Annotated in this window: 53 protein-coding genes (1 of these 53 cut by a window edge); 29 read left to right on the top strand and 24 right to left on the bottom strand. The window is 68.5% G+C overall.

Going from position 1 to position 54,943, the window contains the following annotated elements; all coding sequences use genetic code 11:
- Window positions 1–404, top strand: partial view of an alpha/beta family hydrolase gene (locus tag ACLJO0_RS22285; protein ID WP_410580373.1) — the 3' portion only. 205 nt of this gene lie to the left of the window's left edge; 404 of the gene's 609 nt are visible here — the last part of the coding sequence; its start codon lies off the left edge, out of view; its stop codon occupies window positions 402–404.
- Here ACLJO0_RS22285 and ACLJO0_RS22280 read toward each other — a convergent pair.
- Both ACLJO0_RS22280 and ybaK read right to left on the bottom strand, forming a co-directional pair.
- Window positions 354–917: a hypothetical protein gene (locus ACLJO0_RS22280; protein WP_410580372.1), complete on the bottom strand. Its 564-nt coding sequence runs from the start codon at window positions 915–917 to the stop codon at window positions 354–356. The genes ACLJO0_RS22285 and ACLJO0_RS22280 overlap by 51 nt on opposite strands.
- 180 nt (window positions 918–1,097) lie before the next feature.
- A complete protein-coding gene (ybaK, locus tag ACLJO0_RS22275; RefSeq protein ID WP_410580371.1) occupies window positions 1,098–1,574 on the bottom strand; it encodes a Cys-tRNA(Pro) deacylase in 477 nt (158 codons plus the stop codon).
- Between the two features lie 190 nt (window positions 1,575–1,764).
- On the opposite strand from ybaK, the gene ACLJO0_RS22270 reads away from it, so the two are divergent.
- Both ACLJO0_RS22270 and rsrA read left to right on the top strand, forming a co-directional pair.
- Window positions 1,765–2,403 (top strand): sigma-70 family RNA polymerase sigma factor, encoded by a 639-nt coding sequence (locus tag ACLJO0_RS22270; RefSeq protein WP_125792889.1) that lies wholly within the window; start codon window positions 1,765–1,767, stop codon window positions 2,401–2,403.
- The gene (rsrA, locus tag ACLJO0_RS22265) at window positions 2,400–2,723 is read left to right on the top strand and encodes a mycothiol system anti-sigma-R factor (RefSeq protein WP_410580370.1); all 324 of its coding nucleotides are present in this window, start codon (window positions 2,400–2,402) and stop codon (window positions 2,721–2,723) included. The genes ACLJO0_RS22270 and rsrA overlap by 4 nt, the downstream gene beginning before the upstream one ends.
- A 69-nt stretch (window positions 2,724–2,792) precedes the next feature.
- Here the strand turns inward: rsrA and ACLJO0_RS22260 are convergent, their stop codons facing one another.
- Window positions 2,793–2,867 carry a 50S ribosomal protein bL37 gene (locus tag ACLJO0_RS22260; RefSeq protein WP_369299112.1) on the bottom strand — a complete coding sequence of 25 codons (75 nt, stop codon included), beginning with the start codon at window positions 2,865–2,867 and terminating at the stop codon, window positions 2,793–2,795.
- A gap of 106 nt (window positions 2,868–2,973) precedes the next feature.
- Between ACLJO0_RS22260 and ACLJO0_RS22255 the strand changes: the two genes are divergently transcribed.
- Window positions 2,974–4,497 (top strand): sensor histidine kinase, encoded by a 1,524-nt coding sequence (locus ACLJO0_RS22255; protein ID WP_410580369.1) that lies wholly within the window; start codon window positions 2,974–2,976, stop codon window positions 4,495–4,497.
- 320 nt (window positions 4,498–4,817) lie between these two features.
- Here ACLJO0_RS22255 and ACLJO0_RS22250 read toward each other — a convergent pair whose 3' ends face one another.
- Complete coding sequence (locus ACLJO0_RS22250) at window positions 4,818–5,072, bottom strand: WhiB family transcriptional regulator (RefSeq protein WP_026466945.1); 255 nt, start codon at window positions 5,070–5,072, stop codon at window positions 4,818–4,820.
- Between the two features lie 273 nt (window positions 5,073–5,345).
- Complete coding sequence (locus tag ACLJO0_RS22245; protein ID WP_410580368.1) at window positions 5,346–6,272, bottom strand: diacylglycerol/lipid kinase family protein; 927 nt, start codon at window positions 6,270–6,272, stop codon at window positions 5,346–5,348.
- Between the two features lie 282 nt (window positions 6,273–6,554).
- Here ACLJO0_RS22245 and ACLJO0_RS22240 point away from each other — a divergent pair, with 282 nt between their 5' ends.
- Complete coding sequence (locus ACLJO0_RS22240; RefSeq protein WP_396563945.1) at window positions 6,555–7,058, top strand: hypothetical protein; 504 nt, start codon at window positions 6,555–6,557, stop codon at window positions 7,056–7,058.
- Window positions 7,059–7,126: 68 nt separating this feature from the next.
- Here the strand turns inward: ACLJO0_RS22240 and ACLJO0_RS22235 are convergent, their stop codons facing one another.
- On the bottom strand, window positions 7,127–7,606 hold the full coding sequence (locus ACLJO0_RS22235) for a GNAT family N-acetyltransferase (RefSeq protein WP_410580367.1): 480 nt from the start codon (window positions 7,604–7,606) through the stop codon (window positions 7,127–7,129).
- Window positions 7,606–8,199: an acid phosphatase gene (locus ACLJO0_RS22230; protein ID WP_410580366.1), complete on the bottom strand. Its 594-nt coding sequence runs from the start codon at window positions 8,197–8,199 to the stop codon at window positions 7,606–7,608. The genes ACLJO0_RS22235 and ACLJO0_RS22230 overlap by 1 nt, the downstream gene beginning before the upstream one ends.
- A gap of 62 nt (window positions 8,200–8,261) precedes the next feature.
- On the opposite strand from ACLJO0_RS22230, the gene ACLJO0_RS22225 reads away from it, so the two are divergent.
- Window positions 8,262–8,732 carry a hotdog fold domain-containing protein gene (locus ACLJO0_RS22225; protein ID WP_125788396.1) on the top strand — a complete coding sequence of 157 codons (471 nt, stop codon included), beginning with the start codon at window positions 8,262–8,264 and terminating at the stop codon, window positions 8,730–8,732.
- Window positions 8,733–8,815: 83 nt separating this feature from the next.
- Here the strand turns inward: ACLJO0_RS22225 and ACLJO0_RS22220 are convergent, their stop codons facing one another.
- Entirely contained in the window at window positions 8,816–9,493 is a 678-nt protein-coding gene (locus ACLJO0_RS22220; protein ID WP_125791981.1) for a hypothetical protein, read from the bottom strand.
- A 467-nt stretch (window positions 9,494–9,960) separates the two neighbouring features.
- Here ACLJO0_RS22220 and ACLJO0_RS22215 point away from each other — a divergent pair, with 467 nt between their 5' ends.
- Complete coding sequence (locus tag ACLJO0_RS22215) at window positions 9,961–11,568, top strand: GMC oxidoreductase (protein WP_410580365.1); 1,608 nt, start codon at window positions 9,961–9,963, stop codon at window positions 11,566–11,568.
- A gap of 1 nt (window position 11,569) precedes the next feature.
- Here ACLJO0_RS22215 and ACLJO0_RS22210 read toward each other — a convergent pair whose 3' ends face one another.
- Window positions 11,570–12,175: a dTDP-4-dehydrorhamnose 3,5-epimerase family protein gene (locus ACLJO0_RS22210; protein ID WP_410580364.1), complete on the bottom strand. Its 606-nt coding sequence runs from the start codon at window positions 12,173–12,175 to the stop codon at window positions 11,570–11,572.
- Window positions 12,176–12,565: 390 nt separating this feature from the next.
- Between ACLJO0_RS22210 and ACLJO0_RS22205 the strand changes: the two genes are divergently transcribed.
- On the top strand, window positions 12,566–13,726 hold the full coding sequence (locus ACLJO0_RS22205) for an NADP-dependent malic enzyme (RefSeq protein WP_410580363.1): 1,161 nt from the start codon (window positions 12,566–12,568) through the stop codon (window positions 13,724–13,726).
- A gap of 96 nt (window positions 13,727–13,822) precedes the next feature.
- Here ACLJO0_RS22205 and ACLJO0_RS22200 read toward each other — a convergent pair whose 3' ends face one another.
- Complete coding sequence (locus tag ACLJO0_RS22200) at window positions 13,823–14,578, bottom strand: septum formation family protein (protein WP_410580362.1); 756 nt, start codon at window positions 14,576–14,578, stop codon at window positions 13,823–13,825.
- A 55-nt stretch (window positions 14,579–14,633) separates the two neighbouring features.
- Window positions 14,634–16,037 (bottom strand): bis-aminopropyl spermidine synthase family protein, encoded by a 1,404-nt coding sequence (locus ACLJO0_RS22195; protein WP_410580361.1) that lies wholly within the window; start codon window positions 16,035–16,037, stop codon window positions 14,634–14,636.
- 91 nt (window positions 16,038–16,128) lie between these two features.
- Here ACLJO0_RS22195 and ACLJO0_RS22190 point away from each other — a divergent pair, with 91 nt between their 5' ends.
- The 4 genes from ACLJO0_RS22190 to ACLJO0_RS22175 are packed head-to-tail and all read left to right on the top strand — an operon-like array spanning window position 16,129 to window position 19,482.
- Window positions 16,129–17,217 (top strand): ABC transporter ATP-binding protein, encoded by a 1,089-nt coding sequence (locus ACLJO0_RS22190; protein ID WP_410580360.1) that lies wholly within the window; start codon window positions 16,129–16,131, stop codon window positions 17,215–17,217.
- Window positions 17,217–17,900 (top strand): ABC transporter permease, encoded by a 684-nt coding sequence (locus ACLJO0_RS22185; RefSeq protein ID WP_410580359.1) that lies wholly within the window; start codon window positions 17,217–17,219, stop codon window positions 17,898–17,900. The genes ACLJO0_RS22190 and ACLJO0_RS22185 overlap by 1 nt, the downstream gene beginning before the upstream one ends.
- Entirely contained in the window at window positions 17,897–18,586 is a 690-nt protein-coding gene (locus ACLJO0_RS22180) for an ABC transporter permease (protein ID WP_410580358.1), read from the top strand. Before ACLJO0_RS22185 ends, ACLJO0_RS22180 begins: the two co-directional genes overlap by 4 nt.
- Window positions 18,583–19,482, top strand: a complete 900-nt coding sequence (locus tag ACLJO0_RS22175) for an ABC transporter substrate-binding protein (protein WP_410580357.1) — start codon at window positions 18,583–18,585, stop codon at window positions 19,480–19,482. The genes ACLJO0_RS22180 and ACLJO0_RS22175 overlap by 4 nt, the downstream gene beginning before the upstream one ends.
- Before the next feature lie 77 nt (window positions 19,483–19,559).
- Here the strand turns inward: ACLJO0_RS22175 and ACLJO0_RS22170 are convergent, their stop codons facing one another.
- Window positions 19,560–20,075, bottom strand: a complete 516-nt coding sequence (locus ACLJO0_RS22170; protein ID WP_410580356.1) for a GNAT family N-acetyltransferase — start codon at window positions 20,073–20,075, stop codon at window positions 19,560–19,562.
- A gap of 393 nt (window positions 20,076–20,468) precedes the next feature.
- Here ACLJO0_RS22170 and ACLJO0_RS22165 point away from each other — a divergent pair, with 393 nt between their 5' ends.
- Together ACLJO0_RS22165 and ACLJO0_RS22160 are read left to right on the top strand one after the other, a co-directional pair.
- The gene (locus ACLJO0_RS22165) at window positions 20,469–22,031 is read left to right on the top strand and encodes a S8 family serine peptidase (protein ID WP_410580355.1); all 1,563 of its coding nucleotides are present in this window, start codon (window positions 20,469–20,471) and stop codon (window positions 22,029–22,031) included.
- 132 nt (window positions 22,032–22,163) lie between these two features.
- Entirely contained in the window at window positions 22,164–22,883 is a 720-nt protein-coding gene (locus tag ACLJO0_RS22160) for a hypothetical protein (protein WP_410580354.1), read from the top strand.
- Between the two features lie 87 nt (window positions 22,884–22,970).
- On the opposite strand, the gene ACLJO0_RS22155 is transcribed toward ACLJO0_RS22160, so the two are convergent.
- A complete protein-coding gene (locus ACLJO0_RS22155) occupies window positions 22,971–26,723 on the bottom strand; it encodes a multifunctional oxoglutarate decarboxylase/oxoglutarate dehydrogenase thiamine pyrophosphate-binding subunit/dihydrolipoyllysine-residue succinyltransferase subunit (protein WP_410580353.1) in 3,753 nt (1,250 codons plus the stop codon).
- Between the two features lie 373 nt (window positions 26,724–27,096).
- Between ACLJO0_RS22155 and ACLJO0_RS22150 the strand changes: the two genes are divergently transcribed.
- The gene (locus ACLJO0_RS22150; RefSeq protein ID WP_125673926.1) at window positions 27,097–27,363 is read left to right on the top strand and encodes a hypothetical protein; all 267 of its coding nucleotides are present in this window, start codon (window positions 27,097–27,099) and stop codon (window positions 27,361–27,363) included.
- On the opposite strand, the gene ACLJO0_RS22145 is transcribed toward ACLJO0_RS22150, so the two are convergent.
- Window positions 27,360–27,929, bottom strand: coding sequence for a DUF4291 domain-containing protein (locus tag ACLJO0_RS22145; protein WP_410580352.1), 570 nt, complete (start codon window positions 27,927–27,929; stop codon window positions 27,360–27,362). The genes ACLJO0_RS22150 and ACLJO0_RS22145 overlap by 4 nt on opposite strands.
- A gap of 74 nt (window positions 27,930–28,003) precedes the next feature.
- Here ACLJO0_RS22145 and ACLJO0_RS22140 point away from each other — a divergent pair, with 74 nt between their 5' ends.
- Window positions 28,004–28,315 (top strand): hypothetical protein, encoded by a 312-nt coding sequence (locus tag ACLJO0_RS22140; protein ID WP_410580351.1) that lies wholly within the window; start codon window positions 28,004–28,006, stop codon window positions 28,313–28,315.
- A 279-nt stretch (window positions 28,316–28,594) separates the two neighbouring features.
- On the opposite strand, the gene ACLJO0_RS22135 is transcribed toward ACLJO0_RS22140, so the two are convergent.
- From ACLJO0_RS22135 to ald, 4 genes are all read right to left on the bottom strand, one after another.
- A complete protein-coding gene (locus ACLJO0_RS22135; protein WP_410580350.1) occupies window positions 28,595–32,317 on the bottom strand; it encodes an ABC transporter ATP-binding protein in 3,723 nt (1,240 codons plus the stop codon).
- A gap of 125 nt (window positions 32,318–32,442) precedes the next feature.
- Window positions 32,443–33,327, bottom strand: coding sequence for an ABC transporter permease (locus tag ACLJO0_RS22130; protein ID WP_410580349.1), 885 nt, complete (start codon window positions 33,325–33,327; stop codon window positions 32,443–32,445).
- Window positions 33,327–34,487, bottom strand: a complete 1,161-nt coding sequence (locus ACLJO0_RS22125) for an ABC transporter ATP-binding protein (RefSeq protein WP_410580348.1) — start codon at window positions 34,485–34,487, stop codon at window positions 33,327–33,329. Before ACLJO0_RS22125 ends, ACLJO0_RS22130 begins: the two co-directional genes overlap by 1 nt.
- Window positions 34,488–35,142: 655 nt before the next feature.
- Window positions 35,143–36,258: an alanine dehydrogenase gene (ald, locus tag ACLJO0_RS22120; protein ID WP_410580347.1), complete on the bottom strand. Its 1,116-nt coding sequence runs from the start codon at window positions 36,256–36,258 to the stop codon at window positions 35,143–35,145.
- A gap of 165 nt (window positions 36,259–36,423) precedes the next feature.
- Between ald and ACLJO0_RS22115 the strand changes: the two genes are divergently transcribed.
- The 3 genes from ACLJO0_RS22115 to ACLJO0_RS22105 all read left to right on the top strand — a co-directional run bounded on the left by ACLJO0_RS22115 (window position 36,424) and on the right by ACLJO0_RS22105 (window position 38,129).
- Window positions 36,424–37,365, top strand: a complete 942-nt coding sequence (locus ACLJO0_RS22115) for a zinc-binding dehydrogenase (protein ID WP_410580346.1) — start codon at window positions 36,424–36,426, stop codon at window positions 37,363–37,365.
- Window positions 37,365–37,784 (top strand): pyridoxamine 5'-phosphate oxidase family protein, encoded by a 420-nt coding sequence (locus tag ACLJO0_RS22110; RefSeq protein ID WP_410580345.1) that lies wholly within the window; start codon window positions 37,365–37,367, stop codon window positions 37,782–37,784. Before ACLJO0_RS22115 ends, ACLJO0_RS22110 begins: the two co-directional genes overlap by 1 nt.
- Window positions 37,785–37,901: 117 nt before the next feature.
- Complete coding sequence (locus ACLJO0_RS22105; protein ID WP_007033850.1) at window positions 37,902–38,129, top strand: hypothetical protein; 228 nt, start codon at window positions 37,902–37,904, stop codon at window positions 38,127–38,129.
- A gap of 122 nt (window positions 38,130–38,251) precedes the next feature.
- Here the strand turns inward: ACLJO0_RS22105 and ACLJO0_RS22100 are convergent, their stop codons facing one another.
- The 3 genes from ACLJO0_RS22100 to ACLJO0_RS22090 all read right to left on the bottom strand — a co-directional run bounded on the left by ACLJO0_RS22100 (window position 38,252) and on the right by ACLJO0_RS22090 (window position 40,720).
- On the bottom strand, window positions 38,252–39,805 hold the full coding sequence (locus tag ACLJO0_RS22100) for a PucR family transcriptional regulator (protein WP_410580344.1): 1,554 nt from the start codon (window positions 39,803–39,805) through the stop codon (window positions 38,252–38,254).
- A 130-nt stretch (window positions 39,806–39,935) separates the two neighbouring features.
- Window positions 39,936–40,373: a VOC family protein gene (locus tag ACLJO0_RS22095; RefSeq protein ID WP_410580343.1), complete on the bottom strand. Its 438-nt coding sequence runs from the start codon at window positions 40,371–40,373 to the stop codon at window positions 39,936–39,938.
- Window positions 40,370–40,720 carry a PadR family transcriptional regulator gene (locus tag ACLJO0_RS22090; RefSeq protein ID WP_034309234.1) on the bottom strand — a complete coding sequence of 117 codons (351 nt, stop codon included), beginning with the start codon at window positions 40,718–40,720 and terminating at the stop codon, window positions 40,370–40,372. The genes ACLJO0_RS22095 and ACLJO0_RS22090 overlap by 4 nt, the downstream gene beginning before the upstream one ends.
- Before the next feature lie 56 nt (window positions 40,721–40,776).
- Between ACLJO0_RS22090 and ACLJO0_RS22085 the strand changes: the two genes are divergently transcribed.
- From ACLJO0_RS22085 to ACLJO0_RS22075, 3 genes are all read left to right on the top strand, one after another.
- Entirely contained in the window at window positions 40,777–41,175 is a 399-nt protein-coding gene (locus ACLJO0_RS22085; RefSeq protein ID WP_410580342.1) for a VOC family protein, read from the top strand.
- A 78-nt stretch (window positions 41,176–41,253) separates the two neighbouring features.
- Window positions 41,254–42,555: a bifunctional o-acetylhomoserine/o-acetylserine sulfhydrylase gene (locus ACLJO0_RS22080; protein WP_410580341.1), complete on the top strand. Its 1,302-nt coding sequence runs from the start codon at window positions 41,254–41,256 to the stop codon at window positions 42,553–42,555.
- The gene (locus tag ACLJO0_RS22075; RefSeq protein WP_410580340.1) at window positions 42,552–43,670 is read left to right on the top strand and encodes a homoserine O-acetyltransferase; all 1,119 of its coding nucleotides are present in this window, start codon (window positions 42,552–42,554) and stop codon (window positions 43,668–43,670) included. Before ACLJO0_RS22080 ends, ACLJO0_RS22075 begins: the two co-directional genes overlap by 4 nt.
- Window positions 43,671–43,985: 315 nt before the next feature.
- Here ACLJO0_RS22075 and ACLJO0_RS22070 read toward each other — a convergent pair whose 3' ends face one another.
- Window positions 43,986–44,483 (bottom strand): hypothetical protein, encoded by a 498-nt coding sequence (locus ACLJO0_RS22070; protein WP_410580339.1) that lies wholly within the window; start codon window positions 44,481–44,483, stop codon window positions 43,986–43,988.
- Window positions 44,484–44,540: 57 nt separating this feature from the next.
- Window positions 44,541–45,131, bottom strand: coding sequence for a TetR/AcrR family transcriptional regulator (locus ACLJO0_RS22065; protein ID WP_199748836.1), 591 nt, complete (start codon window positions 45,129–45,131; stop codon window positions 44,541–44,543).
- A gap of 151 nt (window positions 45,132–45,282) precedes the next feature.
- On the opposite strand from ACLJO0_RS22065, the gene ACLJO0_RS22060 reads away from it, so the two are divergent.
- The 7 genes from ACLJO0_RS22060 (at window position 45,283) to ACLJO0_RS22030 (ending at window position 53,691) form a co-directional block, all read left to right on the top strand.
- Window positions 45,283–46,092, top strand: coding sequence for an SGNH/GDSL hydrolase family protein (locus ACLJO0_RS22060; protein WP_410580338.1), 810 nt, complete (start codon window positions 45,283–45,285; stop codon window positions 46,090–46,092).
- Between the two features lie 170 nt (window positions 46,093–46,262).
- Window positions 46,263–47,876, top strand: coding sequence for a carboxyl transferase domain-containing protein (locus tag ACLJO0_RS22055; RefSeq protein ID WP_410580337.1), 1,614 nt, complete (start codon window positions 46,263–46,265; stop codon window positions 47,874–47,876).
- A 2-nt stretch (window positions 47,877–47,878) separates the two neighbouring features.
- Window positions 47,879–49,864 (top strand): acetyl/propionyl/methylcrotonyl-CoA carboxylase subunit alpha, encoded by a 1,986-nt coding sequence (locus tag ACLJO0_RS22050; RefSeq protein WP_410580336.1) that lies wholly within the window; start codon window positions 47,879–47,881, stop codon window positions 49,862–49,864.
- Window positions 49,861–51,015, top strand: a complete 1,155-nt coding sequence (locus ACLJO0_RS22045) for an acyl-CoA dehydrogenase family protein (protein WP_125792011.1) — start codon at window positions 49,861–49,863, stop codon at window positions 51,013–51,015. The genes ACLJO0_RS22050 and ACLJO0_RS22045 overlap by 4 nt, the downstream gene beginning before the upstream one ends.
- A 46-nt stretch (window positions 51,016–51,061) precedes the next feature.
- Window positions 51,062–51,568 carry a GNAT family N-acetyltransferase gene (locus ACLJO0_RS22040; RefSeq protein WP_410580335.1) on the top strand — a complete coding sequence of 169 codons (507 nt, stop codon included), beginning with the start codon at window positions 51,062–51,064 and terminating at the stop codon, window positions 51,566–51,568.
- A gap of 86 nt (window positions 51,569–51,654) precedes the next feature.
- The gene (locus ACLJO0_RS22035) at window positions 51,655–52,518 is read left to right on the top strand and encodes an SDR family oxidoreductase (protein ID WP_410580334.1); all 864 of its coding nucleotides are present in this window, start codon (window positions 51,655–51,657) and stop codon (window positions 52,516–52,518) included.
- Between the two features lie 117 nt (window positions 52,519–52,635).
- Window positions 52,636–53,691 (top strand): alpha/beta fold hydrolase, encoded by a 1,056-nt coding sequence (locus tag ACLJO0_RS22030; protein ID WP_410580333.1) that lies wholly within the window; start codon window positions 52,636–52,638, stop codon window positions 53,689–53,691.
- A 3-nt stretch (window positions 53,692–53,694) separates the two neighbouring features.
- Here ACLJO0_RS22030 and ACLJO0_RS22025 read toward each other — a convergent pair whose 3' ends face one another.
- Window positions 53,695–54,663 (bottom strand): MASE1 domain-containing protein, encoded by a 969-nt coding sequence (locus ACLJO0_RS22025; RefSeq protein WP_410580332.1) that lies wholly within the window; start codon window positions 54,661–54,663, stop codon window positions 53,695–53,697.
- Window positions 54,664–54,943 lie beyond the last annotated feature (280 nt).

Here is a 54,943-nt window from a genome sequence, read left to right as displayed (position 1 = left end):
GCGCTCCCGCACCCGCCACCCAGCTCGACACAGCCTGGCTCACCGTGGCCGACGAGATCTCCGCACACTTCGACGACCTCCCGATCGTCTTCGGCGGCCGGTCCTCCGGAGCCCGCGTCGCCTGCCGGACCGCCGCGGCGGGACAGGCGGTGGCGGTGCTCTGCCTTGCCTTCCCCGAACACCCGCCGGGAAAGCCGGAGAAGTCCCGGCAGGGCGAGTTGGACGCCGTCGAAGTCCCGACACTGGTGGTGCAGGGCGAGCGTGACCCGTTCGGCCTGCCCAAGGCGGGGCCGCATCACGAGATCGTGGTGCTCCAGGGCGACCACAACCTCAGTGCGGACCTGGAAGGCGTGTCACGCGCGGCCGCCGAGTGGCTGGAGCGTGTGCTGCGGCCGCTCGCCTGAGAGCCGTCGCCGAGCGTAATGCACGGTGACGGCCGCCAGCAACGGGCCCCAGAGCAGGAGCGGCGCGTAACAGGCCGCCATGACGATGCCGTAGACCGGCGAGTCCTCCCAGCTGCCCGGCGCCATCGAAGAACCGGCCTCCGCCCAGCCGAACAGCGCCTGGACGCTCAGCGCGGTCAGGGCGATCGCACCGGCGGCGGCCGGGAGGATCGCCGCGAGCGGCGGGATCCGGCGGCCACGCAGCCCCGGGATCCAGCGCGGCCACACCTCACCCCATGGCCGGACCAGCCCGAGGGTGAGGAACGCGAGCGCTTCGGCGAGAAGGCTCAGGCCGAAGACGTAGGCCGTGCCCCAGCCGGGGATGCCGAACTCCGTCAGCCCTTGTGTGGTGAACCCGACCGGGACGCCGAGGCCCATCGCGATCCGCCACAGCCCGGACGGCAACGTCGCCAGCAGCGTGGCGTGGGCGGCGAGGTTCGCCCATCTCGGTACGCCGGACACGGTCTCGGTCATTTCGTAGCTCCCCGGAATCGTCGTTCGCTTGCCGATGACGATTCCCGAGCGCGGCCGCGTGATCTTCCCGCTGCGGACCGACCCCCCTCCCTCGCGAGGGTGAACCGACCTCCCGCAATCAGTCATCTACTTGCGATGGTCGCTCACGCGCCTGCCGCAAGTAGGTGACTAATTGCGGGGTCAGCTCGCGATCGGGGCGACGACGGCACCCGTAAGCCGCACCAGGTCACCGGGCGCGAGTTCGACCTCCAGGCCGCGCCGTCCGGCCGAGCAGTGCACGGTCTCGAACTTCTCCGCCGAGGCGTCGATCACCACCGGCAGCCGGCTCCGGTGCCCGAGCGGCGAGATCCCGCCGAGCACGTATCCCGTCGCGCGCTGCGCGGCGGCGGGGTCGGCCATCTTCGCCTTCTTGCCGCCCGCGGCGGCCGCCAGCGCCTTCAGATCCAGCTGGCCGGTGACCGGGACCACGCCGACGGTCAGTTTCCCGTCGACCTCGGCGACCAGTGTCTTGAACACGCGCGCGGGATCGAGCCCCAGCGCCTCGACGGCTTCGAGGCCGTACGACTCGGCCCGCGGGTCGTGGTCGTAGGTGTGCAGTGTGTGCGTCACTTTCTGCTTCGCCAGCAGCGCCGTCGCCGGGGTTCCCTTGCCTGCCATGGGCGGAGTCTACGAGCGCGCCGGGAATGCCCGGCCGGGCCGCACTGTTGGAAGCCACGTGTCCACCACACTCGAAGCTCCCCGAATCCTGATCCCGCGCACGCCGGGCGGCCAGGTGATCCGTCCGCGCGTAAACTCGTCGACGTCTCATGCGCACAAGCGCATCGACGCCGATCGGGAAGGGAACGGTTTGCCGAGCACGCAGAATCCCGCGCCGGACACGGGCACGGACGCCGAAGAGGCGGCCGCGCGGGCCGAGCGCTTCGAGCGGGACGCGATGCCCCTGCTCGACCAGCTGTACTCGGCCGCCATGCGGATGACCCGGAATCCCGCCGACGCCGAGGACCTCGTCCAGGAGACGTACCTGAAGGCGTACGCGGCCTTCGCGTCCTTCAAGGCGGGTACGAACCTCAAGGCGTGGATGTACCGCATCCTCACGAACACCTACATCAACGGCTATCGCAAGCGTCAGCGCCAGCCGGTGCAGCAGCCCACCGAGGAGATCACCGACTGGCAGATCGCCAAGGCGGAGAATCACACCTCCAGCGGGCTGCGCTCGGCCGAGGTCGAGGCGATGGACAACCTGCCCGACGCCGACGTCAAGGAAGCGCTGCAGAAGCTGCCAGAGGAGTTCCGCCTCGCGGTCTACCTCGCCGATGTCGAAGGTTTCGCGTACAAGGAGATCGCCGAGATCATGGACACGCCCATCGGCACCGTGATGTCCCGGCTGCACCGCGGCCGCGCCCAGCTCCGTGACCTGCTCGCCGACGTCGCCCGCGAGCGGGGCTTCATCCGCGCGGGCAAACAGCAGGAGGTGGCGGGGCGATGACCGACGACTACTGCAGCGGCGCGGACGACAAGGTCAAGTGCGAGGAAGCCCTCGCCGACATTTACCTGCTGCTGGACAGGGAGTGCAGCGAGGAGCGCGACGCGGCCTTGCGCAAGCACATCGAGGACTGCCCGCCTTGCCTCGAGGAATACGGCATCGACGAGCACATCAAGCAGCTGCTCGCCCGTAAGTGTGGCGGCGACCACGCGCCGGACGACCTCAAGTCCCGGCTGCGGGCCTCGATCCGCCAGACCGTGCAGACCAAGGGCGCGATCACCATCGAACGCACCGAGGTCAAGATCGAGCAGACCTTCGAGTAACGCGGCTCAGCTCACACGAAGGCCCCCGTACCGGATCGGTGCGGGGGCCTTCGTGGTCTGATCGAATGATCAGGAGTTGGGCTTCTTGCCGTGGTTCGCGCCGTTCTTCTTACGGTCGCGACGCTTGCGGGCGCGCTTCGACATGTTTCACTCCTCGTCCGAGTGGCCCTCGCGGGGTGATACGACACCGCTGGGCCAGGGTCAACCTCTCCAGTGTGTCATGCGGCCCTCACCCTGCTTGGATGGGGACGTGTCCACCCTTTCCGATCTGCTCGCGGAGAACACCGGCCTGTCCGGCGAGGCCGCGGATCATCTCCAGACCGTGGTCGCCGAATGGCAGCTGCTGGCCGACCTGTCCTTCGCCGACTTCCTGCTCTGGGTCGCCGTCGCGGAGGAGTTGCAGCCCGACGGCGGCGACTACGTCTGCGTCGCGCACGCGCGCCCGACGACGGCGCCGACCGCCCATCCGGAGGACGTCGTCGGTTCCCGGTTCACCGTCGACGAGCATCCGCAGCTGGCGAAGGCGAGCCGCGAGGTGCGGATCTGCCGCGAAGAGGATCCACACTGGTATCGCGACCTGCCGATGCGCCGCGAGGCCATCCCGGTGGTGTTCGCGGGCACGGTGATCGCCGTCCTCAGCCGCGAGACCAACCTGGCGGCCTCGCGGGTGCCGAGCCCGCTCGAAATCGCCTACCTCGGCAGCGCGGGCGACCTGTGCCAGATGATCGTCGACGGCACCTTCCCCAGTCCGGGGAACCAGACGGACACGCACACCAGCCCGCGTGTCGGCGACGGCCTGATCCGCCTCGATCCGACCGGTACCGTGGTCTTCGCCAGCCCGAACGGGTTGTCGGCGTATCACCGGATGGGGCACGAATCCGACCTCGTCGGGCAGCGCCTCGCGCCGCTGACCCGGTCGCTCATCCGTGACCCGTTCGACGCGACCGAGGTTTCGCACCGGATCATCGAAGCGCTCGACGGCAAGCCCAGCAGCCGTACGGAGGCGGATTCGCGCCGCGGCGCCGTCGTGCTGTTCCGTGCGCTGCCGCTGCGCCCCGCCGGGCAGGCCGCGGGCGCGCTGGTGCTGGTGCGCGACGTCACCGAGGTGAAGCGCCGTGACCGCGCCCTCCTTTCGAAGGACGCGACCATCCGTGAGATCCACCACCGGGTGAAGAACAATCTCCAGACCGTCGCCGCGCTGCTGCGGCTCCAGTCGCGCCGGACCTCCAGCGAGGAGGCGCGGCTCGCGCTCGGCGAATCCGTGCGCCGGGTCTCCTCGATCGCGATGGTGCACGAGGCGCTGTCCATCTCGGTGGACGAACGGGTCGATCTCGACAAACTGCTCGACAACGTCCTCCCGATGGTCGGTGAGGTCGCGACGGCCGAATCGCAGGTCGGGCTTTCGCGCAAGGGCTCGTTCGGCGTCGTCGTCGCCGAGATCGCGACGCCGTTGGTGATGGTGCTGGCCGAACTGGTCCAGAACGCCATCGAGCACGCGTTCCCCGGCGGACGGCCGGGCAAGGTCGAACTCGAGGTGGAACGCTCGGCCCGCTGGCTCGACGTCGTCATCCGCGACAACGGGCGCGGACTGCCGTCGGGTTTCTCGCTGGAACGCAGTGACGGCCTCGGGTTGCAGATCGTGCGGACCCTGGTGGAGTCGGAACTGCGCGGCTCGCTGTCGATCCGCGGACTGCGCGGGGAATCCGAGGAGACCGTCGGCCGCCGTGCGGGAACCGAAGCGGCCTTGCGGATCCCGTTGTCGCGACGGCTGTGAGCTCCGCCGCCACGGTGTCCGGAGTGGACTGTCCCTTTTGATCGTCCCTTGTGGACAGTCTTACCCGGACACGTTTTAGGGCCGGCGCCCGAAGAGAAAGTTGGCGCCGGCCCTGTAACGGTTCCGCGGGAGGACTTGGGAAAGTCCGGTGAAGCCATACCCCCGTGGGGGTGTGTCGGCCTCGCTTGTTAAGCTCAAGTCGGGTACGTGTCACCTCACGACGCGCGGCCATACAGCCACTGCGCCGCAGGAGTTTTCCCGAAGCTTGGGGTCTTGCTCAGTTGTGAGTAATACGATGAAGCGTGCTGAGTCCGAAAGACTCAGGCGGAGGTACGCGTGCCGATGTGCGTACGACGGCGCTTCAGGGCCCGTCGCTCGTCCTCGCTCATCCCGCCCCAGACGCCTGCGTCCTGCCCGCTGGCCAAAGCCCAGGCCAAGCAGTCGGAAGCGACGGTGCAGCGGTGGCACACGGATTTCGCCTGAGTTACCTGCGACAGAGCAGGACCGCTGGTTCCCACCGGGAAGAACAGCTCGGGGTCCTCGTCTCGGCAGGCCGCGTCATGGCGCCAGTCCATGTTTCTGAGCTCCTTCATAACGGCGCGGTACACCGCGCCATAGTCGTCATGGCGGTCGTTTTTTTGGGTGCTTGTGAATGCTTTCACGAAGCACCCGTTTCGACAAGGGTTTTCTGAAGATCGGTGAGTCAGCTCACCCGGCCGAGCGACGCTTCTGACCTGCGGTTTCGTTCCGAAACAGCCTCCCGAAGGGAAGGCCGATGCGGTGAGCGGAGGTTCTGCGTCGATGAGCGGCAGGTCGTACTTTGCCGCAGGCGATCAGCGGTCCGGTCGTCAGACGATTACCGTCAGTGCTTCCGGGACGCTGAAGAACTCCACCCTCTTCCGCTGGCCGACGAGGTCGCCGTCCACCTGGAAGTTTACCGGTTCAGCAGCGTCTATGCGGATCATCGGCAGGTCATCGTGACGAAGGAGACGTCGTCCGCGTTGGTTGCTCTTCGTGAGCAATGCCTGCCGTACATGCTTGAACACGGTGGGCAATCCCAGACCGTTCAACGCGAAAAGGCCCAGTCCGGTGTCGAACGAGCTGCCCGGGTTGAGGTGGACTGGACGGTCCCCCAGGTAACTCCACGGATCGGTGTTCGACACGAAAGCGGTCAGCACTTCGGTGGGCTCTTCACCAGGGATCCGGACCGTGAGGGGCGGACGGCCGAGCGGAGGCCGCAGATGCGACACCACGGCGGCCCTCAGATAGAGCCCCGCGGTGGTCTGCTTGCCCCGTCGCTTGGCCACCCGGCCGACGACGTCGGCGTCCCAGCCGAGGCCGGCGTTGAAGGTGAACCAATGGCCGTCGGCGATCCCGAGGCCGACTTTGCGGCTCCGGTCGTTCTCGATGGCGTTGAGAAGCTGATGGGTCGCTTCCACGGGATCGTGCGCGATCCCCAGCGCGCGGGCGAAGACGTTCGCCGAGCCACCCGGCACGACACCGAGCATGGGGACGTCGCCGACCTTCCCCGGATCGCCGTCGGCGTCCGCGAGCAGGCCGTTGACCACCTCGTTGACCGTGCCGTCGCCGCCGTGGGCGACCACCAGGTCGATCCCGTCGCGGGCGGCGGACCGGGCGACGGCCATCGCGTGGCCGCGGTAGTCGGTCTCCACCACGTCGAGTTTGACCTGGCTGGCCAGTGCGTGCGCCAGCACGTCACGGCCACCGGCGGTGGTCGAGGTGGCCTGGGGATTCACGACGAGGATGGCACGCACATACCGCAGGGTAAGCCTCTTCGGCCCGAAGAGGGGAGCGTCAGGTGACGCGAAGCTCAATGGCACGTGCGTCCTCGAGGCAGCACCTTATGACCCCTGTGGCGGGCGTCCCTCCTCACTGCCGGTCAATGACAGCGTGTCGTGACAAGTGCACCCGGGCCGACCGCCCGCTCATCGACGACGCCTCCAATTCTTCCCATACGGCGGTCCGGGGAAACCGGCCGACCGGGTGGCATACGATCGAAAGCGCTCACGTACGGTGACCCGCCCTGGTGGAGCGCCGTGACCGGAAGCCTGGAAGGCTGTTTCGCCGTGTCCATCGCAGACAAGCTCTCGCCCGCGCCCCGTGAGGTCCGCCTCGCCGGGGCCGTCACCGCGCTGCCGGGGCTCGCCCTGATCGTGTTCGCGATCCTGCTCCTGGTCAACGGCCAGGCCGGACCGGAGAACCTGCTGGCCGAGGTCGCCTACTACCTCGTCCTCGCCGCCGGAACGCTGGCCTGCGCGGTCGGCCTGGCGATGGGGAAGACGTGGGCTCGCTCGCCCGGTGTGGTCGTCGCGCTGATCCTGGTGGGGGTCGGCTGGTACGGCGCGGGCCCGTCCGGGCAGCCGCTGTGGGGAGTGCCGCTCGGGCTGATCGGCGTCGCCGTCATCGTGCTGCTGTTCCGCCGCCCTTCGCGCGCGTGGGCGCTCGGGATGCAGGACGGCGAGAGCGAGGAGGAAGCCGCCGAGCGCGACGGCGCCGCGGGTCGTGCGGCGCGTCGCGAACGCGAGGAGCGGGACCTCTGAATCTTCGAGTGCGGCGTCCAGCCACGTGAGTTACGCGTCTGATCACGCGAGTTACGCCTTCGCGCTCGCTAGACCTGGGCGGCGAGCGCCTTCAACGGCTCGTCGGTGAGGCGGTCGACGGTCCATTCGTCCATCGGCACCGCGCCGAGGGACTTGTAGAAGCCCTGCGCCGGGTTCCAGTTGAGCACCGACCATTCGAGGCGGGCGTAGCCGCGCTCGACGCAGACCGCCGCGAGGGTGGCCAGTAGCGCCTTGCCGAGGCCGGAGCCGCGCTGCTCGGGGCGGACGTAGAGGTCCTCCAGGTAGATGCCGTGCACACCGCGCCAGGTGGAGAAGTTGAGGAACCAGAGCGCGTAGCCGACGATCTCGCCGTCGACCTCGGCGACGTGCCCGAACAGGCCGGGAGCCTCGCCGAACAGCGCGGTGCGCAGCTGCTCGGGCGTGAGGTGGCATTCGTCCGGGGCGCGTTCGAACTCGGCGAGGTCGTAGACGAGCTGGACGACGGCGTCCACGTCTTCTTCGCGGATGCGCCGGATGCGGTCGTCCACTAGTCCTCCGTCGTGGGGAGCAGGTTGAGGTGTTCGATCTGCGGCTCGCCGCGTTCGTCGCCGAGCACCGCGACGCCGGCCGGGTCGAGTCCGAAGTGGACGCCCGCGGTCGACGGCAGGCCGACCCAGCGCGCGACCAGGACGCGGCTGAAGTGTCCGTGGCCGACGAGGATCACGTCACCCCTGCCGAGCGGTTCCCGGACGCGGTCGATCAGCTTGTCCGCGCGGGCGTTGACGTCCTCCGCGCTTTCGCCGCCGGGGATCGGATGCGACCAGACCGTCCAGCCGGGAACGGTCTCGCGGATCACCGGTGTGGTGACGCCCTCGTAGTCGCCGTAGTCCCATTCGGCCAGCTCTTCGGTGACCTCGTCGACGCGCAGCCCGGCCAGCTCCGCCGTCCGCAGCGCGCGGGTGCGGGGGCTGGAAAGGACGAGGGCGGGAGAGCCGCCGAGCACCGCGCGCAGGGTGCCGCCCGCCGCGCGGGCCTGCCCCTCGCCGGCGGCCGTGAGCGGGATGTCGGTGCGTCCGGTGTGCCGTCCGTTGACGGACCACTCGGTCTGACCATGCCGGAGGAGGAAGAGCCGATGTGCCACGTTGCGAATATAGCCTGCGGTCCGGTTATGCTACTGGTGAGTAACATGGTGAGGAGACCGTGATGGCGCAGAATCCGACCTACGCGATGTGGAACCGGCTGGCGGGCAAGCCGGTCGGCAAACAGCTGTTCTCGGCGGCGATGTGCCTGCGTGTGCCGTACTTCCGGACGGTGCTCCCGACGGTGCGCGACCTGCGTCCCGGCCGGTGCGAGGTGACGTCCCCGAAGTGGTGGGGTGTTTACAACCACATCAAGACATTTCACGCGATCGCGGCATGCAACCTGGCCGAGATCGCCATGGGCATGCTCGCCGAGGCGACCGTCCCGGCGACGCATCGCTGGCTGCCGAAGGGGATGACGGTCGAGTACGTGGCGAAGGCCGAGACGGGTCTGCGCGCGGTCGCCGAACTGCCGGAGTTGCCGGAATTCGGCGACGAGGGCTTCGAACTCCCCGTGCCGGTGACGATCACGGACACGAACGGGAAACCCGTCGTGACCGCGACCATCACCATCTGGGTGACCAAGAAGAAGTAAAGCGCTCTTGCTCCCGCAATTCGGCACCTGGTTGCGATCCTCGCGTGTGCGAATCATCGCAACCAGGTGACTGATCGCGGTGGTCAGAGGGGCTTGAACTGGACGTAGGTCGTCTGCTTGAAGGTGTTCTTCCCGCTCGGCGACGGCAGGCCGAGCAGCTGGTCCGCGACCGGCGCCAGCCTGCCGCAGCCGGTCGTGGCCGGCAGGGCGAGCTGGGTGTCGACGACGCCGAACTTCACCGTCTTCGGGTTCTGTGAGATCACCTCGAAGGGCACCGCGGGATCGTCCTTGACCACCGAGTGGAGCGGCGCTTCGAGGGTGCCGATCGTGCATTCCTTGGGCAGCAAGGGATGCCGCAGGGCGGCGTAGAGGTCCAGTTCGCCGCGGCGTTCGTCGTTCGACTGGAAGTCCGAGTAGCCGCCGTACTTCAGCTGCATGCTCGCGCCGAAAGTGCCGCGGATCCGGGCGGGCGCGTGCCGCAGTTCGCCGAAGACCTGCGCGAATTTCCCGTCGATCTCGCCTTCGGAGAACGTCAGGCGCATCTCCCCGAGCGGGATCTCCCGGTCGCCGATGGTCAGGACTCCTTGGGAGACAAAGGCTTCACAGCGCCAGGTCCCGGGGTCGGCGTTGGCGGGCGGTGCCGGGCATGCGGAGAAATCGAAGTCGGGCACGGGCGACGGTGTCGCGGCGGCGTGACCGGGAAGGGCGAGGAGGGCGGCTGCGGACAGTGCGGCCGCGGTCGCGGCGAGAAGACGTCTCATGACTCGAAAGAGTGGCCCGCGGCGGCCTGGGTCACATCGGGGAAGGCCCCCAGGGGACCCCTGGGATCGAATGCCACGTAGCTTAAGTTGATCTTGGACGGGGATTTGATCGCAAGTGGTGACGGTTGCCGCAGGTCAAGCGCTCGCTTGCCCTGGTCGACGGGAGCCGGCACGCCCCTGGCGTTCACTGTGGACACATTTCGATGGCTGAATGCCAGATTGATGGCGAAATGGGCGACCCCCTCTCGCAGCTGCGCGAGCGTGGACGGTCGCGCCCGGGTTCGCTGCCGGTGACTTATCCGGCTTGATCGAGCAGGCCGGCGGCCGCTCAAGATCAACTTATGCGAAGTGGCATTGCCCTGGGATCGCCACGTTCGAGTGAAAATAAACGGTGTTTACCCAGCTGACGCGAATCTGCTTCGGATTCGACCTTGAAGGTGCGTCGAACGGCGGGCGATCATCGGCCCATGTCCCCACTGTCGCGCCGCAAGTTCCTCGGGTTCACCGCGCTCAACTCCGCCGCGGCTCTCGGGCTCACCACGATTTCCACCGCGCGGGCCCAGGAATCGTCTCCGGGCTTCTCGGCGGCCGTGGTCGTCGGCACCGGTTACGGCGCCGCGGTCACGGCGCTTCGGCTCGGCGAAGCCGGGATTCCCACGATCATGCTCGAAATGGGCAAGCTGTGGGCCGACCCGGGGCCGGACGGCAAGGTCTTCTGCGACATGCTCCGGCCGGACCGGCGGGCCATGTGGTTCAAGGACCGCACGCAGGCCCCGCTCGCCTCCTTCCTGTGGCTGGATGTGGCCAACCGCGACATCAAGCGGTATCCCGGAGTCCTCGACAGGGTGAACCACGGCGACATGTCCGTCTACGTCGGACGAGGGGTCGGCGGCGGTTCGCTGGTCAACGGTGCGATGGCCGTGACCCCGAAGCGGTCGTACTTCGAGGAGATCCTGCCCGCCGTCGACGCCGACGAGATGTACGGGACGTACTTTCCGCGGGCCAACCACGCCCTCGGCGTGAACCACATCGATCAGCGGTGGTTCGAGACCTGCCGTTCTTACCGCTACGCAAGGGTTTCCCGGAAGGCGGCGGCGCGAGCGGGACTCAAAACGGTGTTCGTGCCCAGCGTCTACGACTTCGAGTACATGAAGCGGGAAGAAGACGGCACGGTGCCGCGGTCGGCGCTCGCGTCGGAGGTCATCTACGGCAACAACCACGGCAAACGGTCTCTCGACAAGACCTACCTCGCGGCCGCGCTGGGCACCGGGAACGTGACCATCAAGACGCTGCACCAGGTCCGCGGGATCACCCGCCAGACCGATGGCACCTACGTCCTCACCGTGCACGAGACCACGGAGGACGGTGTGGTCGTGGCGAGGAAACAACTCGGTGCGAAGTACCTGTTCCTCGGTGCCGGCAGCCTCGGTTCGACGGAACTGCTCGTGCGGGCGCGGGAAACCGGGACGCTGCCCGAGCTGAACGACGAGGTCGGCCGCGGCTGGGGCACCAACGGCAACGTGATGCTGGGCCGCGCCAACCACGCGTGGGATCTCGGCGGATCGCTGCAGTCGGGGATGCCCGCGCTCGGTATCGACGCGTGGGACGACCCGGTGAACCCGGTCTTCGCCGAGGTCGCGCCGGTGCCCGCCGGAATCGAGACCTGGCTGAGCCTGTACCTGGCGATCACGAAGAATCCCGAGCGCGGCCACTTCACCTACGACGCCGCCACCGACTCCGCGCGGCTGCGCTGGAACGCGGCGCAGGGGCAGCCGTCGATCGACGCGGCGAAGTCGTTGTTCGACAAGGTCAACCGCGCGAATCGCACGATCTACCGGAGTGACCTGTTCGGGGATACACGGTCGTTCGAGAACCGGTTCACCTATCACCCGTTGGGTGGTTTGGTGCTGGGTAAGGCCACCGACCTGTACGGCCGGGTGAAGGGCTACCGGAACCTCTACGTGACCGACGGATCGCTGATCCCGGGCAGTACCGGGGTGAATCCGTTCGTCACGATCACCGCGCTGGCCGAGCGGAACGTGGAACGGGTGCTGCGGGAGGACGTGGCGCGCTAGCTCAGTTCGCGGCCCGCAACTTCTCGTAGTGCGCCACGCAATCGTCGTATCGCGGCAGCCATCCCTGCTCCAAGGCCTCTTTCAGATGGGGCGCGGCGGTGTCCTTTTCAGACACCACGGGTTCGATCTCCTGTGGCCACGGCAGCGCGAGATCGCTGTCCATCGGGTTGATGCCGTGCTCACCCGCCGGGTTGTACGGCTCGGAGCAGAGGTAGGTCATGACCGTGTTGTCTTCGAGCGCCATGAAGGCGTGGCCGAGGCCTTCGGCGACGTAGACCGATTTGTACTCGACGCTGTCGAGCACTACGGACGCCCATTCGCCGAACGTGGGCGAGCCGACGCGGAGGTCGACGATGACATCGAGCAGTGAACCGCTCGGGCAGTAGATGTACTTCGCCTGCCCGGGCGGGGTGTCCGCGAAGTGCAGTCCGCGGATGGCGCCGCGCCGGGAAACGCTGGTGTTGGTCTGCGCCAGGCGAAGCCGGTGTCCGACCGTTTCGACGAACACCTCTTCCTGGAACGGCGCCACGAACTGGCCGCGGTGATCGGGGAAAACGCGAGGGGTGAACTCGAAACAGTCGGAGATGCCGAGGCGCCTGGCTTGCATACCTCAATGCTAACCAGCCGTTCTCAAGCCGGACGGACGTCTTGCTATACCTCTCTTGAGCTGCGGAAAGCCGAACCGGTTTGTGACATGAACCGCACCAGAGGGGCACACTGGTCCGCACGCCTGTCACAATGATCCGACCGCTGCGTCCGCGGCCGTCGCCACACCCACGGCACCGATGGCCGATTGGACGCTTCGCCGACAGGCCGGCGCTACCGCGCTGGGCTGCCGTGTCGGAGGACGAGTTACCCCGGATGGCCGGGCCATGCCCATTTCGGCCTGCCCATTCACCAGTTCCCCCGCTCGCAGTCCCAGGAGAATCCAGTGACTTACGCTCGAATCGAGACTTCGCCGTCCATAGACACGGCGGAAGCAATGACGGGAAGCACGATGACCACGCCAGTGACGGACACCGAGATCTTCGAGGGCCACGAGGGCGGCAAGCTCTCCGTGGCCGCGACGCGCCCGATCTCCTCGCCCCGTGACCTCGCGGTCGCGTACACGCCTGGGGTGGCGAAGGTGAGCCGTGCGATCGCCGAGGACGCGGCCAAGGCGAAGCGGTACACGTGGGCGGACAGGCTCGTCGTGGTGGTCAGCGACGGTACGGCGGTGCTCGGCCTCGGTGACATCGGCGCGAGCGCTTCGCTGCCGGTCATGGAGGGCAAGTCGGTCCTGTTCAAGACCTTCGGCGGACTCGACTCGATCCCGCTGGTGCTCGACACCACCGACGTCGACGAGATCATCGAGACCCTGGTCCGGCTGCGCCCGTCGTTCGGCGCGGTGAACCTGGAGGACATCTCGGCGCCGCGCTGTTTCGAACTGGAGGACCGCCTCAAGGAGGCCCTCGACTGCCCGGTCATGCACGACGACCAGCACGGCACGGCGATCGTCACGCTGGCCGCGCTGCGCGGGGCGAACCAGGTGCTCGGCAAGGACATCTCCGGCCAGCGCGTGGTCGTCTCGGGAGCGGGCGCGGCGGGGGTGGCCTGCGCCAGGATCCTGCAGAACGCCGGTGTCGCGGACGTCACCGTGCTCGACTCGCGCGGCATCATCCACTCCGGTCGCGAGGGCCTGAACCCGATCAAGCAGAAGCTCGCCGAGACCACCAACGCGGCCGGTCTGCGCGGCGGCCTCGGCGAGGCGCTGAAGGGTGCCGACGTCTTCCTTGGCCTGTCCGGGGCGACCATCGACGAAAGCCTGCTGGCCGGGATGGCCGACGACGCGATCGTGTTCGCGCTGTCGAACCCAGACCCGGAGGTTCACCCGGCCGTGGCGTCGCGGTATGCCAAGATCGTGGCGACCGGGCGCAGCGACTACCCGAACCAGATCAACAACGTGCTGGCCTTCCCCGGTGTCTTCCGCGGCGCGCTGGACTCGGGCGCGCGGGCGATCACGGAGAACATGAAGCTGGCCGCGGCCGAAGCGATCTTCGCCGTCGCGCAGGACGACCTCGGCCCGGACCGGATCGTCCCGAGCCCGCTGGACCCGCGGGTCGCGCCCGAGGTGGCCGCGGCTGTCGCGAAGGCCGCCGAGGCCGACGGCGTGGTGTGACGGTCCCTTTCACGCTTGTTCAAGCGCTATGAACGGTCCTTTCCTTGCAAAATTTGCAAGGAAAGGACCGTTCATAGCGTGTGGGGGTTGCGCATCTCAGCCGGTAGGGATGGACAGATCGGCACCGGGGACCAGCGCGGAACCGGTCAGCTGTGAGTCGGGCGAGACGAGCGTGCAGAAGACGGTGCGCACACCGTGCTTCCAGGGCTCGCGCTCAGGCTTCAAGTAGCCCAGATCGGTGTAGACACCTTCCGCGTCGAGTCGCGGCTTGTCCACGTTCTTGGCCAGGATCCGCTGACAGTGCTCCAAGGCTTCCGCTTTCAGTTCTCCGCCGCTGGGCCAGGGGCCGTCCGTCGCGGTGAAGGCTCCGATCACCTCGGTGGTGTGCGGGCTCCCGCACGCGGTGAGTTCGACGCTCGTGGCAGAGGCCACGGGCTGTTGCAGACAATCTCCCGGCTTCAAGGTGCAAATGTTGGCGTGGCCGGACGGCGGGGTCGCGCAACTCGCGCTCGACGCGCCCGGAGCGTTCGGCGGGCTCGCGGTGTAGCGGTCCGCGTTCCCCATGGTGTTCCCGAGCAGGGCGACCCAGCCGACGACCCAGAAGCCGGCGGCCGCGAGGCCGCCGATCGCCAGGCCCCGGCCCGGCCGCTTCCCCGGTCCGGTCTGGGAGAGCGCGATGATGCCGATGATGATCGCGGGCAGCAACGGCAGTGCCAGGCAACCGGCAAGGCCCAGTACGAGGGTGGCGATCGCCAGGCCGCTGGTCTTGGGCTGGTGCGGCGGAAGCCCGGGCGGGTAGGCGTACCCGTACGGCTGCGCGATCGGCGTTCCGGGGCCTTGAGATTCGTACATGGGACCGAACCTAGGAAGAGCGCATGAAGTTCCGATGACAGGCCGGAAGCGCCGCTCAGCCGAGCAGTTCCGCCAGCCGGTGCCTCGGCAGGTCGATCAGCCGCGCGTCCGTGAGGTCCGACGGCACGTCCAGCGACACGTTCGCCAGGCGCGCGTGCGCACGGGTCAGGAGTTCGTCCGGATGCTCGACGGCGTCCGCGACGACGATGGCGTGCCGGTTGTCCGGGGTGCTCCGTAGCAGCCGCAGCTTGTACTTCGCCCCGACCAGCCGGTTGAGCGCGCCCTGCGCTTCGGCGTTCGTCAGGTCGGGATGCGAGTTCGGGAGCAGCAGCGCCAGCCGTCGCGCGTTGGTGCCCAGCAGGGTCCGCAGCAGCCACGGGCCGGGGTCGGCCGAAAGATCCATCGCGACCGCGTCACCCTCCGGCCCGGAAACGGACCAGTCGACCGGCCGCGACTCCAGTGCCAGCCCGCCCTCCGTGGCGGTTTCGTGCAGCTTGTCCAGCAGCGACGGCTTGGCCGCGCCCGCGGATTCCACCGACTGCGGGCCGTGGGTGTAGATCGCGGCCTTTCCCTTGCCGCCACGGTTCTTCTTCGACTTCGCGGTCGGCTGACAGACGTAGAGGTCCGCCGCGCTCCCGATCGCCTGCGCGCCGAAGTACCGGTTGAAGTCCGGCAGGATCGCTTCGAAGGTCAGCCCGAGCGTCGCGAGCGCCCGCTGCACCTGCGCGCCCAGCGCGGGATGGCGCGGGCTGTAACCGTAGGCGAGCAGCAGTCGCCCCTCCGACGGTTCGCTGAGCGCCTGGACCCCGCGCGCCGCGAACAAGCCCATTCCTTCGGGGGTGTAAGGCGGATCACTGAACACGAGATCCATCCGCCCGGTCACCGAGGGTGGCAAGCCGACACGCAGATCCGTGTGCAGGGTGCGGATCGACCGCTCGCTGAGTTCGTCGATGTAGGCGAGGACGCGATCGTCGAGGTCGACGACGGTGAGGTCCGCGTCGGGCCGCAACGCGCGTACGGCCAGCGAAGTGAGGTCATGGTCACCCAGGAACAGCAGCTTCGCCGTCGCGAGGTCGTAGCGCTCGTCCAGCCACAGCGCCCGGTTCAGCACGGTCTCCGGTGTCGCCTGCACGTGGTCGAGTGCGGCCAGCGGCGCAGGGACGTTCTCGACGTAGCTGGTGATGGTCTTCAGCAGGTCGGGATCGGATTTCCGGTCCCGTGCCTCGAAGCGCGCGTACTTCTCGCGGGCGGTGGGGGCGAGCCGGACGCGGGACTCGTTCCGCTCGAGGTCGTCGCCGAGCGCGTTCAGGACGTCTTCGACACTCCGGCGTGGCGCGGTGCTGAGCCGGACCAGTTCGCCGAGATCACGCCAATCCGTCCGGAGCAGGGAAATCACCTGATGGAGCGGTCGCACGTGGACACCGTGCGCCGCGAAGACCTCATCGACGGGGGAACTCACAGCCAGCAGCCTAGTGACCCGCCCCCTGAGACACCGTGCCAACAGGCAGGATGTGGGCTACGGTTTTTCGACCAGACAGGGGGAGAGACGCGTGACTATCGAGTTCCGTGGCGTGACGAAGCGGTATCCGGACGGGACGGTCGCGGTCGACGACCTGAACCTCACCGTGGAGGACGGCACGATCACCGTCTTCGTCGGGCCGTCCGGCTGCGGCAAGACCACGTCGCTGCGGATGATCAACCGCATGGTCGAGCCGACGTCGGGCACGGTTCTGCTCGACGGCAAGGACGTCAGCGAAGGCGACCCGGCACTGCTGCGCCGCGGCATCGGTTACGTCATCCAGCACGCCGGCCTCTTTCCACACAGGACAGTCCTCGACAACGTCGCGACCGTGCCGCTGCTGTCCGGCTGGGACAAGGGCAAGGCGCGCAAGCGTGCCGCCGAACTGCTCGAAACCGTCGGCCTGCCCGCGGAACTCGGCAAGCGCTACCCCGCCCAGCTTTCCGGCGGCCAGCAGCAGCGCGTCGGGGTCGCCAGGGCGCTCGCGGCGGATTCGCCGGTGCTGCTGATGGACGAGCCGTTCTCCGCCGTCGACCCGATCGTCCGCGAGGAACTGCAGGACGAATTGCTGCGCCTCCAGTCACAGCTGGGGAAGACGATCGTGTTCGTCACCCACGACATCGACGAGGCCGTGCGGCTCGGCGACAAGATCGCGGTGCTCCGCGTCGGTGGGGTGCTCGCGCAGTACGGCACGCCGTCCGAGGTGTTGCGTCATCCCGTCGACGACTTCGTCGCTTCGTTCGTGGGCAAGGACCGCGGCTACCGCGGGCTTTCGTTCCTGTCGGCGGAAGGGATCGTCGTCGAAGAGGTCGAGCGGGTCGAGGTCGGCAAGCCCGCCCCCGGACCGGCCGACGAGTGGCGGGTCGCGGTCAACGCCGACGGACAGCCGCGCGGCTGGCTGCGTCCCGGGTCCACTGTGGACGGGGAGCTCGCCGAGACCGACCTCGTCGCGGGCGGGTCGCTCTACCTCCAGGGTGCACCGATCCGCGGCGCGCTCGACGCGGCGCTTTCCTCGCCCGCGAGCCTCGGTGTCGTGGTCGACGCCGACCAAAAGGTCGTCGGCGTGGTCAGAGCCCGGCAAGTCCTCGAGGTGATCGAAACGCCGTCGCTGAGCTCCTGATGGGCGACTTCTTCGCGGAGCTCGGTCGTTACCTGGGCAGCGCCAACAACCGCTCGCAGTTCTTCGGCGACCTGCTCGACCACATCTATCTCTCGCTGGTCCCGCTGGTGCTGGGCCTGCTGATCGCGGTGCTGGCGGGCTGGCTCGGCCATCGGTTCGCCGCGGCGCGTTCCGTACTGCTCGTCGTGTCGAACCTGCTGTACACGATCCCGTCGCTCGCCTTGTTCGTGGTGATCCCGGGCATCATCGGTTCGAAGATCCTCGACAGCGTCAACGTCATCGTGGCGCTCACCGTCTACACCGCCGCGCTGCTCGTACGCCCGGTGCTGGACGCGCTCGACGCGGTCCCGCCGCACGTAGTCGCCGCGGCCACGGCCATCGGCTACAAACCCGCGCGCCGCTTCCTCGCCGTGGAGCTGCCGCTTTCGGTGCCGGTGCTCGCGGCGGGCGTCCGGGTGGCCTCGGTCAGCAACATCAGCCTGGTCAGCGTCGGCGCGCTGATCGGCACCGGCGGGCTCGGCGTGCTGTTCACCGACGGCTTCCAGCGCGAGTACTTCTCGCCGATCGTCGTCGGGATCGTCGCGACGCTGCTGCTCGCGCTGGTCGTCGACCTGCTGCTGGTGCAGCTTCGCAATCTCCTCACACCCTGGGACCGGGTGGCGACCGCGGCGGGGGCGAAATGATCGGCGACGTCCTGAACTGGTTCGGGGATCCGGCCCACTGGCAGGGTACGAACGGCGTCCCGGCCCGCCTGCTGCAGCATCTCGGCTACACCGCGCTGGCGCTGGTCTTCGCGCTGATCATCGCGCTCCCGCTCGGGCTCTACGTCGGGCACACCGGTCGGGGCGCGGTGCTGCTGGTGAGCGGCGGCAACGCGATCCGCGCGCTGCCGACGCTGGGGCTGGTGACCTTCCTGTTCCTGCTCTTCACCGAAAGCGAGCTCTCGACGATCATCGGGCTCGTGGTGCTCGCGATCCCGCCGATCCTCGCCGGGACGTACGCGGGTTTGCAGGCGACCGACCACGGCTTGGTCGACGCGGCGCAGGGCATCGGAATGACCGGCTGGCAACGATTGTGGAAGGTCGAGGTGCCCATCTCGCTGCCGCTGGTGCTCGGCGGGGTGCGGAACTCGGTGCTGCAACTGGTGGCCACGGCCGCCGTGGCCGCCTATGTCGGACTCGGTGGGCTCGGCCGGTTCCTGCTCGACGGACTGGCCATTTTGGATTATCCGCAGGTGGTCGCGGGCGCGCTGCTGACGACATTGCTGGCTGTCGTACTGGATCTGGTGCTGGCGGGGGTCCAGCGGTTGCTGGTGCCCAAGGGAGTTCGGCTGGCACAGGCCGCGAGCGGGAAGAAGGCGAAGGCATGAAGCGGAGGGTGGCGGCGCTGTTCGCCGGGATCGCTTTGCTCACGGCGAGCTGTGGCAACCCGCTCGCCGGCGGCGCCGAGGGCGGTGCGACCGGCGACATCATCATCGGCGCGTCCGACGTCGGGGAAAGCCTTCTGCTGGCCCAGATCTACGCGGGCGCGCTGCGCAACGCGGGCGCGGAGAACGTCACCGTGCGCCCGCCGGTCGGCAGCCGCGAGGTCGTCGTCAAGGCACTGCAGGACAAATCGCTTTCGGTCGTACCGGATTACAGCGGGAACCTGTTGCGCTACTTCGACAAGGACACGCAGGCCACCACGCCGCAGGACGTCTACGCGCAGCTGAAGCAGAAGCTGCCGTCCGGCTTCGAGGTCCTCGAACAGGCGCCCGCGGAGGACAAGGACCTGCTGGTGGTGCGCAAGGAACTCGCCGATTCCGGGGTGCGGACCTTCTCCGATCTCGGCAAGCGGTGCAAGGAACTCGTGTTCGGCGGTCCCGGCCAGTGGAGCAGTCGCTGGAAGGACAAGATCAAGACGCTCTACGGCTGTGAGTTCGCCGAGATCCGCACGACCGACACCGGCGGCCCGGTCACGGTCGCCGCGTTGAAGTCCGGCGACATCCAGGTCGCCGACCTGTTCAGCACGTCTTCGTCGATCGCCGCGAACGGGTTCGTGCCGCTGGTGGACGACAAGAATATGTTCCCCGCGCAGAACATCGTGCCCCTCGCGGCGAAGGGGACGTTGTCGCCGAAGGAGGCCGACACGCTGAACCGGGTTTCGGCGGCGCTCACGACCGAGCAATTGACCGAGCTGAACGTCCAGTTCAGCGAGGAGAAGCGCAACCCGCTCGACGTCGCCGAGGAGTTCCTGCGCCGGAACAACCTCCTCGCGCCCGCCTGACCCCCTCGCAATTCGGCACCTGCTTGCGATAGTTCGGCTAACGAACGACCGCAACCAGGTGCCGAATTGCGATAGGGCTAGAGGCGGTCGAAGGCGGGGGAGTAGCGGAACTCGCCCTGGAGATCGGGCGTGTACGCGCGAAGGGTGCGGACCTGGAAGTGCGGCGCCCATTCCGCGACCGGCGGCGTGATCCCGTGCTGTGCGGCGAGTACGAAGCCGAAGCGGGAGTAGTAATTCGGGTCGCCCAGCAGGACGACGGCGCCGTAGCCGAGGGCGTCCGCCGCGCCGAGAACCGCGTGCACGAGCGCGGAGCCGATGCCGGAGGCGTGATACTCGGGCAGGACACCGAGCGGACCGAGGCCCACCGCCGACTTCTCGTCGGAGCCGAGCTTGGCCGGGCTGCAGCAGACATGCCCGGCGACCTTCCCCTCGCGTTCGGCCACGATGGACAGTGCGCCGATCAGGTCGCCGTCCTCCCGTAGTTCATCGACGAGTTTCGCCTCGACCACCGGGACACTGTGTTTCGCGAACGCGGCCAGATGTACCGCGTGGATCGCCTCGCGGTCGGCCGGGATTTCCTGTCGGAGCAGCATGCGCCCGATTGTGCTCCATCCGAAGGTAGGGTGGAAATCGATTTCCGCCCGGCGAGGTCGCGACTTTCGTAGGCGGCCATCCGTGTGTACTTCCATGCCTCTGAAACGGCCGGGGGACCGGAAAGCGACCACTGGATGTGCGGATCCCCAATTCTTCGTGGGCCGTACGGGCGCAAAACGCGACTAAAGGCGGGGGCTGAACGGTGCCCGAGCTGCGTCGATGACGTGTCCAATACTACCGGGATGTCCGTAATGCAAGGTCTTCCTTAGGGTGAATCGGCGACTTAGTCTCAGCCTGCGCTCCTAAGTGGAACGCGCTTCACCTCTGAGTCACCCCAACGATCCGGCGGGCCATTTCACGCCCGTGGGTCGACCCTGCCTGGGAGGAATATCTTGAACAATTCCCTGGGAACCTTGAAGAGACGACTGCCCGCCTTCGGTGTGGCCGCGGCCGTCGCCGTGCTGACGGCGCTGGGCGGTACCACCGTCGCGTCGGCGGCGGAGGGTTCGATCGTCAACGCGGGTAGCGACAAGGCGATCAAGGACAGCTACATCGTCGTGCTGAAGGACGGCTCGTCGGTCGAAGCCACCGCGAAGAGCGTGACCAAGCGCCACGGCGGCACGATCGAGAAGACCTTCGCGTCTTCGGTCCACGGCTTCTCCGGTGCGCTGACCGAAAAGCAGGCGAAGCGTGTCGCCGCGGACCCCGCGGTCGCCTACGTGGAGCAGAACCAGACCGTCTCGATCTCGGCGGACCAGCTGAACCCGCCGTCGTGGGGCCTGGACCGGGTCGACCAGCAGAGCCTTCCGCTCAACCAGAAGTACAGCTACAGCACCACGGCGTCGAACGTCACCGCGTACGTCGTCGACACCGGCATCCTCACCACGCACCCCGACTTCGGCGGGCGCGCGACCCACGGCCGTGACACCGTCGACAACGACAACGACGCCACGGACTGCCAGGGTCACGGCACCCACGTCGCCGGCACCATCGGCGGTACCGCGCACGGTCTGGCCAAGGGCGTCAAGCTCGTCGCCGTCCGCGTGCTGAACTGCTCCGGTTCCGGTACGACCGCCGGCGTCATCGCCGGTGTCGACTGGGTGACCGCGAACGCCGTCAAGCCCGCCGTCGCGAACATGAGCCTCGGCGGCGGCGCGTCGACCACCCTCGACCAGGCCGTCCAGCGGTCGATCGCGGCGGGCATCACCTATGGTGTCGCGGCCGGTAACGACACGGGCGCCAACGCCTGCAACGTCTCGCCCGCCCGTACGCCGGAAGCGATCACCGTCGGCTCGACGACGAACACGGACGCGCGGTCCAGCTTCTCCAACATCGGCACCTGCCTCGACATCTTCGCGCCGGGCAGCGGCATCACGTCGACGTGGCTGAACAACGGCACCAACACCATCAGCGGTACCTCGATGGCGACCCCGCACGTCGTGGGCGCGGCGGCCCTGTACGCCTCCGCCAACCCGACGGCCACGCCGAAGCAGGTCCGTGACGCCCTGGTCGCCAACGGCACCAAGGACAAGGTGACCAACCCGGGCACCGGTTCGCCGAACGTGCTGCTCTACACCGGCGCTGGTGGCCCCGGCCCCGAGCCGACCCCCTGCGGCACGCAGACCAACAGCGGCGTCGTCGCCATCCCCGACGCCGGTGCCGCGGTGACCAGCACGATCACCGTCGCGAACTGCGCCCGCAACGCCTCGGCCACCACCAAGGTCGCGGTGAACATCACGCACACCTACGTCGGTGACCTCGTCATCGACCTGGTCGCGCCGGACGGCAGCTCGTACCGCCTGAAGGGTTCGAGCAACGACTCGTCCGACAACATCAACACCACCTACACCGCCAACGTCTCGACCGAGGCCGCCAACGGCGCCTGGAAGTTGAAGGTGCAGGACGTCTACCGGGTCGACACCGGCTCGCTCAACAGCTGGTCGCTGACCGTCTGATCCACATCTGGAGTACGTGAAGGCCCCCTTCCTCCTGCTGGGAAGGGGGCCTTCCCGTATCCGGAGAGTGATTCGGCGCCCAGTTGCGGCGTTCGTCCACTAAGGACCTTCGCGAGGCTTTAACCTCTCCGCATGCAGCCCGGACCGCCCTATCAGCAGGGACCTCAGCAGCCGTATCCGCCGCAGGGATATCCGGGGTACCCGCCGCCCGGATACGGGCCGCCGCCCAAGAAATCGAACACCGGCCTCATCGTCGGGCTCGTCATCGGCGCGGTGGTGCTGCTCGGCGGTGGCGGGGTCGCGGCCTTCCTGCTGCTGTCCGACGACTCCGGTTCGTCCCCGACCGCGGCGCCGACCTCGTCCAAGAAGACCGGGCCGCCGGACAAGTACACCGCCATGCCCGGCTGCGAGAAGATCGGCGGCAAGGTGAGGAACCTGCCGCCGCTCGAAACGCCGAAGGGTGAGGAGCCGGCGAGCACGTCGAACGACGACATCACCTACACCCGCTCGTCCTGCAGCTGGCGTGAGCCCAACGCGCCTTCGGCGACCGTCGTGATGTACCTGTCGAAGTCGAAGGAGCCGGGGTCGGGCGCCGGTGAGGCCTGGGCCAAGGCGAGTGTCGAGAACGCCGTGACCGATGGCGGCGTGCTCATCCCCACCATGGCGAAGTCGACCAAAGCCGTGCACACCAAGCTCGATTCGCCGAGCCAGTGCCAGATCAAGTTCTACCAGGGCAACGTCGAGGGCGAGATCATCGTGACCGGCCCCGACGCGTCCGCGACCGTCAACCAGACGGTGTGCAAGGAGAACGCGCTGAAGATGGCCAGGGCGACCTCCGAGGCGATCGGCTGAAGGACGCTTTCACCGCGTCAGACGCAGCGAAGGGGCCCTTCACCGCATGGGATGCGGTGAAGGGCCCCTTCAGCTCACGTCAGGCGATCAGTCGAAGGCCCGCGCGATCAGCGCCTTCTGCTCGACCTCGTGCACCTTGGACGAACCCGCCGACGGTGCCGCCATCGGACGACGCGACACGACATCCAGGTCGGCGAACACCTCCGGGAGCTTCCGCGGCAGGTTCAGGCCGAAGAACGGCCACGCACCCTGGTTCTCCGGCTCCTCCTGGACCCAGACCGCGGGAGCGCCGTTGTAGCGCTCGAGCGCCGCCAGCAGCTTCTTCTTCGGCAACGGGTAGTACTGCTCGACCCGCACGATCGCGATGTCGTTCGCTTCGCGCTTCGTCCGCTCGGCCACCAGCTCCCAGTAGAGCTTGCCCGAGGTCAGGAGCACCTTGCGCACCTTCGACGGGTCGACGACGGCGTCGTCGATGACCGACATGAACTTCGACTGGCCGGTGAAGTCCTCGACCTGCGAAGTCGCCGCCTTGTTGCGCAGCATCGACTTGGGGGTGAAGACCACCAGCGGCCGGTTGACTCCGTCGAGGGCGTGACGGCGGAGCAGGTGGAAGTAGTTCGCCGGGGTCGACGGCACCGAGACGGTCATCGAGCCTTCCGCGCAGAGCGAGAGGAAACGCTCGATACGGCCGGAGGTGTGGTCCGGGCCCTGGCCTTCGTGGCCGTGCGGCAGCAGCAGCACGACGTCGGAGAGCTGGCCCCACTTGGCCTCACCGGAGGAGATGTACTCGTCGATGACGGTCTGCGCGCCGTTGACGAAGTCACCGAACTGCGCTTCCCACATGACCAGCGCTTCGGAGTTGGCCACCGAGTAGCCGTACTCGAAGCCGACCGCCGCGTACTCGGACAGCGCCGAGTCGTAGATCATCACGCGGCCCTGGCCATCGGCCAGGCTGGCCAGCGGCGAGTATTCCTGGCCGGTCTTGCGGTCGATCAGCACCGAGTGGCGCTGGGTGAAGGTGCCGCGGCGGGAGTCCTGGCCGGACAGCCGCACCAGGCGGCCTTCCATCGCCAACGAACCGAAGGCGAGCAGCTCACCGAACGCCCAGTCGATGCCGCCTTCGCGGGACATCTTGTGGCGGCGCTCCATGACCGGCTTGACCCGCGGGTGCGGGGTGAAGCCCTCGGGCACGTTGAGGAACGCGTCACCGATGTGCTCGATGACCTCGGCGGTGGTCGCCGTGGGCACCTTGGCCGGGACCTGCTGCTCCTCCTCGACCGAGGGGCTGGCCTTCACCGGGTGCTTCTCCAGTTCGCGGACCTCGTTGAACACGTGCTCCAGCTGGCTGGAGAAGTCGCGCAACGCGGCTTCGGCCTCTTCGACGGAGATGTCGCCGCGGCCGATCAGCGATTCGGTGTAGGTCTTCCGGACCGAACGCTTCGTGTCGATGATGTCGTACATCGCCGGCTGCGTCATCGAGGGGTCGTCGCCCTCGTTGTGGCCGCGGCGGCGGTAGCAGATCAGGTCGATCACGACGTCCTTGTGGAACGCCTGGCGGTAGTCGACGGCCAGCTTGGCCACCCAGTGCGCGGCCTCGGGGTCGTCACCGTTCACGTGGAAGATCGGCGAGCCGATCATCTTCGCGACGTCGGTGGCGTACTGGCTCGAACGCGAGTGCTCGGGCGCGGTGGTGAAGCCGACCTGGTTGTTGACGATGACGTGCACGGTGCCGCCGGTGCGGTAACCGCGCAGCAGCGCCAGGTTCAGCGTCTCGGCCACGACACCCTGGCCCGCGAAGGCCGCGTCGCCGTGCATCAGGACCGGGAGGACGGTGAAGCCCTCGCCACCCTTGTCGAGGATGTCCTGCTTCGCGCGGACGATGCCCTCGAGGACCGGGTCGACGGTCTCCAGGTGCGACGGGTTCGCGGTCAGCGACACCTTGGTCTCGCCGTCGCCGAACATGCGGAAGTACTTGCCCTCGGCGCCGAGGTGGTACTTCACGTCACCGGAACCGTGCGCCTGGCCCGGGTCGAGATTGCCCTCGAACTCCTGGAAGATCTGCGCGATCGGCTTGCCGACGATGTTCGCCAGCACGTTCAGGCGGCCGCGGTGCGGCATGCCGATGACGACCTCGTCGAGCTCGTGCTCGGCGGCCTTGTCCAGCAGCGTGTCGAGCAGCGGGATCGCCGTCTCGCCGCCTTCGAGGGAGAACCGCTTCTGGCCGACGTACTTGGTCTGCAGGAAGGTCTCGAACGCCTCGGCGGCATTCAGCTTCGAGAGCACGTACTTCTGGACCGCGGGGTCCGGCTTCTCGTGCGGGATCTCGATGCGGTCCTGGATCCAGCGGCGCTCCTCGGGGTCGAGGATGTGCGTGTACTCGATGCCGACGGTGCGGCAGTACGAGTTGCGCAGCACGCCGAGGATGTCGCGCAGCTTCATCCGCTCCTGGCCGGCGAAGCCGCCGACCGGGAACTCGCGGTCCAGGTCCCACAGGGTCAGGCCGTGGGAGAGGACGTCGAGGTCGGCGTGGCTGCGCTGCCGGTAGTTCAGCGGGTCGGTGTCGGCCATCAGGTGACCGCGCATGCGGAAGGCGTCGATCAGCTCGATCACGCGCGCGGTCTTGTCGACCGGGCCGTCCGGGATGTCGGCGACCCAGCGGATCGGCTCATAGGGCAGGCGCAGGCTGGTGAAGACGTCGTCGTAGAAGCCGTCTTCGCCGAGCAGCAGCTCGTGGATGCGCTTGAGGAACTCGCCCGACTCCGCGCCCTGGATGATGCGGTGGTCATAGGTCGAGGTCAGCGTCATGATCTTCGAGACGCCGAGGTCGACGAGGGCCTTCTCGCTGGTGCCCTCGAAGTGCGCCGGGTACTGCATGGCGCCGACGCCGATGATCGCGCCCTGGCCCGCCTGCAACCGCGGCACCGAGTGGTTGGTGCCGATGCCGCCGGGGTTGGTCAGCGAGATCGTGGTGCCGGCGAAGTCGTCGGCGGTCAGCTTGCCGTTGCGGGCCTTCTTGACGATCTCTTCGTAGGCCTGCCAGAACTGCATGAAGGTCATGTTCTCGGTGGCCTTGATGGAGGCCACGACGAGCGTGCGGGAGCCTTCCTTGCCCTTCATGTCGATCGCGAGACCGAAGTTCACGTGCTCCGGCGTGATCGCGAACGGCTTCCCGTCGATCAGCTGGTAGTGCCGGTTCATGTTCGGGAAGTTCTTCAGCGCACGGACCATCGCGTACCCGATGAGGTGCGTGAAGGAGATCTTGCCGCCGCGCGTGCGCTTGAGGTGGTTGTTGATGACGATGCGGTTGTCGGCCATCAGCTTCGCCGGAACGGCGCGCACACTCGTGGCCGTCGGCACCGACAGCGAGGCGTCCATGTTCTTCGCGATCGCGGCCGCGGCGCCACGGAGCTGCTTCGACTCCGGTTCGGCGTCCTTCTCGGCGGGCTTGGCCGGGGCCTTCTCAGCCGCCTTGGGTGCAGCCGCCTTCGCAGGCGCTGGGGCCTTCGCGGGCGCGGTGGCCTTCGCCTCGGTCCTCGGTGCGGGCTTCGCGGGGGCGTTCTTCGGCGCGGTCTGCTTCGCGGTGGACTCGGCGTTGCGGACTGTCTGGGGCGACGGGTTGGCGACCTGGCCGTTGGCGCCAGGACCTTCATTGCCGGGGTCTCCGGAGTTCTGACGCGCGTCGTCGGCCTTGGTCTGCGCGGCCTGCGTTGGCTTGAAGTCCGCGAAGAAGTCGTGCCAGGCGGCATCGACTGAGCTGGGGTCGGCGAGGAACTGGTCGTACATTTCCTCGACGACCCACTCGTTGGGGCCGAATTGTGACGCAGGGCTGCTGCTGGACACGGCTTGGACTCGCCTCTATCCGTCTCGAGATCTTGAACACCGCTGATGCGCCTACCAGGCTAACCCCCTCGGTCGCGGTCGTGTGATGGAACTGGCCTGTGTGAGGCGTGGCGCACTAGGTGATGGGTCACTGTCTCGATCAAGAGACCGAAAATATATGGCGTGCCGTCCGGGCGCTCGGCCGTTCGGGGTAGCAAGGGACCTTTGCTGTCGTTTTCACTGTCCGTGCAGGTCAGGTCACTGTTTCGTCGGTGAAGGTTGGCCGGCTGGTCGTGCCCGGACAGCCTTTAGTTCACGTCAGGGGGCTTCGCTGGGTGGACGATGCGGCCGGTGTCGTGCCTGCCGCCGATCGCCCGCGAGGTGGTGGCAGCCGATGTGGCTCGACGAGTGCCCGTCGTTCTGGGACGAGGGGCGCGTGCGCCCGCTGGTCACCGAGTCCGGCAAGGTCGTGCTGATGTGCGACTCGTGCTCGGCGGTCTGGCCGACGCTCGCCGACTTCAAGGAGATGGAGCACGTCGAGCCCGACGAGCCGGATTGGGCCGTGACGGCCGGGGTGCACGTGCGGCCGGGGACCGTCCGGTGGGCTTCGGCTCAGGACCTCGAGGTCGCCGGGATGAGCGGCCTCAAGTGGCGGCCTTAGCCGGGGTACGGGCGCTCCGCGGGTAGCAGCGCTTCGGCGTCTTCGATGCGGTTCGCCGCGACCAGGGCGCCGATCTCGCGCATGGTCGAGGTGACGTCGGTGACCGCCGTGATCCAGTTGTCGACATAACGATCGACGGCCTCGCCGCTCAGCCCCATCTGGAGCGAGCGGTGCTTCAGCGCGCCGAGCCGGATGCCGCGCTCCGGATCCCACTGGATACGGACCGGGCTGGTCTTGACCTCGTCCTGCCACGCCTTCCGGTCGGAGTGGACGTCCGGGTCGTAGTGGCTGAGCGCCGCGTGTTCGAGCGCCCACGCGAAACCCTCGCGAGTGATGTCGAGGGCGAGTACGCGCTCTTGGCCGGGCTTCGCGGCCCAGCCGCAGCGATACGCCATCCAGAGGAAGGACGGCTTGATCCAGGTCATGAGTTCGCGTTTGAACGGCGGAACGAACGTGCCCGCCTTCACGGCGGCGCCGGCGATGGCCGGCGAGTACGCCTGATAGACGCGGATCGTGGTTTCGGTGTGCACGGCGCGGATCTGCCGCGCCGGGATCTCTTCGTTCATTTGTCGTGAGGATGGCAGGTGCGGGGGTGCACGCGCGACCGAAATTCCCTTGCCCGTGGAGTCATGCTGGCTCCATGGCATTGCTGCGCAGGGGGTCGCGACGGATCGTGGTCGACGACATCGCTTACCGGTGGATCGTCCGGCGGAAGCCCACCCATGCACAGGACGGCGGGTACTTCCTTTCGTACGGGGTGGAACTGGAGGGGGAGCGGGGTGCGGTGCTGGTTGTCCGGACGGATCACGCGCGTCCGTTGAACTACATGGGGGTGCCGTCGAAGGCCGTGCTGCCTTCGGATGTCGAACGCGCGATCCAGCTGGCGCTCGCGCGGGGGTGGGAGCCGTCGGCTCCGGGGGCGCAATTCCAGCTGGATCTGTCGGCTGGGTGAGAGGGCGGGCGCGTGTCGCGAAAGCCGGGGGCGACTGCCTCGGCCCGGTGCGGTCTGGCGAAAGTGGGGGTTGCGAAAGCCACTTTCGCAACGCACCCGGAACAGTGATGAAGGCGAGAGGGGAGGATTTGGGACGTCCAACGTCCCAAATCCTCCCCTCTCGACCGACTTGATCAGTACCGGCGAGTTCGCGTGACTGGATGGACGACACGACGCGCGGCTGGGGTTCCGCCACGAGTCGTCCGCCGGATCACGCCCGTACCACTCACGAGGTCCGAGTCAGCCCAGTGACCAGAGGCGTGCGTAGTGGCCATCCGCGGCGACCAGTTCCGCGTGGGTGCCCTGTTCGATGATCCGGCCGTGGTCCAGCACCACGATCCGATCCGCTTTGGCGGCGGTGGCGAGGCGGTGCGCGACCACGAACGTCGTGCGGCGGCGCGCGAGTTGTTCCGTCGCGCGCAGGACGGCGGCTTCGGTGGACGGGTCGAGGGCCGCGGTCGCCTCGTCGAGCAGGAGGACGTCCGGGTCCACGAGTTCGGCGCGGGCGAGGGCGACGAGTTGCCGCTGCCCGGCCGAAAGCGAGCGTCCGCGTTCACCGACGGGCTGGTGGAAACCGGCGGGGAGCGCGGCGACACCGTCGAGCGCGCCGACGGACCGGACCGCCTCCTCTACCTCCGCGTCCGTCGCGGAAGGCCTGCCGTAGCGCACATTGTCCGCGACGGTCCCCGAGAACAGATGCGCTTCCTGCGGTACCACGCCCATCCGCGTGCGCAGGGCGCCCAGGTCGTATTCGCGGATGTCGGTCCCGTCGATCCGGACCACACCGCCTGTCGCGTCGTAGAAGCGCGCGACGAGCTTCACCGCTGTCGACTTGCCTGCGCCGGTCGCACCGACCAAGGCGACGGTCTCCCCGGCGGCGACCTCCAGCGTCAGCTGCTTCAGCGCTGGGTCATCCGTTGCGGTGTAAGCGAAATCGACGTCCTTGAAGGAGACCTCGCCCCGTAGTCGCTCCGGGACCGGGACCGGGTTTTCCGCCGCCGGAACGGAAGTCGGCGTGCGCAGGAGATCGCCGATGCGCGTCAGGCCGACTCGCGCCTGCTGATAGCCGTCGAAGACCGAGGACAGCTGCTGGATCGGCGAGAAGAACTGGCCGAGGTACAACAGGAACGCCACCAGCACACCGGCCGACAGCGTGCCCGCCGCGACCCGGTTCGCGCCGACGATCAGCACGACGACCTCGGCCAATCCGGAAAGCATTGCCGCGAAAGGGAAGTACGTCGCGACATAGCGTTGGGCGCGCAGCCGCGAACGCCGGTACTCGTCGCTGCGGGAAGCGAACTTCTCCGCCGTCCGCTCCTCGCGGGTGTACGCCTGCGCGACCCGCAGCCCGTTCACGTTCTCCTGCATGTCCGCGTTGACGACGCTGACCCGTTCCCGGGCTTCGGTGTACGCCTTGGACGACGCCCGGCGGAAGATCACCGTCGCCACGACGAGGATCGGCAGCACCGCGAGCGCGTACGCCGCCAGCCCGATGTCGGTGATCATCAGCGCCGCCGCGATCCCGACCAAGGTCAGCGCGCTCACCACGGCCTGCGCGACACCGGTCTGCAGGAACGTCGAGAGCGCGTCGACGTCGGTCGTCATCCGGGTCATGATCTTCCCGGACAGTTCGCGTTCGTAGAAGTCGAGCCCGAGCCGTTGCAGATGGGCGTAACTGCGGACCCGCAGCGAATACAGCACCGTCTCGCCGACCCGTGCCGTCATCCTGGTCTGGAGGTAGACCACCAGCCAGTCCGTGAGGATCACCAAAGCGCCGATTCCGGCGGCGAGCCAGATCACCGCCTCGGCTCCGGCGCGCACCCCGCTGTCGATGCCGTACTGGTACAGCGCGGGCATCGCGATGGTGGCCAGCGCGTCCGCCGCGACCAGCCCGATCACCACGGCGAGCGGGCCGCGCACCGGTTTCAGCAGGCGGCCGAGACGGAACTTCGGTTCGGGCGCGGTGACGTCGGTGCCCGGCAGCCGCGGGACGTCCGTGGCGGGCGGCAGCTTCCGGACGCCTTCGAGGAGTTCCCCGCTCGGCGGCAGGTCGACGTCCCATTCGCCGCCGGTGCCCTTGCGTTCGCCCGCCAGTTCGTCGGCCTTGTCCTGCTCCGGCCACAGGGCGGGGGTGATTCCCGAGGGGCCGCAGTCGAGGCCCTCGCAGCGGTGCGGTTCCTCGACGTCGTCACCCGGCCCCGCGACGAGTTCGCGGAACAGCGGGCAGCGCGCCAGCAGTTCCTCCTCGGTGCCGACGTCGACGACGCGGCCCTTGTCCAGCACGGCGATCCGGTCGGCGAGAGCGAGGGTGGAGCGGCGGTGCGCGATCAGCAGGGTCGTCCGGCTCGCGGTGACCGAACGCAGCGTGTCGTGGATCGCCGCCTCGGTGACCGTGTCGATGGCGGACGTCGCGTCGTCGAGGACCAGCACGCGCGGATCGGTCATCAGCGCCCTGGCGAGGCCGAGCCGCTGCCGCTGACCTCCCGAAAGCGTGAGGCCGCGCTCGCCGACGAGCGTGTCGTACCCGGCAGGGAGGCGCTGGATGAACTCGTCCGCCTCCGCCGCCCGCGCGGCCGCGCGGATCTCTTCGTCGCTCGCGTCCGGCCTGCCGTAGGCGATGTTGTCGCGCACCGACGAGGAGAAGAGGAACGCCTCCTCGAAGACCACGCCGATCACGCTGCGCAGGTCGTGCTGCCGGACGTCGCGGACGTCGAGATCGCCGACCTGGATCGAACCGCTGTGCACGTCGTAGAACCGGGGCAGCAGCAAGGAGATCGTCGACTTGCCCGAACCGGCGGTGCCGACGAGCGCGAGTGTTTCGCCCGGCCGGGCCTCCAGGGTGAGACCGTCGAGCACGGGATCCGAGCGTGTGTAGCCGAAGGAGACGTCCTCCAGGCGGACACCGAGCGGGCCTGCGGGCAGTGGCCGCGCGTCCGGGCTGTCTACGACGTCCGGCTGCGCGTCGATCAGTTCGTTGACCCGTTCCGCGCCGGCCCTGGTCAGCTGGGCCTGCACGACGAGGCTCGAAATCATCCGTGCCGGGCCGATCAGGATGGACAGATAGGTGGCGAACGCCAGGAAGGTGCCGAGGCTGATCTCGCCTTTCAGTGCGAGGACGCCGCCGACGGCCAGCACCGCGACCTGGCCGGCCGCGGGCAGCGCCGCTGTCGTGGCCGTCGGCAAGGAGGAGAGCCGCGCCGAGCGCATGCGTTCCGCGAAGAGCTTCTTCGCCGTCTTCTCAAGCTTCGCGACTTCGCGTGTTTCCTGGCCGAAGCCCTTCACGACGCGTACGCCGGTGACGGTTTCCTCGACCTGCTGCGCGACGTCGGCCGCGCGCTGCTGGGCCGCCCAGGTCGCGGGGAAGAGCCGCTTCCGGCTCACCGCCATGATGATCGCGATCGCGGGGGCGACCACCATCGCGATCAGGGTCAGCGTCGGCGACATCCACAGCATCGCGCCGAGCGACAGGAGCGCGAAGATCACCGATCCCGCCGAAAGCGGCACCTGCATCAGGACCGACGTGACCAGCTGCAGATCCGAGATCGCGCGGGAGGCGACCTGGCCGGTGCGCAGCGCGTCCTGCTTGCCGCCGTCGAGCCGGGAGACCGCGTTGAACACCTGGCGGCGCAGATCGTGCTGGACGTCGAGGGCCAGCCGCCCGCCGACGTACCGGCGGGCGAAGGCGTTGCCGAAGGTCAGCACCTGCAGTACCGCCATCACGGCGGCGAGCAGGCCGAGACGGGAGGTGTCGCCCGCGACGGCGTCGTCGAGAGCCTCGCGGATCAGCAGCGGACCGGCGGCCTGCAACCCGACGCCGATGATGGCCGCACCCAGCGAAAGCACGACGAGCCAAGGATGTTTCCAGCACGAAGCGGCCAGGCGGCGGATCCAGCCTCCGGTGGGTGCCGGGGCCGTCTCACGTGCCGGGCTCGCTTGACGCGGACGAGGTGGAGCAGTAGTCACCCCACAAGCCTATGCGGCCGCACCGACAGGACCGGCCGGTTCGCGCAGGGCCGAATGCCATGAAAGGTCCTTTCCTTGCAAATTTTGCAAGGAAAGGACCTTTCATGGCGCTTGTGGACGGTGACTTACGTGATGTCCTTCTTCTGGTTCACGGCCCAGCCGGCGAGGAAGAACGCCATCGTCCAGCCGAAGAAGATGAGCGCCGAGGCCCACCACGAGAACGCGCCGGGAGCGCCCGCCGCGTACTGCAGTGCCCACGCCGTCTCGTCCTGCAGGCCGGGGACCTTCACGCCGGCGGCGCCGAACGCCTCCGCGCCGATGGCGCCCACGATGCCGTTGACCGTGCCGTTCGGCAGGACGCCGCCCAGCCAGGTGATGTCGGCGGCGCCGAACATGACGAACACGAGGACGTTCTCGACCACGAGCATCCAGATGGTCAGCGTGATGATGCTGCCGACCACGCTGCGCCAGACCGCGCCGACCCCGATGCCGAACAGCGTCGCCAGGATGGTCGCGAGGACGCCCGCCCCGAGCACGCCGAGCCACTGGCCCGCCGTCGGCAGGCGTGCGCTGTCGACCGTGATCACGGTGCCGAGGGCGGCCGCGCCCACGATGATCACGCCGTAGATCGCGCCCCAGGCGATGTAGGTGATCATCTTCGCGCTCAGCGCCGAAACCCGGTTCGGGGCGGTGAGGAACGTCGTGGTGATCGTCTTCTTCGTGTACTCGCCGGCGAGGGCGAAGACACCGAAGATGATCGGGATCATCGTGCCGATGTTGATGCCGTGCCCGAGCGCCAGCAGGCCGACGGGCAGTTCGCCGGTCGAGATGCCGAGCGCCTCGGTCAGCTCACGGGTGTCGGAACGGCCGAGGAAGTCACTGAAATCGTTGGTGATCATGCCCCAGAACAGGGCGAACGCGAAAGCGAAGACCACCGCGGGGATCATCAGCGCCCACCACGCCTTGAGCGTGAGCGTCTTGCGGAACTCCGCCTTGATCAGGTTGCCCATCAGCCCTGGCCTCCCCAGCCCTCGTTCTGGCCCTGCTGCTGCGCCTGCTGCTGAGGCGGCGCCTGCTGGTACTGCTGCTGTTGCGGCTGGCCCTGCTGCTGGAACTGCTGCGGCGGCGCGAAACCGGGCGGCGGCGTGTTCTGCGGCGCGTAGCCGGGAGGCGGACCCTGGTAACCGGGCGGCGGGCCCTGGTAACCCGGCGGCGGACCCTGGTAGCCCGGCGGCGGGCCCTGCTGGAAACCGGGCGGCGGCGCGGCGTACTGGCCCTGCGTCAGCTGGAAGAACATCCGCTCCAGATCCGCGGTCTCCTCCTGCATGCCGTAGACCGCGATACTCGCCTTGGCGGAGATGTCACCGATCTGCTGCACCGTCGCACCCGACACCGCGACACGGCCGTCCGGCATCGGCGAGACCTGCGTGATGCCCGCCTCCTGCAACGCGGCGACGAGGCCGCTCGCGTCGGCCGACTGCACCAACACCCGGGACTGGTTGCTCTTGCGCAACTGGTCCAGCGAGCCGTTGTACCGGGTCATGCCCTGGCTGATGATCACGACCTGGTCGATCGTCTGCTCCACCTCGTTCAGAAGGTGGCTCGAGACCAGCACCGTGCGCCCCTCACGCGCATACGCGCGCAGGAAGTTCCGCAGCCACAGGATGCCCTCGGGGTCGAGACCGTTCGTCGGCTCGTCCAGCACCAGCACCTGCGGGTTCCCCAGCAACGCCGTCGCCAGCGCCAGCCGCTGCCGCATACCGAGCGAGAATCCGCCCGCCTTGCGGTCCGCGGCCGACGAAAGGCCGACCAGCCCCAGCACCTCGTCCACCCGCTGATCCGGCATCCCGATCGCCGCCGAGTACACGCGCAGGTGATTACGCGCGGTACGCCCCGGGTGGAAGCCCTCGTTCTCCAGCACCGAACCGACGACCCGCGCCGGATTCCCCAGCTGGTCGTGCGGGCGCCCGTTGATGGTCGCCGTGCCGTTCGTGGGCGTCACCAGCCCGAGCAGCATCCGGAGCGTCGTCGTCTTCCCGGCGCCGTTCGGGCCGAGGAAGCCGGTCACCGAACCGGGCTCCACCGTGAAGCTCAGATTCTGGACCGCGTTGACCGCACCGAACTGCTTGCTCAAATTCTGCACCGCGATGCGGCCACTGCCGTCGTGCATACCGTCCCCTTTTGTTGACGAAGGCCGATCACGCGACATCCTGCCTCACGGGGTGGGTCCGCACTCGCGGAAGGGGTCAATCCAGCGAAAGCGACCTTCGTCACGTTCCGTGCGGTGACGACTCCGTCCTCCGGCGCAGCCGGCACTGGGCCGAATGGCCGCTGACTACCGGATATGCGCCGAGAAGCGCGGAAATTCACCGACAGCGACGGCGTCTCGTGAGGAAATAATTCGGAAGACATGGCAACCCCATGCAGCGCGACGGCGACTTATTACCTACGATGAAGGAGGCGGCCCGCTCCCAGTGACCCCCAGGCTGGTCGAGCGGGCCGCCCTCAGCCCCTATGCCCCACCTTGGTCGGTGCTTGCGCACCTTCCCCGAGGTGGGGCTTCGTCGTATCACCCCGGGGGCCGAGCCCCCGGACCCCCACGGTGCGTCCGGCGGCGGTTGGCGGGTGGGTGGCCTACGGCGCGGGGCGCCGTGGCCTGGTGAGTTGTCTACGGTGCGGGGCGCCATGGCGGAGGCGGCTTGTTCGGTGTCCCCGATGTGGCATGGGGGCAGCCTGGGCCGGCGTTGAAGGCCGCAGAAAAGGAGCGAGGGACCTTTGCGCACTGGGGTGGCAAAGGTCCCCCGCATGGGAGAGTGGCTCGAGGGTCAGGCCAGGACGTCGGCCAGGTCCGTGGCGGGCAGGCCGTGCGCGGCCGCGACCGGGGCGTTGGTCAGGGCGCCCGCGTGCGTGTTGAGGCCCTTCGCCAGCGAAGCGTCGGCCTGCAGCGCCTTGTGCCAGCCGTGCTCCGCCAGCTGGACCGCGTACGGCAGCGTCACGTTGGTCAGCCCGTAGGTCGACGTCCGGGGCACCGCGCCCGGCATGTTCGCGACGCAGTAGAACACCGACTCGTGGACCTTGTAGGTCGGCTCGTCGTGCGTGGTCGGCCGCGAGTCGGCGAAGCAGCCGCCCTGGTCGATCGCGATGTCCACCAGCACACTGCCCGGGCGCATCCGCGAGACGAGGTCGTTCGAGACCAGCTTCGGCGCCTTGGCGCCGGGAACGAGCACCGCGCCGATGACCATGTCGGCCTCCAGCACGGACTGCTCGACCGACAGCGCGTTCGAGGTCACCGTGCGGATGCGGCCGCCGAAGTCGTTGTCGATCTGACGGAGCCGGTCGACGTTGGTGTCGAGGATCTCGACGTCGGAGCCGAGGCCGAGTGCGACCCGCGCCGCGTTGAGGCCGGCGACACCGCCGCCGATCACGACCACGCGCGCCGGATGGACGCCGGGGATGCCGCCGGGCAGCACACCGCGGCCACCGCTCGGCTTCATCAGGGAGTACGCGCCCACCTGCGGCGCCAGCCGTCCGGCGACCTCGGACATCGGGGCGAGCAGCGGCAGCGCGCGGTTCGGGGTCTGCACCGTCTCGTACGCGATCGCGGTGGTGCCCGCGGCCAGCAGCGCGTCGGTCAGCGGCCGGTCCGCGGCGATGTGCAGGTAGGTGAACAGCACCTGGTCGGCGCGCAGCCGCGGGTACTCCTCGGCGATCGGCTCCTTGACCTTGAGCACGAGTTCGCCCTCGGACCAGGTCTCCTCCGCCGTCGCGAGGATCTTCGCGCCCGCGGCGACGTACTCCTCGTCGGTGATGGAGGAGCCGAGGCCGGCGCCTGCCTCCACGAAGACGTCGTGGCCCCGTCCGGTCAGTTCGTGCACGCCCGCCGGGGTGAGCGCCACCCGGTATTCGTGCTTCTTGATCTCACGGGGGACGGCGATACGCACGGGATGCCTCCTGGCGGCGGGTCTGCGAACAAAGGTGCTGCCACTCACGGTGAGCCACCCGGACGGCGGTGTCATCGTGTGCGCACGACAAGGTTGGACACCGATCATGGTTTTCCGAGCACAATCGCTTGACCTCCAGTGAACTGGAGCTTGCACCTTGGGCCCATGAGAGCCGTGTGGTTGAAAGAGTTCGGCGGGCCCGAAGTGCTCGTCGCGGGGGAGGCCCCGGATCCGGTGCCCGAAGCGGGCCAGGTCCTGATCGAGGTGGCGTTCGCCAACATCACCTTCGTCGAGACGCAGTTCCGCGCCGGTGGGAGCGGGCCGTTCCGCGGCGAGCTGCCGATGATTCCGGGCAATGGCGTCGGCGGCGTGATCAGTGCGGTCGGGGAAGGGGCAGACCTCGGCCTGGTCGGCAAGCGCGTCGTGACCTCGACGGGCGGTTCCGGGGCGTACGCGGAACGGGTCGCGGTCGCCGCCGATTCCGTCTTCGAGGTGCCGGACGGCCTGGCGCTCGACGCGGCGGTCGCGATCCTCGCCGACGGTCGCACGGCGACCGCGCTGGTGACCGCCGCGGGTATCCGGCCCGGTGAGCGGGTGCTGGTGGAGGCCGCGGCGGGCGGGGTCGGCGGGCTGGTCGTGCAGCTCGCCAAGGCCGCGGGCGCCGAGGTCGTCGGTGCGGCGGGTGGTCCGGAGAAGGCCGGGTACGTCCGGGAACGCGGTGCCGATCTGGCGGTCGACTACCGCGAGCCGGATTGGGCGGCGAAGGCGGGCGAGGTCGACGTCGTGTTCGACGGGGTCGGCGGCGACATCGGGGCGACGTCGTTCGGGTTGCTGAGGCCCGGCGGCCGGATGCTGATCTACGGGCTTTCGAGTGGTTCGTGGACGGAGGTGTCCGAAGAGGACGCCGCCGCGCGCGGGGTCACGGTGATCCAGGGCCTCGGCGGTCCGGCCGAGATGCGGGCGTTCACCGAGTCCGCCCTCGCCGAAGCCGCCGCCGGACGGCTGGAACCCGTGATCGGTCAACGGTTCCCGCTCGAACGGGCGGCGGACGCGCACGCGGTCATGCAGTCGCGTGGCGCGATCGGCAAGACGTTGCTCGAGGTCTGATGTTCGACGTCGACGAATTCCTCGCCGGTCCGCTCACGGCCAGGGTCGCCGCGGCCGGGCCGACCGTGCGCCCGGCCTGGTACCTCTGGGAGAAGCGGGCTTTCTGGATCCTCACCGGACCGTGGGCGCGGCTGGCGCGCCTCGTCCGCGATTCGCCGTCGATCGCGGTGACCGTCGACGTGTGCGACGTCGGCACGGGCCTGGTGCGGCAAGTGCTCGCGCGCGGCGAAGCGGAGATCCTCCCCTTCGACGTCCCCCGTGGACAGCGGCTGCTGAGCCGGTACCTCGGGCCCGACGAACGCAAATGGGATGCGCGTTTTCGTTCGTACCTGCACGATGATCCCGAGGTGAAAGGGACCGTCTGGATCCGGATGGTGCCGAAGCGATTCGTCGCCGAAGACCTCGGTTATCGGGTGTGAAGCACGGCCGCGTTCGCTGGGGGTGGGCGCGGCCGTGCAACCTGCGAAACGGTAAATGCAGCACGATCGAGTCAAGATGTTGATCTTACTGGCCGGTAAGCTGCCATTCTGTTCCGCATGACAAATCAGGATTGGCGGCGGGAGCGGCGTGTCCGCACCGTCGATACCGAAGGCAATCCGGCCGATGTCATCGTGGGCCTGGTCGAAACCCCGGGGCACGGTTACGAAGCCGCGTTGCGGGTCGACGGTGGCCCCGGTGTCCTTTTGCCGCTTTACCCCGGTGCCGATCTGCTCGCCGCGGTACGGCAGACCATTGAGGACGGATATCGCGCCAGCGCGCACTGAACCGTCGGATGTCAGGAAAGGGTCTTTCAAGACGTTCTACGTCCTGAAAGACCCTTTCCTGACGTCTGGAGACGATTCTGTCGCACTACAAAGTGTTCGGTATTGAGCAGTTTGTAGTGGACTCAACTCCAGCGCAGGGAAACGAGTTGCGTGATCAGCGCCAGCCGGACGTCGGGATCGTCGAGATCCAGCGGGACGAGGTCGAGCAGCCGCCGCATCCGGTACCGCAGGGTGTTGGGATGGATCCGGAGTTCCTTCGCGGCCGCGCGCGGGTCTCCGGGATGCCGTAGCCATTGGTACAGCGTGTCGACGTAGCCGCTCTCGTGGGCTTCGTCGTGCGCGCGTAACAAGCCGAGCGGGCCGAGTTCGGCGACCTTCGCGCTGCTCGCCGCCGTCGCTCCGCGGTGCAGCGAAAGGGCCGTCCACACCTCGTCGAAGACCACGACGCGGCCAGGGACGAGCTTCGCGCGAAGCAGCCCCAGGGCCTCGTCGGCCTGGACACGCGACCTCGCGAGCTCGCCGATTTCGCAGGCCGATCCCGCCGCGGCCCGCGGTGTCCCGCCCTTCCTCGACGACGGCAGGGCTTCGAGCGCGGCCCGGAGTTCGGCCCAGCCGTCGCCGTCCGGGACGACCGCGTAGAGCATGCCGCCGAGTTCCGTGGCCACCGGCCGCCTGCCGACGCCCTGCGAGATCCGTTCGAGGAGGGCGAGCCGCAGGCCCTCGTCGTCGCGGCCGTCACCGCCGGCGACCTCGACCACCACGACGCGGTGCGGTTCTTCGGACAGGTCGAGTTCCGCGATCGCCTTGCGCGGGCTGGCGTTCCCTTCGAGTACCGCGCGCAGGAGCTCGGCCGAGACCCGGCGTTGTGAATCGGTGTGCGCGCGGCGGCGCAGCAGGTGCAGCGCGACGACGGGCGCCGCGTCGGCGAACGCGGCCGCGCGTTCGTCGGAGACCGGGCCCGCGACGACCGCCCACATCGAGCCCAGCAGTTCGCCGCCCATCCGGATCGGCACGATGAGCCGGGGCAGCGTGCCGTCGCGCTGCGCGGGCACGAAGATCGTTTGCCGCCCACGGGAAAGCTCGCGGAACACCCCTCGCGACCGGAACCGCGCGAGGACGTCGTCGGGGATGCGGCGGCCCATGATCGTGGACACGCGCGCCGAGTCGGTCAGATCCTGCCTGGCCGAGTACGCGAGCACCCGTGAGTTGGTGTCCTCGATGGTCACGGGCGCGTTGACCACCGAAGCGACGGCGTCCGCGAGCCGGAACAGGTCGCCGGAACCGGGGCCGCCGCCGTCCTCCAGCGCGTCCGACTCGTCGGCCAGCGCGTCGAGGACCGTCCTGAGCAGCCAGACGAGCTGAGCCCACGACGTCGCCGAGCGCACTTCGATCAACGCGATGTCCGCGGACTTCGCCGCCCGCTTCACCGAGGGTTTCGCCGCGAGCGGCGGCTTCAGCAGGACCGCGGCGGCACCTTTCGCCGCGCTGACCTTGACGAGCTCGGCCGCGTCCGACGTCTCGGTGATCGCGACGCCGAGGACGAGGTCGCCCGCGGCGAGGGTGTTGCCGGGTTCGGCGATGACGACGTCACCGACGGCGGGGGACTCCTCGGGGATCTGGAGGGCGTGCAACAGCGTCGGACCGACCCGATCGACCACGCTCCGCACGGAAACCATGCTTTATTTTGCGCCCGCTGACGAAAACGCGCCGCAGGGGCCGTCTCGAAGATCGCTCCCGTCGCGCGCCGAGGTGCCCTTCATCTCGTTTTCGTGGGCCTCCGGCCCCAAAGAGGCGGGCGCGGTGAAGTCAGACCTCGCGTGGGGTCCTCGCGTCGATGTCTTCGGGGGTGAACCGCTCCCGTTTGGTCGTCAGCGCCCATCGATGCCCGTCGGGATCGACGATGCGGCCGTAACGCTCGCCGAAGAACATCTCCTCGACCGGCGCCTCCACCCGCGCGCCCGCGAACACCGCGCGCCGCACGAGGTCGTCGGGGTCCTCGGTCTCCAAGGTCAGGAGCATCGGCGTGCCGCCGAGGGTCGACGGCGAGAGCGCGTCCAGCTGAGGGATCTCCTGGCTCACCAGTAGCCGCGCGTCGCCGACGGCGAGTTCCACGAACAGCACGACGCCGTTCGGCAGCACGTTGCGGAAGAGCTCCACGGCGCCGAAAGCCTTGGCGTAGAAGGGAAGCGACGCGTCGACGTCCTTGACGAACAGATGCGGCACCAAACCGAGCGCCCGGCTCACGCCGACTCCGCCCGCTTCAGCAGCCCGGCCTGTCCGGCCACGGCGACGAGCCTGCTGAGGAACTCCGCCTCGCGGGCGGCGACGTCGCGGCCTGCGCGGGTCAGCCGGTAATAACGGCGTCGCGAGTCGTGCGGCTGGTCCTCGCTCGCGTCCGGGGCCTCTTCGACCAGGCCGTCGGCGACGAGCCGGGCCAGTGTCCGGTACAGCGTGCCCGGACCGAGCTGGGCGGTACCGCCGCTCACCTCGTCGACGAAACCCATGATCGCGTAGCCGTGCGCGCGACCTTTCGCCAGCGCCAGCAGGGTCTGGAACGCCGCGGGGGTGAGCTGTGGGTTGCCGTCGGCCATCCGGGAAGCATACACTCCGATCTCGTTATATCCACGATGGATACAAGGAGTCGGACATGACGATTCGGGGCGTGCACAAGATTGTCGTCGGGGTGACCGACCAGGAGCGGGCGAAGCGATTCTGGTCCGAGGTCGTCGGATTCGAGATCACCACCGACGTGCCGTACGACGACAAGGGAAACCGGTGGGTCGAGGTCACCTCCGCCGATGGTGCGACGGCGCTCGTCCTGAGTACCGCGCCGGAGGACCTCAAGCGGTTCGCAGTGCGGGACGAACTCCCGACGGGCAATTTCTTCTTCTACGCCGACGACATCGAAAAGACGTACGAGGAGCTTTCGGCGAAGGGCGTCGAATTCCCGGCGCGGCCGGAGAAGCAGCCGTGGGGCTGGTGGGCGATGTTCACCGACTCGGAGGGCAACAGGTTCGCTCTTCAGGAAAAGAGTCCCACGTCCTGAGAGTGGTTGGGTGCTCCGTTCGGCGGAGCTAGCTTCGGTGACAACAGCCGAAACCCTTGAACCGCTAGGAGAATCGCGATGAGCGCGGACGGATGGTCGTTCGAGACCAAGCAGATCCACGCGGGTGCGGCGCCGGACACGGCCACCGGCGCGCGGGCGACCCCGATCTACCAGACCACCTCGTACGTGTTCCGCGACAGCCAGCACGGCGCCGATCTCTTCAGCCTCGCCGAGCCCGGCAACATCTACACCCGGATCAACAACCCCACGCAGGACGTGCTGGAGCAGCGGCTCGCCGCGCTCGAAGGCGGCGTCGCGGCGCTGGCGTTCGCCTCCGGGAGCGCGGCCACGACGGCGGCCATCCTCAACCTCGCGAACGCGGGCGACCACTTCGTCTCCAGCCCGGCGCTCTACGGCGGCACCTACAACCTCTTCCACTACACGCTGCCGAAACTCGGCATCGAGGTCTCGTTCGTCGAGGACCAGGACGACATCGAGCAGTGGAAGGCGGCCGTCCGGCCCAACACCAAGCTGTTCTTCGCCGAGACGCTGGCCAACCCTGGCAGCAACGTGCTCGACATCCGCGCGGTCGCCGACGCCGCGCACGAATCCGGTGTCCCGCTGGTCGTGGACAACACCGTGCCGACGCCGTACCTCGTGCGCCCGATCGAGCACGGCGCCGACATCGTGGTCCACTCGGCCACCAAGTACCTCGGCGGCCACGGCACCACGGTCGCCGGGGTGCTGGTCGACGGCGGCACCTTCGACTTCGGCAAGGACCCGGAGCGCTTCCCGGGCTTCAACGAGGCTGACCCGAGCTACCACGGCCTCAAGTACTGGGAGGCACTCGGCCCGGGCGCGTACGCCGCCAAGGCCCGCGTCCAGATCCTGCGTGACACCGGTGCCGCGATCGCGCCGCTGAACAGTTTCCTGATCCTGCAAGGGATCGAGACGCTTTCGCTGCGGCTGGAGCGGCACGTGTCCAACGCGCAGGCGCTGGCCGAGTGGCTGGAGCAGCGCGACGAGGTCGAGAAGGTGTACTACGCCGGGCTGCCGTCGAGCCCGTACCACGAGGCCGCGAAGAAGTACCTGCCGAAGGGTGCCGGCGCGGTGCTGTCGTTCGACCTGCGTGGCGGTGCCGAAGCGGGACGGGCCTTTGTGGACGGTACGGAACTGCACAGCCAGCTGGTCAACATCGGCGACGTGCGCAGCCTGATCGTGCACCCGGCGTCGACGACGCACAGCCAGCTCACGCCGGAGGAGCAGGCGTCCAGCGGGGTCACGCCGGGTCTCGTGCGGCTCGCCGTCGGGCTGGAAGGGATCGAGGACCTCAAGGCCGATCTCGAGGCCGGATTCCGGGCGGCCAAGGCGGCTCTGTGACCGGTGCGTGGCGAGCGGGAGATCCGCGTGGCCGTCGCCGGTTCGTCACCGGCGTCCAGCCGCTCGAAACCGGCGGGACGCTGCCTTTCACGCTCGCGTACGAGACCTGGGGAACACTGAATCCCAGTGCCTCCAACGCGATCCTCGTCGAGCACGCGCTGACCGGGGACAGTCACGCCGTCGGTCCCGCGGAGGAAGGCCACGTCAGCCCCGGCTGGTGGGACGGTCTGATCGGGCCGGGCAAGGCCATCGACACGGACGCGTTCTTCGTCGTGGTCCCGAACGTGCTCGGCGGCTGCCAGGGATCGACCGGTCCTCCTTCGCCGCATCCGGACGGAAAGCCTTGGGGCAGCAGGTTTCCCGGCGTGACCGTGCGGGACCAGGTCGGCGCCGAAACCGTCCTCGCCGACGCGCTGGGCATCGGCCGGTGGGCCGCGGTGGCAGGCGGATCCATGGGCGGGATGCGCGCGCTGGAATGGGCGGTGAGCGAGCCGGACCGGGTCGAGGCGCTGCTCGTCCTCGCGTCGACGGCGCAGGCGTCGGCCGACCAGATCGCCTGGGCGGCGCCGCAACTGCACGCCATCCGCGCCGATCCGGGCTGGCACGGCGGCGACTATCACGACGTCCCGGGCGGCGGCCCGGACGCCGGTCTCGGCATCGCGCGCCGCATCGCGCACGCGACCTACCGCAGCGAAGCCGAACTGTCGCAGCGCTTCGGACGTCGCCACCAAGACGGTGAAGACCCGTTGCGAGGCGGGCGGTTCGCCGTCGAGTCCTATTTGGACCATCACGCCGGGAAGCTTTCCCGCCGGTTCGACGCCGGCAGTTACGTGGTGCTCACCGAATCGATGAACACCCACGACGTCGGCCGCGGGCGGGGCGGTGCCGCGAACGCGCTCGGCCGGATCACCGCGCGCACCGTCGCGGCCGGGGTGGACAGTGACCGGCTCTACCCGCTGTACCAGTCGCGGGCCCTCGCGGACGGGATCGACGGGGCGGAGTTCGCCGTCATCGCCTCGCCTTACGGGCACGACTCGTTCCTGATCGAGACCGAGCAGATCGGGCGGCTGGTGAAACTCCTGCTCGATCAGCCGACACGGGTGATGTCCCGCTGATCACGCGTGTCGTCCGTTACGGGGCGGCTGGTCCGCGGCGTCTACTGGCGAGGAAAGGTGCCGTTGCGAAAGCCACTTTCGCAACGCGTTCCCGCCGGCTCGCGCGCCCAGCCGATGTCCCTCAGTGTCCCCAATGTCGCATCGGAGACACTGAGCGTCTCGAATGCGACATTGGGAACCTGGCCAGCTCCCGAAGCCGCTCAAGCTCGGCGACCAGTCGCCCCAAGCCGTCGGCAAGCATGTCGCGAAAGCCACTTTGGGGACATCAGACGTCGCGAAAGTGGCTTTCGCGACACCCGGCGGAGCCAAGGCCGCCTAATCCGCGACGGCGTCCGAGATCCACGGCGCCACCGGCAGGTCCCGGTCCAGGCATTCCGCGGACAGCCGGATCGTCCAGCGCAGCGCCTGCAGCACCAGGCTGTCGACCTCGTCCGGCGCGGCGTTGGCGAGCGCGATCTCGACCTGTTCCTGCGCGGCCTCGCTGTTGCCGTGCACCTCGGCGAGCAGCGTGCGCACGGCCGTCCGCACGGGCGGGTCCGCCTGGTCGATCGAGACCTCTTCACCGTCCTCGTCGAACACCTGCACCTTGACCGGCGCGCTCCCGCCGTCGCCGAGAGTGGACACCATGGCGCTGCATTCGCCGAACAGCATCATCACGAGTTCTTTGGTCTCTTCGGAGCGGGCCTGGGGCTCGACGGCGGTCGGCGAGAGCTCGTCGAGCGCCTCGGCGTCCGCCCCGAGGCTGATCGCCACGAGCGCACGCTGCGCCTTTTCGACGAGCCTCCGCTCGTACTCGCTCCTGTCCGGCTCCACGTGCCTATCAAACACCAGAGGACGGAAAAGTGGGGATAGGCCGAAACCCGGACGTGGTCACTTCGCGGCGTGCAGTGCACCCAGGGCGAGACGGCAGAGCATCTCGGCCAGTTCGCTGTCACCGAGATGGCGGTTGTACGGCGTCGAGTTGATCAACCCGAAGACCGCGTGCGCCGCCGAGCGCGCCTGACGCTCGCCGATCCCGGGGACGGCGTCGCTGATCGCGCGCACCCAGACCTCGACGTACTGGCGCTGCAGGGCACGGACCTGTTTGCGGTCACTGTCGGTGAGGTTGGCGAGGTTGCGTTCCTGCACGGTGATCAACGCGGGATGCGCGAGCGCGAAGTCGACGTGAAAATTCACCAGTGCGTCGAGAACCTCGCCCGGCTCGTCCCGCTGGCTCGCCCTCGCCGTCCCGCCGTCGAGAAGATAGCGGCTGATCGAGTTCAGCATCTCGCCGAGAATGGCGTCCTTGCTGCGGAAATGCCGGTACAGGGCCGGGCCGGAGATGCCGACGGCCGCGCCGATGTCGTCGATGCCGACGCCGTGGAACCCGTGGTGGGCGAAGAGCTCGGCGGCGGCGGACATGATCTGTTCGCGCCTGTTCGCCTTCTCGCCGTTCACGAGTGGGGTGGGGTTCGCCGGCATCTGGCCATATTAAGGCCGCGTGTTAGCGAGCGCTAACACGTGGCCGTACTTCCAGCCTGGGCCAAGCGGGTTACCTGGGGAAATGACCCTTTTGCGTGTGGCTACCACCTGGTAATGCTGTGTCTCGTTAACTTGTCACGAAGGAGTGACCATGGCCGTCCCTGCTCGGATCAAAGCTCTTTCCTTCACTCGTTCAGTCGCGGCCCTGGGGGTCGCTGTCCTTGCCACCTTCGGTCTCGCGGGCACCGCCCAGGCGGCGACCAACTACGTGGCGCTCGGTGACTCGTACTCGTCCGGCGTCGGTGCCGGCAGCTACGGGAACTCGGGCGACTGCATGCGCAGTGCCAACGCCTATCCCCAGCTGTGGGCCAACGCCCACGCCGGGACCACGTTCAAGTTCGTCGCGTGCTCGGGGGCGCGCACCGGCGACGTCCTCAACCAGATCGCGAACGTCACCTCCAGCACCACGCTGGTGACGGTCTCGGTCGGCGGCAACGACGCCGGGTTCGCCGACGTCATGACCACCTGCACCACCGGCAGCGACCAGACCTGCATCAACCGGGTCAACACCGCGAAGACCTACGTGAACAACACGCTTCCCGGGCTGCTGAACAACGTCTACAGCAAGATCAAGGCCAAGGCGCCCAGTGCGAAGCTGGTCGTGCTCGGATACCCGCGCTTCTACACGGTGCCGGGTTCGTGCTCGGTCGGGCTGAGCGACACCAAGCGCACGGCGATCAACTCGGGCTCCGACACGCTCGCGTCGGTGCTCTCGGCCCGCGCCGCCGCGAACGGCGCGAAGTTCGTCGACGTGCGGCCTGCCTTCACCGGGCACAACATCTGCTCGTCGGCCAACGATTACCTGCACAGCCTCACCTGGCCGATCGTGAACTCGTACCACCCGACGGCCACCGGTCAGCGGGGCGGCTACTACAACCCGCTGGTCTCCGCGATCGGCTAGCTCCTGTGCTGAAGGGGACTTTCACCGCATGTCACGCGGTGAAAGTCCCCTTCGTCGCGTCTTATGCGGGTATGGCGTCCTTCAGCTCCCCGGCCCGGTGGACAGGGCGGGTTAGCAGGCGTTAACCTACGAGGGCAAGTTAACGACGGCTAACTTGGCGACGAGGAGCCATGGACACACCCGTACTGAGCACTTCGGCCGATCCGGGCAGCGACGAGTACGCCCGCAGCGTCACCTCCCACGCCGAGCTGGTCGAAGACCTGCGCAAGCGGCTCGCCGCCGCCCGGCTCGGGGGCCCGGAGAAATCCCGCACCCGCCACGTCGAGCGGGGCAAACTCCTGCCACGCGACCGGGTCGACACCCTCCTCGACCCGGGTTCGCCGTTCCTGGAGCTGTCCCCGCTGGCCGCCACCGGACTGTACGACGACGAAGCGCCGTCGGCCGGGATCATCACCGGGATCGGGCGGGTCTCCGGCCGCGAATGCGTGATCGTCGCCAACGACGCCACGGTCAAGGGCGGCACCTACTACCCGATGACCGTCAAGAAGCACCTGCGCGCGCAAGAGGTCGCGCTGCACAACAATCTGCCGTGCGTCTACCTGGTGGACTCCGGCGGCGCGTTCCTGCCGAGGCAGGACGAGGTCTTCCCGGATCGTGAGCACTTCGGCCGGATCTTCTACAACCAGGCCACGATGTCCGCCCGCGGCATCCCGCAGATCGCCGCGGTGCTCGGCTCCTGCACGGCGGGCGGCGCGTACGTCCCCGCGATGAGCGACGAAGCGGTCATCGTGCGGAACCAGGGCACCATCTTCCTCGGCGGCCCGCCGCTGGTGAAGGCCGCGACCGGCGAGGTCGTCACGGCCGAGGAACTCGGCGGCGGAGACGTCCACTCGCGCCAGTCCGGCGTCACCGACCACCTGGCCGAGGACGACGCCGATGCCCTGCGCATCGTTCGCTCGATCGTGTCGACTTTGGGCCCGCGGACGCCACGCCCGTGGGACGTCCTCCCGACGGAGGCCCCGGCCGCCGACCCGAACGAGTTGTACGGCGTCGTCCCGACCGACCCGCGCGTGCCGTACGACGTCCGCGAGGTCATCGCGAGGATCGTCGACGGCAGCCGGTTCGGCGAGTTCAAGAAGGAGTACGGCTCGACGCTGGTCACCGGATTCGCCAGGATCCACGGCCACCCCGTCGGCATCATCGCGAACAACGGCGTGCTGTTCGCCGAGTCCGCGATGAAGGGCGCGCACTTCATCGAGCTGTGCGACAAACGCTCGATCCCGCTGCTGTTCCTGCAGAACATCAGCGGCTTCATGGTCGGCCGCGCCTACGAGGCGGGTGGCATCGCCAAACACGGCGCGAAGATGGTCACCGCGGTGGCGTGCGCGCGCGTGCCGAAGCTGACCGTCGTCATCGGCGGCTCGTTCGGCGCCGGCAACTATTCGATGTGCGGTCGTGCGTACTCGCCGCGGTTCCTGTGGATGTGGCCGAACGCGCGGATCTCGGTGATGGGCGGCGAGCAGGCGGCGTCGGTGCTGTCCACCGTCCGCCGGGACGCCATCGAGGCCCGCGGCGGTGACTGGTCCGCCGAGGACGAAGAGGCGTTCAAGGATCCGATCCGCGAGCAGTACGAGGCGCAGGGCAGCCCGTACTACTCGACGGCGCGGCTGTGGGACGACGGCGTGATCGATCCGGCGGACACCCGCACGGTTCTCGGCCTCGCGCTGTCCGCGGCGGCCAACGCGCCCTTGTCCGATGTCAACTACGGCGTCTTCAGGATGTGAGCATGTTCGACACGGTTCTGGTCGCCAACCGCGGGGAGATCGCGGTCCGCGTGATCCGCTCGCTGCAGGGGCTCGGCATCCGTTCGGTCGCGGTGTACAGCGACGCGGACGCCGACGCCCGGCATGTCCGGGAGGCGCACACCGCGGTCCGCATCGGCCCGGCCGAAGCGGCGAAAAGCTATCTGTCCATCCCGGCGATCGTCCGGGCGGCGCTCGACACGGGCGCGCAGGCGGTCCATCCCGGCTACGGCTTCCTCGCGGAGAACGCGGAATTCGCCCGCGCCTGCGCCGAGGCGGGCCTGGTCTTCATCGGCCCTCCGGTCGAGGCGATCGACGCCATGGGCGACAAGATCCGCGCCAAGGCGACGGTGTCCGAGGCCGGTGTCCCGGTGGTGCCCGGCGCGTCCGATGTGGACATTCCGGAAGGTGGTTTCGCCGCCGCCGCGGAGAGGGTCGGGTTCCCGCTGCTGATCAAGCCGTCCGCCGGTGGTGGCGGCAAGGGGATGCGGCTGGTCAACGAACTGTCCGAAGTGGACGCGGCCGTCGAGTCCGCCCGCCGTGAGGCCAAGGGTTCCTTCGGTGACGACACGCTTCTCATGGAGCGGTTCGTCACCACGCCGCGCCATATCGAGATCCAGGTGCTCGCCGACACCCACGGCAACGTGATCCATCTCGGTGAGCGCGAATGCAGCCTGCAACGGCGGCACCAGAAGATCATCGAAGAGGCGCCGTCCGTGCTCCTCGACGAGGCCACGCGCGCGAAGATGGGCGCGTCCGCGGTCGAGGCCGCGCGCTCGGTGGGCTATGTCGGCGCGGGGACGGTCGAGTTCATCGTGTCGGCCACCGCGCCCGACGAGTTCTTCTTCATGGAGATGAACACCCGCCTGCAGGTCGAGCATCCGGTCACCGAACTCGTGACCGGGCTCGACCTCGTCGAGTGGCAGGTCAAGATCGCCGCCGGTGCCGTGCTCACCGTGTCGCAGGACGACGTCCGGCTGGACGGCCACGCCATCGAAGCCCGCGTCTACGCCGAAGACCCCGCTCGCGGCTTCATCCCGACGGGTGGAACCGTGCTCGCGGTCCACGAACCGGCCGGTGAGGGCGTGCGCGTCGACTCGTGGATGAGCGAAGGTGCGGTCATCGGCTCGAACTACGACCCGATGCTGGCCAAGGTCATCGCCTGGGGCCCGGACCGCGCGGCCGCGTTGCACCGGCTCGACCTGGCGCTCGCGGACACCGCGTTGCTCGGCGTCGGCACGAACATCGCCTTCCTTCGCGGGCTCCTCGCCGACGGCGACGTCCGCGACGGCAAGCTCGACACCGGGCTCGTCGATCGCCAACTGTCCACTTTGGTCTCCGAAGAAGTACCGCCGGAGTTCTTCGTGGCGGCGGCGCTCGACAGGCTGCTTTCCTTGCAGCCGAAGGGTTCTGTCGTCGATCCGTGGGATGTTCCCGACGGCTGGCGGCTCGGCGCCTCGGGCGGTATCGACTTCGCGCTGAAGTCGGGAAGCTCCGAAGTCATCGTGCGGGTGCAGGGCACTCCGGCGAACGCGCTCGTCAGTGTTGACGGCGGCGAGCCGGTCCGGGTTTCCGCGCGGCGCGAGGGAGACCTGCTGGAAGTCCGGCATCCCACCGGTTTCCACCGGTACCGGCACGCCGTCGGGACCGGAAGGACCGTGTGGCTCGCGCGTGACGGTCACAGCTTCGCGATCGGCGAGCGCGAAAGGCTGCGTTCGGCCGCCGGCGCCGCGGGTGGCGCCGGACCGGTCACCAGCCCGATGCCCGGAACCGTGCTGGTGGTCAAGGCCGCCGCCGGTGACGTGGTGAGCGCCGGGACGCCGCTCGTGGTCGTCGAGGCGATGAAGATGGAGCACACGATCACCGCGCCGATCGACGGCGTGGTCAGCGAACTCCCCGTCCGGGTGGGCCAACAGGTCGCGCTGGACGAGACGGTAGCCGTTGTGACACCCCAAAAGGATGGACAATGATCGACTTCCGACTGGATGACGAGTACGAGGCGCTGCGCAAGACGGTCGAGGAATTCGCGCGCTCCGAGGTCGCCCCGGTCATCGGCGACCTCTACGAGCGGGAGGAGTTCCCGTACGAGATCGTCGCGAAGATGGCCGAGATGGGCCTGTTCGGCCTGCCCTTCCCCGAGGAGTACGGCGGCATGGGCGGCGACTACTTCGCGCTCTGCCTGACCTTGGAGGAACTGGCGCGCGTCGATTCCTCGGTCGCGATCACCGTCGAGGCCGGTGTTTCCCTCGGCGCCATGCCGATCCACCGGTTCGGCACCGAGGAGCAGAAGCAGAAGTGGCTCCCGGAGTTGTGCGCCGGCACCGCGCTCGGCGCCTTCGGGCTCACCGAACCCGGCGGCGGTTCGGACGCGGGCGCCACCCGCACGCGCGCGAAACTCGACGGTGACACCTGGGTGATCAACGGCAGCAAGTCGTTCATCACCAACTCCGGCACCGACATCACGAAACTGGTCACGGTCACCGCCGTCACCGACGTGAAGGAGAACGGCCGTAAGGAGATCTCGGCGATCATCGTGCCGTCCGGCACGCCGGGCTTCGCCGTCGCGCCGAAGTACTCCAAGGTCGGCTGGAACTGCTCGGACACGCACGAACTCTCGTTCGACGACGTCCGCGTCCCGGCCGAGAACCTGGTCGGGGAACGCGGCCGCGGTTACGCCCAGTTCCTGTCCATTTTGGACGAAGGCCGGGTCGCGATCGCCGCGCTGAGCGTCGGGCTCGCGCAGGGCTGTGTCGACGAATGCCTGCGGTATGTCAAGGAACGCGAGGCGTTCGGGCACAAGATCGGCGAATACCAGGCGATCCAGTTCAAGATCGCCGACATGGAGGTGCGCACGCACACCGCGCGGCTGGCGTACTACGCGGCGGCGTCGAAGATGCTGCGCGGTGAGCCGTTCAAGAAGGAGGCGTCGATCGCGAAGCTCGTCGCGTCGAACGCCGCCATGGACAACGCGCGCGAGGCGACGCAGATCTTCGGCGGGTACGGCTTCATGAACGAGTTCCCGGTGAGCCGGTTCTACCGGGACGCGAAGATCCTCGAGATCGGGGAGGGGACCTCGGAGGTGCAGCGGATGCTGATCGCACGGCACCTCGGCGTCGTCTGACCCGACGGAACCCCCGCGCTTCCTCACGATGTTGTAGAACAGAAGTATGAGCGATTTCGTCATCCGCAAGGGTGGTTCTGGGGACTTCCAAACGCTGCTGGACATGTTCGACGAAGTCGTCGCGTGGCTGGCCGAACGCGGTAGCGCGGGGCAATGGGGCACCGAGCCGTGGTCCACGATCCCGAAGCGGGTCGAGCGGGTCCGCGGGATGGCCGACGGGCCGGGGCTGTACATCGCCGAGATCGACGACCAGGCGGCCGGGGCGATCATCCTCGGTGACCGTTTCCCGCATGTCTCGCCGGTCGACGAACCGGAGATCTATATCGGCTTGCTGCTGACCTCGCGCCGGTTCACCGGTCACCGGGTCGGCTCGCGGCTGATCGAGTTCGCGCTGGCCGAGGCGCGGGAACGCGGCATCGGGCTGGTGCGGGTCGACTGCTGGGCCGGCGGCGACGGCGACCTTCAGCGTTACTACGAGAGCCAGGGCTTCAAACCGACGGAACGGTTCGACGTCAAGGGCTGGATCGGGCAGGTGTTCGAGCAGCGCCCGTAGGACTGGCGTCCGCGCGGCTTCCGGTGCACCATAGTTGACACATCGCCAACAGTGCCCCGGACAGTGAAGTCGCAGAGGAGACCGGCATGGCCAAACGTGAACGTTCCCTGGCAGGCAAGGTCGTCGTGATCACCGGAGCGGCGCAGGGCATCGGCGCCAGTACCGCGACGGCACTGTCCCGGCTCGGCGCCAAGGTGGTCATCGGCGACCTGGACCAGGTCCTCGCCGAGAAGACCGCCGCCGAACTGGGCGCGGAGGCGCTGCCGCTCGACGTCACCGACACGCGCGGCTTCACCGAGTTCCTCGACGAGGTCGAGCGGCGCGTCGGCCCGATCGACGTGCTGATCAACAACGCGGGCATCATGCCGCTCGCGCCGCTCGAAGAAGAGGACGACGCGGCGACCCGCAGGCTGCTCGAGATCAACCTGCACGCGGTCATCCACGGCACCAGGGAAGCCGTGAAGCGGATGCGCCCGCGTGGCACCGGCCACATCGTCAACATCGCGTCGATGGCGGGCAAGGCGGGCTTCCCCGGCGCCGCCACCTACTGCGCGACGAAACACGCCGTCGTCGGGTTGTCGGAATCGGTGCATCTGGAATTGCACGGAACGGGCGTGCTGGTCTCCTGCGTGATGCCCGCGGTGGTCCGCACGGAACTGGCCAGCGGGCTCGGCGAGGCGAAGTTCTTCAAGTCGGTGCAGCCGGAAGATGTGGCGCACGCCATTGTCGATGCGTTACGCCGTCCCAAGTTCGACGTTTTCGTTCCCGCGTCGCTGGACGCCATGGGCAGGATCACACGGCTGCTTCCGCGCCGCCTCGGCGAGGGACTGCTCCGCGCGCTCGGCGGCGACAAGATCCTGTCCTCCGCAACGCATTCCAGTGCTCGCGCGGAGTACGAATCGCGTGCCGCGCGCAGTGCCCCGGCGGCGGAAAAGGACGCCGATTCTTAACTCGTACGGCCTAGCAACTGTCCGAAATGGACGCCCTGTGACGGCCGGGGTGTTGAGTCGTGCGCTCCCAAGCGGCAAGATTACGTCTTACCGCGTTGATTCCTCAGGAGGCACACCATGGCCACACCCCCGGCACGGCTCGCCGCCGCCGCGTCGAACGTCGTCGGGAAGGTGCTGCACGGTGGGGTCGCCGATCTTCGTCCGGTGCCGCGTGTCCTGATCGACCAGGGCCCGAACCGTTCGCTGTACCGGCTGACGAACGGCAAGGCCCCGGCGTCGGGCCCGCCGGTGCTGCTGGTGCCGCCGCTGGCCGCGCCCGCGCTGTGCTTCGACCTGCGCCGCGGGTGCAGCCTCGCCGAGCACCTTGTCGACGGCGGCCGCAACACGTACCTGGTCGACTACGGGAACGTCGCCTTCTCCGACCGGCGCCTCGGCATCGAGCACTGGATCGAGGAAGTGCTCCCGCGCGCGATCCGCAAGGTCAGCGAGGACTCCGGCGGCCAGGGCGTGCACGTCGTCGCCTGGTGCCTCGGCGGGATCTTCTCCCTCCTGACCGCCGCGGACCAGCCCGATCTGCCGATCGAGTCGATCGCGACCATCGCGTCGCCGTTCGACTTCACCGCGATCCCGCTGATCGCCCCGTTCCGCCCGCTGGTGGACCTCACCGGCGGCCACCTGCTGACCCCGTTCTACCGGGCGCTCGGCGGCGCACCGTCCTATTTGGTCAGCCGGGTCTTCCGGGCGACCGGGATCAGCAAGGAGATCACCAAACCCCTTGCGATCCTGAAGAATCTCGACGACCGGGACTACCTGGCGCAGATCGAGGCCGTCGACCACTTCATGGACAACATGATCGCCTACCCCGGGCGGACGTTCGGCCAGATCTATCACCGGTTCTTCCGCGCCAACGACCTCGCCGAGGGCACGGTGGACCTCAACGGCCGCATCATCGCGCTGTCCGGGGTCAAGGTGCCGACGCTGGTCATCGCCGGGCAGAACGACACGATCGCCCCGCGCGCGGCCGTCGAACGGCTCACCGAGCTGCTGGACAATTCGCCGTCGGTGACCTTCGAGACCGCACCCGGCGGGCACTTGGGCGTGCTGACCGGCCGGAAGGCGCGCGGGACCACGTGGCACTATCTCGACCGCTTCCTCGACGAACAGGTCGCCTGAGCCTCAATCGTCCTTGCGCTGGGTCATGGCGCTGCGCAAGGACTGGCGCGGCTCGATCAGGTCGACCATTTCGGTGACCCGGTGCCACGCGTCGGTGATCTCGGCGGTCGCGCGATCGCGTTGCAGGACGATCGTGGACAACACGAGCGCCGTCAGCCCCACAGTGGCGTCGAAGGCCTGGACGTGCAGCATCCGGGCGGCCAGCTCGTAGGAACCGTAGGGGCCGAGCCCGTGTATGGCGGCGAAGATCGTGAAGGTGCAGACGCACAAGGAGCACGTCAGCGCCCCTGCCTGCCGGAACCGCAGCGCCGCCCAGACGAGTACCGGGAAGACCACGAATAGTTTGGACACGGTGGTGGACGCGAGGATGGCCGTGCCGAGCCCGAACAGCGCGAGCGCCGCCGCTTCTCCCCAGCGAGCGAGCGAAACCCGCCTCGGCAGGCGGAACCTCGGCACCAGGAGCAGCAACGGCGTGATCGTCAGGACGCCCATCGCGTCGCCGGTCCACCACACGAGCGCCGTCGCCCAGAAATCCCCGGAAACCAGTGCGCCGTCGAGGACCAGTACGCCGGTGCCCAGCACGGCGCTGACGGCGGTGCCGCCGATCGCCCCGACCACCACCAGGAGGACGGCGTCGGGAAGCCGGTCGAGCCGGTTGTGGCCACCCAGCCGCCGCATCACCGCGTAGGCCAGCATCGGGCCGATCGTGTTGCCCGACGAGATCACCAAGACCGCGGTCGGTGAGGGGCCGAAGGCGACGTTCGTCAGGAGGGCGCCGAGGAAGATCCCCGGCCAGTACCGCGGCCCCAGCAGCATCGGCACCGCCAGCGCGACCCCCGCGGCGGGCCACAGCGGCGAGATCTGCTCGCGCACGATCGCCCACTGGATCCCGATCCGGGCGGTCGCGAAGTAGCAGATCGTCACGCCGAGGACGATGAGAAGCCAGCGTGCGGCAGGGGAGAGCTGTCTCATCGCGACTCCGGCCTTGGCGGGCTGGGAAGCTAAGAGAGTACCGCTGTCCGGCCGCCAAGGCCGTTCACTTGATGGTGTTGTCATTCTGTTGGGAATAAACAAAAAGGGCCCGTGCAGCTGCACGGGCGCCGGAACGTGGTGGGGCAAGGGGGTGGGGGGGGGGGGGGGGGGGGGGGGGGGGGGGGGGGGGGGGGGGGGGGGGGGGGGGGGGGGGGGGGGGGGGGGGGGGGGGGGGGGGGGGGGGGGGGGGGGGGGGGGGGGGGGGGGGGGGGGGGGGGGG

Source organism: Amycolatopsis sp. lyj-108, assembly GCF_046549005.1.
In the GTDB taxonomy this organism is placed as follows: domain Bacteria; phylum Actinomycetota; class Actinomycetes; order Mycobacteriales; family Pseudonocardiaceae; genus Amycolatopsis.
The sequence above is the reverse complement of the archived record's forward strand: the minus strand, read 5'-3'. Positions and strand labels throughout refer to the sequence as shown.

Excerpts from the sequence above, each read along its gene's own strand:
- ACLJO0_RS22280 (WP_410580372.1), bottom strand. The coding sequence starts at position 917 with ATGACCGAGACCGTGTCCGGCGTACCGAGATGGGCGAACCTCGCCGCC.
- ybaK (WP_410580371.1), bottom strand. The coding sequence starts at position 1,574 with ATGGCAGGCAAGGGAACCCCGGCGACGGCGCTGCTGGCGAAGCAGAAA.
- rsrA (WP_410580370.1), top strand. The coding sequence starts at position 2,400 with ATGACCGACGACTACTGCAGCGGCGCGGACGACAAGGTCAAGTGCGAG.
- ACLJO0_RS22250 (WP_026466945.1), bottom strand. The coding sequence starts at position 5,072 with ATGGACTGGCGCCATGACGCGGCCTGCCGAGACGAGGACCCCGAGCTG.
- ACLJO0_RS22225 (WP_125788396.1), top strand. The coding sequence starts at position 8,262 with ATGGCGCAGAATCCGACCTACGCGATGTGGAACCGGCTGGCGGGCAAG.
- ACLJO0_RS22220 (WP_125791981.1), bottom strand. The coding sequence starts at position 9,493 with ATGAGACGTCTTCTCGCCGCGACCGCGGCCGCACTGTCCGCAGCCGCC.
- ACLJO0_RS22215 (WP_410580365.1), top strand. The coding sequence starts at position 9,961 with ATGTCCCCACTGTCGCGCCGCAAGTTCCTCGGGTTCACCGCGCTCAAC.
- ACLJO0_RS22210 (WP_410580364.1), bottom strand. The coding sequence starts at position 12,175 with ATGCAAGCCAGGCGCCTCGGCATCTCCGACTGTTTCGAGTTCACCCCT.
- ACLJO0_RS22205 (WP_410580363.1), top strand. The coding sequence starts at position 12,566 with ATGACCACGCCAGTGACGGACACCGAGATCTTCGAGGGCCACGAGGGC.
- ACLJO0_RS22200 (WP_410580362.1), bottom strand. The coding sequence starts at position 14,578 with ATGTACGAATCTCAAGGCCCCGGAACGCCGATCGCGCAGCCGTACGGG.
- ACLJO0_RS22185 (WP_410580359.1), top strand. The coding sequence starts at position 17,217 with ATGGGCGACTTCTTCGCGGAGCTCGGTCGTTACCTGGGCAGCGCCAAC.
- ACLJO0_RS22180 (WP_410580358.1), top strand. The coding sequence starts at position 17,897 with ATGATCGGCGACGTCCTGAACTGGTTCGGGGATCCGGCCCACTGGCAG.
- ACLJO0_RS22175 (WP_410580357.1), top strand. The coding sequence starts at position 18,583 with ATGAAGCGGAGGGTGGCGGCGCTGTTCGCCGGGATCGCTTTGCTCACG.
- ACLJO0_RS22170 (WP_410580356.1), bottom strand. The coding sequence starts at position 20,075 with ATGCTGCTCCGACAGGAAATCCCGGCCGACCGCGAGGCGATCCACGCG.
- ACLJO0_RS22160 (WP_410580354.1), top strand. The coding sequence starts at position 22,164 with ATGCAGCCCGGACCGCCCTATCAGCAGGGACCTCAGCAGCCGTATCCG.
- ACLJO0_RS22150 (WP_125673926.1), top strand. The coding sequence starts at position 27,097 with ATGTGGCTCGACGAGTGCCCGTCGTTCTGGGACGAGGGGCGCGTGCGC.
- ACLJO0_RS22145 (WP_410580352.1), bottom strand. The coding sequence starts at position 27,929 with ATGAACGAAGAGATCCCGGCGCGGCAGATCCGCGCCGTGCACACCGAA.
- ACLJO0_RS22140 (WP_410580351.1), top strand. The coding sequence starts at position 28,004 with ATGGCATTGCTGCGCAGGGGGTCGCGACGGATCGTGGTCGACGACATC.
- ACLJO0_RS22130 (WP_410580349.1), bottom strand. The coding sequence starts at position 33,327 with ATGGGCAACCTGATCAAGGCGGAGTTCCGCAAGACGCTCACGCTCAAG.
- ACLJO0_RS22125 (WP_410580348.1), bottom strand. The coding sequence starts at position 34,487 with ATGCACGACGGCAGTGGCCGCATCGCGGTGCAGAATTTGAGCAAGCAG.
- ACLJO0_RS22115 (WP_410580346.1), top strand. The coding sequence starts at position 36,424 with ATGAGAGCCGTGTGGTTGAAAGAGTTCGGCGGGCCCGAAGTGCTCGTC.
- ACLJO0_RS22110 (WP_410580345.1), top strand. The coding sequence starts at position 37,365 with ATGTTCGACGTCGACGAATTCCTCGCCGGTCCGCTCACGGCCAGGGTC.
- ACLJO0_RS22105 (WP_007033850.1), top strand. The coding sequence starts at position 37,902 with ATGACAAATCAGGATTGGCGGCGGGAGCGGCGTGTCCGCACCGTCGAT.
- ACLJO0_RS22100 (WP_410580344.1), bottom strand. The coding sequence starts at position 39,805 with ATGGTTTCCGTGCGGAGCGTGGTCGATCGGGTCGGTCCGACGCTGTTG.
- ACLJO0_RS22090 (WP_034309234.1), bottom strand. The coding sequence starts at position 40,720 with ATGGCCGACGGCAACCCACAGCTCACCCCCGCGGCGTTCCAGACCCTG.
- ACLJO0_RS22085 (WP_410580342.1), top strand. The coding sequence starts at position 40,777 with ATGACGATTCGGGGCGTGCACAAGATTGTCGTCGGGGTGACCGACCAG.
- ACLJO0_RS22080 (WP_410580341.1), top strand. The coding sequence starts at position 41,254 with ATGAGCGCGGACGGATGGTCGTTCGAGACCAAGCAGATCCACGCGGGT.
- ACLJO0_RS22065 (WP_199748836.1), bottom strand. The coding sequence starts at position 45,131 with ATGCCGGCGAACCCCACCCCACTCGTGAACGGCGAGAAGGCGAACAGG.
- ACLJO0_RS22060 (WP_410580338.1), top strand. The coding sequence starts at position 45,283 with ATGGCCGTCCCTGCTCGGATCAAAGCTCTTTCCTTCACTCGTTCAGTC.
- ACLJO0_RS22055 (WP_410580337.1), top strand. The coding sequence starts at position 46,263 with ATGGACACACCCGTACTGAGCACTTCGGCCGATCCGGGCAGCGACGAG.
- ACLJO0_RS22050 (WP_410580336.1), top strand. The coding sequence starts at position 47,879 with ATGTTCGACACGGTTCTGGTCGCCAACCGCGGGGAGATCGCGGTCCGC.
- ACLJO0_RS22045 (WP_125792011.1), top strand. The coding sequence starts at position 49,861 with ATGATCGACTTCCGACTGGATGACGAGTACGAGGCGCTGCGCAAGACG.
- ACLJO0_RS22040 (WP_410580335.1), top strand. The coding sequence starts at position 51,062 with ATGAGCGATTTCGTCATCCGCAAGGGTGGTTCTGGGGACTTCCAAACG.
- ACLJO0_RS22035 (WP_410580334.1), top strand. The coding sequence starts at position 51,655 with ATGGCCAAACGTGAACGTTCCCTGGCAGGCAAGGTCGTCGTGATCACC.
- ACLJO0_RS22030 (WP_410580333.1), top strand. The coding sequence starts at position 52,636 with ATGGCCACACCCCCGGCACGGCTCGCCGCCGCCGCGTCGAACGTCGTC.
- ACLJO0_RS22025 (WP_410580332.1), bottom strand. The coding sequence starts at position 54,663 with ATGAGACAGCTCTCCCCTGCCGCACGCTGGCTTCTCATCGTCCTCGGC.